The 57671-nt window shown below is 54.3% G+C and carries 44 protein-coding genes (2 of these 44 only partly in view); 25 read left to right on the top strand and 19 right to left on the bottom strand.

The window, feature by feature from the left end; translation table 11 throughout:
• Together ACZ5FM_RS25815 and ACZ5FM_RS25810 are read left to right on the top strand one after the other, a co-directional pair.
• Window positions 1-422, top strand: partial view of a sugar ABC transporter ATP-binding protein gene (locus ACZ5FM_RS25815; RefSeq protein ID WP_312950239.1) — the 3' end only. Its footprint begins 1069 nt before the window's first position; 422 of the gene's 1491 nt are visible here — the last part of the coding sequence; its start codon lies beyond the left edge, outside the window; it ends in the stop codon at window positions 420-422.
• Complete coding sequence (locus ACZ5FM_RS25810) at window positions 415-1419, top strand: ABC transporter permease (RefSeq protein ID WP_312950242.1); 1005 nt, start codon at window positions 415-417, stop codon at window positions 1417-1419. Before ACZ5FM_RS25815 ends, ACZ5FM_RS25810 begins: the two co-directional genes overlap by 8 nt.
• Before the next feature lie 145 nt (window positions 1420-1564).
• Here the strand turns inward: ACZ5FM_RS25810 and ACZ5FM_RS25805 are convergent, their stop codons facing one another.
• Window positions 1565-8044, bottom strand: a complete 6480-nt coding sequence (locus ACZ5FM_RS25805) for an SDR family NAD(P)-dependent oxidoreductase (RefSeq protein WP_464041201.1) — start codon at window positions 8042-8044, stop codon at window positions 1565-1567.
• A 241-nt stretch (window positions 8045-8285) separates the two neighbouring features.
• Here ACZ5FM_RS25805 and ACZ5FM_RS25800 point away from each other — a divergent pair, with 241 nt between their 5' ends.
• A complete protein-coding gene (locus tag ACZ5FM_RS25800) occupies window positions 8286-9488 on the top strand; it encodes a glycosyltransferase family 2 protein (protein WP_312950247.1) in 1203 nt (400 codons plus the stop codon).
• 5 nt (window positions 9489-9493) lie between these two features.
• Here ACZ5FM_RS25800 and ACZ5FM_RS25795 read toward each other — a convergent pair whose 3' ends face one another.
• The 3 genes from ACZ5FM_RS25795 to ACZ5FM_RS25785 are packed head-to-tail and all read right to left on the bottom strand — an operon-like array spanning window position 9494 to window position 13116.
• A complete protein-coding gene (locus ACZ5FM_RS25795) occupies window positions 9494-10492 on the bottom strand; it encodes a glycosyltransferase family 2 protein (RefSeq protein WP_312950250.1) in 999 nt (332 codons plus the stop codon).
• Between the two features lies 1 nt (window position 10493).
• Window positions 10494-11855: an oligosaccharide flippase family protein gene (locus ACZ5FM_RS25790; RefSeq protein ID WP_275642637.1), complete on the bottom strand. Its 1362-nt coding sequence runs from the start codon at window positions 11853-11855 to the stop codon at window positions 10494-10496.
• A gap of 58 nt (window positions 11856-11913) precedes the next feature.
• On the bottom strand, window positions 11914-13116 hold the full coding sequence (locus ACZ5FM_RS25785) for a glycosyltransferase family 4 protein (protein ID WP_312950254.1): 1203 nt from the start codon (window positions 13114-13116) through the stop codon (window positions 11914-11916).
• Between the two features lie 414 nt (window positions 13117-13530).
• Between ACZ5FM_RS25785 and ACZ5FM_RS25780 the strand changes: the two genes are divergently transcribed.
• From ACZ5FM_RS25780 to ACZ5FM_RS25765, 4 genes are read left to right on the top strand one after another with little or no spacing between them, the layout of a single operon-like run.
• Window positions 13531-18081, top strand: a complete 4551-nt coding sequence (locus ACZ5FM_RS25780) for a MupA/Atu3671 family FMN-dependent luciferase-like monooxygenase (RefSeq protein ID WP_312950257.1) — start codon at window positions 13531-13533, stop codon at window positions 18079-18081.
• Entirely contained in the window at window positions 18082-18759 is a 678-nt protein-coding gene (locus ACZ5FM_RS25775; protein ID WP_250984013.1) for a 4'-phosphopantetheinyl transferase family protein, read from the top strand.
• A 4-nt stretch (window positions 18760-18763) separates the two neighbouring features.
• Window positions 18764-20035 carry a glycosyltransferase gene (locus ACZ5FM_RS25770; RefSeq protein ID WP_312950259.1) on the top strand — a complete coding sequence of 424 codons (1272 nt, stop codon included), beginning with the start codon at window positions 18764-18766 and terminating at the stop codon, window positions 20033-20035.
• On the top strand, window positions 20032-21156 hold the full coding sequence (locus ACZ5FM_RS25765) for a hypothetical protein (RefSeq protein WP_312950262.1): 1125 nt from the start codon (window positions 20032-20034) through the stop codon (window positions 21154-21156). Before ACZ5FM_RS25770 ends, ACZ5FM_RS25765 begins: the two co-directional genes overlap by 4 nt.
• Window positions 21157-21215: 59 nt before the next feature.
• Here ACZ5FM_RS25765 and ACZ5FM_RS25760 read toward each other — a convergent pair whose 3' ends face one another.
• The 3 genes from ACZ5FM_RS25760 to ACZ5FM_RS25750 form a co-directional block, all read right to left on the bottom strand.
• Window positions 21216-22793, bottom strand: a complete 1578-nt coding sequence (locus ACZ5FM_RS25760; protein WP_250984016.1) for a nucleotide-binding protein — start codon at window positions 22791-22793, stop codon at window positions 21216-21218.
• Between the two features lie 116 nt (window positions 22794-22909).
• Window positions 22910-24043, bottom strand: a complete 1134-nt coding sequence (locus tag ACZ5FM_RS25755; RefSeq protein WP_250984017.1) for a polysaccharide biosynthesis/export family protein — start codon at window positions 24041-24043, stop codon at window positions 22910-22912.
• A 244-nt stretch (window positions 24044-24287) separates the two neighbouring features.
• Entirely contained in the window at window positions 24288-25439 is a 1152-nt protein-coding gene (locus ACZ5FM_RS25750; protein ID WP_250984018.1) for an O-antigen ligase family protein, read from the bottom strand.
• Window positions 25440-25813: 374 nt separating this feature from the next.
• Here ACZ5FM_RS25750 and ACZ5FM_RS25745 point away from each other — a divergent pair, with 374 nt between their 5' ends.
• The 4 genes from ACZ5FM_RS25745 (at window position 25814) to ACZ5FM_RS25730 (ending at window position 32032) form a co-directional block, all read left to right on the top strand.
• Window positions 25814-28435, top strand: coding sequence for a glycoside hydrolase family 9 protein (locus ACZ5FM_RS25745; protein WP_312950271.1), 2622 nt, complete (start codon window positions 25814-25816; stop codon window positions 28433-28435).
• A gap of 50 nt (window positions 28436-28485) precedes the next feature.
• Window positions 28486-29571: a polysaccharide deacetylase family protein gene (locus ACZ5FM_RS25740; RefSeq protein ID WP_312950274.1), complete on the top strand. Its 1086-nt coding sequence runs from the start codon at window positions 28486-28488 to the stop codon at window positions 29569-29571.
• A gap of 138 nt (window positions 29572-29709) precedes the next feature.
• Window positions 29710-30906, top strand: coding sequence for a glycosyltransferase family 2 protein (locus ACZ5FM_RS25735; protein ID WP_312950277.1), 1197 nt, complete (start codon window positions 29710-29712; stop codon window positions 30904-30906).
• Window positions 30907-31195: 289 nt separating this feature from the next.
• A complete protein-coding gene (locus ACZ5FM_RS25730) occupies window positions 31196-32032 on the top strand; it encodes a WecB/TagA/CpsF family glycosyltransferase (protein WP_275642626.1) in 837 nt (278 codons plus the stop codon).
• Between the two features lie 739 nt (window positions 32033-32771).
• Here ACZ5FM_RS25730 and ACZ5FM_RS25725 read toward each other — a convergent pair.
• Window positions 32772-33128, bottom strand: coding sequence for a hypothetical protein (locus tag ACZ5FM_RS25725; RefSeq protein WP_312950504.1), 357 nt, complete (start codon window positions 33126-33128; stop codon window positions 32772-32774).
• Between the two features lie 546 nt (window positions 33129-33674).
• Window positions 33675-34448, bottom strand: coding sequence for an SDR family oxidoreductase (locus ACZ5FM_RS25720; RefSeq protein ID WP_312950280.1), 774 nt, complete (start codon window positions 34446-34448; stop codon window positions 33675-33677).
• An 86-nt stretch (window positions 34449-34534) separates the two neighbouring features.
• On the opposite strand from ACZ5FM_RS25720, the gene ACZ5FM_RS25715 reads away from it, so the two are divergent.
• Window positions 34535-35146 (top strand): TetR/AcrR family transcriptional regulator, encoded by a 612-nt coding sequence (locus tag ACZ5FM_RS25715; RefSeq protein WP_312950282.1) that lies wholly within the window; start codon window positions 34535-34537, stop codon window positions 35144-35146.
• Window positions 35147-35184: 38 nt separating this feature from the next.
• Here ACZ5FM_RS25715 and ACZ5FM_RS25710 read toward each other — a convergent pair whose 3' ends face one another.
• The 6 genes from ACZ5FM_RS25710 to ACZ5FM_RS25685 form a co-directional block, all read right to left on the bottom strand.
• Window positions 35185-36147 carry a YihY/virulence factor BrkB family protein gene (locus ACZ5FM_RS25710; RefSeq protein ID WP_312950284.1) on the bottom strand — a complete coding sequence of 321 codons (963 nt, stop codon included), beginning with the start codon at window positions 36145-36147 and terminating at the stop codon, window positions 35185-35187.
• Between the two features lie 102 nt (window positions 36148-36249).
• Window positions 36250-36492 (bottom strand): DUF2934 domain-containing protein, encoded by a 243-nt coding sequence (locus tag ACZ5FM_RS25705; protein WP_250984026.1) that lies wholly within the window; start codon window positions 36490-36492, stop codon window positions 36250-36252.
• Window positions 36493-36573: 81 nt separating this feature from the next.
• Window positions 36574-37641, bottom strand: coding sequence for a lipocalin-like domain-containing protein (locus tag ACZ5FM_RS25700; RefSeq protein ID WP_312950288.1), 1068 nt, complete (start codon window positions 37639-37641; stop codon window positions 36574-36576).
• The gene (locus tag ACZ5FM_RS25695) at window positions 37631-40039 is read right to left on the bottom strand and encodes an ABC transporter permease (RefSeq protein ID WP_312950290.1); all 2409 of its coding nucleotides are present in this window, start codon (window positions 40037-40039) and stop codon (window positions 37631-37633) included. The genes ACZ5FM_RS25700 and ACZ5FM_RS25695 overlap by 11 nt, the downstream gene beginning before the upstream one ends.
• Window positions 40036-40695, bottom strand: a complete 660-nt coding sequence (locus ACZ5FM_RS25690; RefSeq protein WP_312950506.1) for an ABC transporter ATP-binding protein — start codon at window positions 40693-40695, stop codon at window positions 40036-40038. Before ACZ5FM_RS25690 ends, ACZ5FM_RS25695 begins: the two co-directional genes overlap by 4 nt.
• A gap of 179 nt (window positions 40696-40874) precedes the next feature.
• The gene (locus ACZ5FM_RS25685; protein ID WP_312950292.1) at window positions 40875-41321 is read right to left on the bottom strand and encodes a response regulator; all 447 of its coding nucleotides are present in this window, start codon (window positions 41319-41321) and stop codon (window positions 40875-40877) included.
• 102 nt (window positions 41322-41423) lie between these two features.
• Between ACZ5FM_RS25685 and ACZ5FM_RS25680 the strand changes: the two genes are divergently transcribed.
• Window positions 41424-42137 carry a Crp/Fnr family transcriptional regulator gene (locus tag ACZ5FM_RS25680; protein WP_464041200.1) on the top strand — a complete coding sequence of 238 codons (714 nt, stop codon included), beginning with the start codon at window positions 41424-41426 and terminating at the stop codon, window positions 42135-42137.
• Between the two features lie 4 nt (window positions 42138-42141).
• Here the strand turns inward: ACZ5FM_RS25680 and ACZ5FM_RS25675 are convergent, their stop codons facing one another.
• Together ACZ5FM_RS25675 and ACZ5FM_RS25670 are read right to left on the bottom strand one after the other, a co-directional pair.
• Window positions 42142-42387, bottom strand: coding sequence for a DUF6894 family protein (locus tag ACZ5FM_RS25675; protein ID WP_250984031.1), 246 nt, complete (start codon window positions 42385-42387; stop codon window positions 42142-42144).
• A 52-nt stretch (window positions 42388-42439) separates the two neighbouring features.
• Complete coding sequence (locus tag ACZ5FM_RS25670; RefSeq protein ID WP_250984032.1) at window positions 42440-43156, bottom strand: Crp/Fnr family transcriptional regulator; 717 nt, start codon at window positions 43154-43156, stop codon at window positions 42440-42442.
• Window positions 43157-43363: 207 nt separating this feature from the next.
• On the opposite strand from ACZ5FM_RS25670, the gene ACZ5FM_RS25665 reads away from it, so the two are divergent.
• From ACZ5FM_RS25665 to ACZ5FM_RS25645, 5 genes are all read left to right on the top strand, one after another.
• Window positions 43364-43813, top strand: a complete 450-nt coding sequence (locus ACZ5FM_RS25665) for a hypothetical protein (protein WP_312950297.1) — start codon at window positions 43364-43366, stop codon at window positions 43811-43813.
• 148 nt (window positions 43814-43961) lie between these two features.
• A complete protein-coding gene (locus tag ACZ5FM_RS25660; RefSeq protein WP_312950300.1) occupies window positions 43962-45188 on the top strand; it encodes a PQQ-dependent sugar dehydrogenase in 1227 nt (408 codons plus the stop codon).
• A 247-nt stretch (window positions 45189-45435) separates the two neighbouring features.
• Window positions 45436-47505, top strand: a complete 2070-nt coding sequence (locus tag ACZ5FM_RS25655; RefSeq protein WP_312950303.1) for an ATP-dependent helicase — start codon at window positions 45436-45438, stop codon at window positions 47503-47505.
• A gap of 12 nt (window positions 47506-47517) precedes the next feature.
• Window positions 47518-48606, top strand: a complete 1089-nt coding sequence (gene dinB, locus ACZ5FM_RS25650) for a DNA polymerase IV (RefSeq protein WP_312950305.1) — start codon at window positions 47518-47520, stop codon at window positions 48604-48606.
• A gap of 41 nt (window positions 48607-48647) precedes the next feature.
• On the top strand, window positions 48648-48866 hold the full coding sequence (locus ACZ5FM_RS25645; protein ID WP_312950308.1) for a DUF6500 family protein: 219 nt from the start codon (window positions 48648-48650) through the stop codon (window positions 48864-48866).
• Window positions 48867-48968: 102 nt separating this feature from the next.
• On the opposite strand, the gene ACZ5FM_RS25640 is transcribed toward ACZ5FM_RS25645, so the two are convergent.
• Both ACZ5FM_RS25640 and ACZ5FM_RS25635 read right to left on the bottom strand, forming a co-directional pair.
• Entirely contained in the window at window positions 48969-49538 is a 570-nt protein-coding gene (locus ACZ5FM_RS25640; RefSeq protein WP_464041199.1) for a hypothetical protein, read from the bottom strand.
• A gap of 136 nt (window positions 49539-49674) precedes the next feature.
• Window positions 49675-50430, bottom strand: a complete 756-nt coding sequence (locus tag ACZ5FM_RS25635; protein WP_312950313.1) for a FadR/GntR family transcriptional regulator — start codon at window positions 50428-50430, stop codon at window positions 49675-49677.
• Window positions 50431-50882: 452 nt separating this feature from the next.
• Here ACZ5FM_RS25635 and ACZ5FM_RS25630 point away from each other — a divergent pair, with 452 nt between their 5' ends.
• The 7 genes from ACZ5FM_RS25630 to ACZ5FM_RS25600 form a co-directional block, all read left to right on the top strand.
• Window positions 50883-52031 (top strand): mandelate racemase family protein, encoded by a 1149-nt coding sequence (locus ACZ5FM_RS25630; RefSeq protein ID WP_312950316.1) that lies wholly within the window; start codon window positions 50883-50885, stop codon window positions 52029-52031.
• A gap of 47 nt (window positions 52032-52078) precedes the next feature.
• The gene (locus ACZ5FM_RS25625; RefSeq protein WP_312950319.1) at window positions 52079-53683 is read left to right on the top strand and encodes an ABC transporter substrate-binding protein; all 1605 of its coding nucleotides are present in this window, start codon (window positions 52079-52081) and stop codon (window positions 53681-53683) included.
• Between the two features lie 84 nt (window positions 53684-53767).
• On the top strand, window positions 53768-54799 hold the full coding sequence (locus tag ACZ5FM_RS25620; RefSeq protein ID WP_250984041.1) for an ABC transporter permease: 1032 nt from the start codon (window positions 53768-53770) through the stop codon (window positions 54797-54799).
• Window positions 54800-54882: 83 nt separating this feature from the next.
• Window positions 54883-55719, top strand: a complete 837-nt coding sequence (locus ACZ5FM_RS25615; protein WP_312950508.1) for an ABC transporter permease — start codon at window positions 54883-54885, stop codon at window positions 55717-55719.
• Window positions 55694-56575: an ABC transporter ATP-binding protein gene (locus ACZ5FM_RS25610; RefSeq protein WP_312950511.1), complete on the top strand. Its 882-nt coding sequence runs from the start codon at window positions 55694-55696 to the stop codon at window positions 56573-56575. The genes ACZ5FM_RS25615 and ACZ5FM_RS25610 overlap by 26 nt, the downstream gene beginning before the upstream one ends.
• Window positions 56572-57366 carry an ABC transporter ATP-binding protein gene (locus tag ACZ5FM_RS25605; RefSeq protein ID WP_409515620.1) on the top strand — a complete coding sequence of 265 codons (795 nt, stop codon included), beginning with the start codon at window positions 56572-56574 and terminating at the stop codon, window positions 57364-57366. The genes ACZ5FM_RS25610 and ACZ5FM_RS25605 overlap by 4 nt, the downstream gene beginning before the upstream one ends.
• Window positions 57363-57671, top strand: partial view of an Ldh family oxidoreductase gene (locus ACZ5FM_RS25600; RefSeq protein ID WP_312950321.1) — the beginning only. Its footprint extends 756 nt past the window's final position; only the first 309 of its 1065 coding nucleotides appear in the window; its start codon is at window positions 57363-57365; its stop codon lies off the right edge, out of view. Before ACZ5FM_RS25605 ends, ACZ5FM_RS25600 begins: the two co-directional genes overlap by 4 nt.

Raw genomic sequence — 57671 nt, 5'->3', positions numbered from 1 at the left:
TGCAAGGTAAATTTCTCGCTCGCCATGGAGAGCTGAAAGCGCAGACCGTTTCCGTTTTAAAACAGCTGACAACCAAATACGGCGCGCCGGAACAGAAGGTTTTGCAATTGTCCGGCGGGAACCAGCAAAAGGTCGTTCTCGCCAAATGGATCATCAAGGGTGCAAAGCTGCTGCTGCTTGACGAGCCTTCGCGCGGCCTCGATATCGGAGCCAAGGCAGATCTATACAAGCTGGTTGATAAGCTTGCCTCCGAGGGCACGGCCGTCATCGTCGCCTCGTCCGAGCTGGATGAGCTTTACGCTGCCTGCGACACAATCTGGGTCTTCCACGAAGGGCGGAACATCGCACGTTTCAACCCGGCCAGCACAGATCACGACACGATCCTGCGTCACCAGATCCTGGGAGAACATCATCATGACTGATACCGTAACGGGAACAACGCCATTGCAACGCTCCTCCTCTCGCCGCCTCGTGGATCTGGCGATCGAATATAACTTCATCGTTATCTTCCTTGTCGTGGTCGCTATCGCGGCAATACTGTCGCCGAACTTCCTCACGCCGACCAATATCTCCAATCTGTTTCAGCAGGCAGCGGTCGTTGGCGTTGTCGCCATTGGCATGACATTTGTCATTCTCACGGGAAATATTGACCTTTCTGTCGGTTCGGTTACCGCGCTTTGCGGCATGCTGGTTGCGGTGCTGTTGGCAGGGGGCATGCCCATCGTCCCTGCCCTGGCGATCACCATCTTCACCGGTGCCGTTGCCGGCGCATCGATCGGGGCGATCACCGCTTTTGCTGCCGTTCCAAGTTTTATCGTCTCGCTGGCAGGTCTCGTATCATTTCGCGGTGTAACCTATCTGCTGACCAACGGCACGCCGGTTGCCGGTCTGCCGCCAGAGTTCGCAGCCATCTCGTTAACGATGGTGCCCCTGCTACCTGGAATCCAGGTCAGCACCATGGGGATAATTTTCGTGGCACTGTGTGTTGCCGCAGGTGCTCTTTTGCGACTGACCGTTTTTGGTGAATCTGTCTATGCAACCGGCGGAAATCCGGAAGCTGCCCGTCTGTCTGGATTGCCAACCACGCGTATTCTTATCCTTGTCTTTACGGCATCAGGTGTCATGAGCGCGCTTGCCGGAATTTTGCTGACATCACGCCTGCGTATTGGTCAACCGACTGCTGCACAGGGCCTTGAGCTCGATGCAATCGCGGCTGTTGTGCTCGGAGGAACCTCACTTTTCGGTGGTCGCGGCGGCGTACTCGGCACCTTTTTTGCCGTGATGTTGCTGCAGGTGCTGCGCAATATCTTCAACCTGCTCGGTCTCGGTTCTTTCTATCAGATGACTGTCACCGGCCTGATTATTGTTGCCGCCATTCTGCTCAACCGCTTCATCGATATCCGCCGCGGTCGTGCCTGAAACTTCTTGCAAAGATACGAAGACGTCACGGTAAATCTTCTCCACCGTGACGTCCAAAGGCATCAACAATACCGGAAAAAATCGTCGCCAAGATGAGAGACCTTCTTGGCGACGACCTCTCACACAGGGGCGTCCAAATCGCAGATCACTCGGCCGCTATCGGTCTGCTTCTCGATACGACACGTTGGTCACATAGCTTGAGATGCTGTCGAATCTTGTCTGAGAGAACGCGGACATTTGGATTGAGAACCATGGAATCGTGGTCGCCCGGCACCTCGATAACGTCAAGATTTGGGGCGAGCGGTGACCATCCGTTGTCGTGACGAACAAAATCGCGATCGGCATTGAGCTGTCTGCCACCCGTGACCAGATAGCGCGGTTCAAGTTTTGGCCTTAACAGCAAAACCTGTCCGTCATAAGGTTTGACCTCATAACGATCCAAAGCACGCAAGAAGGCTGAGTGAACGCGTTCGTTGTGCAACTCGACCGTTTTTGCCGGTGCCTGCAATGCATCTGATCGCGCTCTCTGATAGTTTGCCCAATTACGCTTATGCTCTATCCAGTTGCGGATAAAAGCACCTCTTTCTCGCTTGATGTCCTGCGCCTTGATCAGAACTTTGTCTGCCATCGACAAAACGGGATAGCCGGGAAGCGGCGTATCAAGCATGATGATGATCTCGACGGTTTCTCCGGCAGCTTCCAGTTGCTGTGCCATTTCATAGGCCACAAGCCCACCGCCCGAAAAACCTCCCAAAAGATAAGGGCCAGACGGCTGTACTGTGCGTATCTCGCTTAGGTAGTCGCGCGCCATCTCGGTGAATGTCTCGTGCGGCTCCTGATTTGCATAGAGCCCGCGTGCCTGCAAGCAGTAGACCGGCCGGTCATTGCCGATCTGCAATGCAATATGGCGCAGGTTGAGCACATTGCCGAACATGCCAGCGCAAAGGAACAGCGGCGTAGCCGTAGCTTTGGCAGATGTCGTGGTCATCGACACCAGATGTATGCGCTGCGTATCTGCCTCTTCAGGTGCTTCAGCAGTATCCGCACTTTCGGCGGGCGCTGCATTCTTGCCAATGAGGTCTGCGCATTCGGCAATAGTGGGCGCCTGGAACAAAACCGAAATGGGCAGATCGATCCCATAGGTTTTGTGGATCATCCGGAACAGGCGCACCGCGATGAGCGAATGTCCACCGACGTCGAAGAAGTTGTCGCTGACACCGATCTTCTCAACCCCCAGCAACTCACTCCAATAACCGGCAAGTGTTCGCTCAACATCGTTCCGTGGCGCAATATAGTCGTTCTCAAGGTCTGGCCGCTCGAAAAGCTGGGCAGACGGACTTGCCTGCGTATCGACACGCCGAGCAGCCCTTTCGCGCAACTTGTCGAGTGGTAGACTGGAGACGATTGCCTGAGGTCGGCGTGTTGCCAGCACCCGAGACAGCAGCGTGAATCCCTCAGAAGGCATGATGCCCTGGCGAACCTGCGCAGCAAGTTCAAGTGCTGCGGCCGAAGGCGGTGCTCCGACTTCGCCATGACTTACCGCTCCGGCAGACGTCCCACTCAAACTGAGATCATTAGCCAAGCGTTTGATCGTAAAACGTTCGATCTCCAGAATGACTGAACCGTCCAGCGCCGTAATGGTCACGTCGAAAGCGGAATAATCTGGACCGGAATTCCCGCCCTTTGACAGCCTGACATGGCTCAGAACCTGTTGCGGCAGATTTTCATAGATACGAATAGAGCCGTAAGACATCGGTGCCCACAGCACTCCAGACGACGCATACCCCTCAATAAGCTCCATTGCGTAGCCAGTTGCAATATCGAGAAGCGCCGGGTGAAAACGTAATCCTGTCTCAATGTCGCCAGCATAGTCGTCGGAGAGCGACAGTTGCGCAAGCGCCTCACCTTTTCCGATCGAAAGGGCGCGCAGAACCGACCAGCGTGACCCGAAGCGGATATTATCCTCTTGTGCGGAACGTAATGCCGCGCCGTCTGCGGAGCGACGTCTGGTTGTCCAATGACTGTCGCCCAGCGAAAGCTGCACTGGCGGCAAGACCGACGGAGGGGCAAGTCGCACCGACGCTTCCGCATGGAGGCGAATGGAATTGGAACCGCCATTCTGATCTGCCGCACAAATGAAGGCGCGATAGTCATTGCCATCCTGTTCAAACCGAACCCGGATCGACTTCGTTGCCTCATCCTCAATGCTGAGTGGCGAAACGAAGATCAGATCCTCGATTTCAAAACCTCCGGCGAAGCCATATTCATTGGCGGCCTGCGCCAGCAGTTCGATATAACCGGTTCCCGGCAGAATGGCCTCACCTGAAACAAGCCGATGTTCATTCCACATCCAGTGGGTCGCGGGGCTCGCCGTAAATTCGAGCCACTGGGTTTGATCCGCATCTTCAACCCAACGTTCGAACACGGGACCTTTTGCGGCGAACAGCTCTTTGGATGTCGCCGAGGCTGATCCAGGATTAAGGGACGCACGAGCCGCGATGCCGACCTCGTTCCAGACGCCCCAATGCACGGCGACTGTCTGACGTTTTTGATCGCCGCTACGGCTCTCCGCATAGGCATTGAGATAGGCATTGGCTGCGACGTAGTCCACTTGGCCGACGGGCGCGGTATCGGTACTGGTCGAAGAAAACAGCACCAGGAAATCAATATCTTCCTTTTCCAGCACACGGGCGAGAACGGATGTGCCATAGACTTTCGGCGACAACACATCTTCAATTTCATCAAATGATTTCAGCTGGATAAGATTGTCTCTGACGATACCGGCGGTATGCAACACACCGTTGAGACTACCAAATCGGTTCTTTGCGGCCTCAACCGCTGCGGTCATCTGCTCGACGTTGCGCACATCGGCGACGCGGTAGATGACCTCGGCTCCGAGCACTTCAAGCTCTTCTATTGCTGCAATCGCCCGGCTTACCTTGTCCGTGCCAGAATGCATACGCCGATAAGACGTCCATTGCGACCGCTCAGGCAACTCGGTTCGGCCCAGCAGCACCAGACGCGCGGAAAACTGTGTTGCCAGTTCTCTCGCCACAACAAGCGAAAGATCTCCTAAACCACCTGTCAGCAAATATGTGCCCTCATGGCGGAATTGCTGTGTTGGATCGGACGGTTTGAGCGGCAGGCGTTCATGACTTGCAACCCAGCGGCGCCCTTTGCGATAGGCAACCGTTTCGGAGGCCGGAGAAACGCAGAGGTCCTCCCACAACTGGTCGAGGACATCTGCGGTCTGACTGCTCGGAACATCGCCGACAAGTTTGAGCAGCTTTTGCAGGCCCGGCCTGTCGTTGTGTTTGGGCTTTGCCACAAGCTCGATATCGACCATCCGTACTGTTGTGCGCTCAAGCTCCTTGGGTATCACCAGACCGGGGCCGAGCACGGTCGCCTTGCCGGGATAGGCAAGCGTCTCATCGCCCACGCGCTGCATGCCGTTGGTGAGGACGGTCAGGTGACTGCCCGCCACGCCAGCATCGCCCATGGCCTGTGCCAGATGCAGAAGGCTATAAAAACCCTGTTCCTGTATTCTGTCGAAGAAACTTGATGCGCGTCGGTGATTTTCGTCACCGGTCACCAGCCACATGTGGACGATATCGGCGGGCACCTCACCATCTTCACTGAGGCTGGCGAACAGTGCGTCATAGCCCCCACGACCCTCTTCAGGACACAGACTATAGGACGAAGCATCAATCCGGCTGAAACCATCGCCCGCCGTCACGGTCACAACGTAGTGGCCTGAAGACCGCAAGCGGTCGACCAGTCGCTCTCCAAGCCCGGTGTCATCAATGAAAATCAGCCATGAACGCGGCTCCATGCTCGCATCTATCGCGACATCGCAAGGTACCTGCTTCCAGACCGGTCGATAACCCCAGTCGGACATGTCTTCCTGCCGCAATAAGGGTGCATCATCACTGGCAATCGGGGCCGAGCTGTCCACGACCCGCTCGATGAAGTAGCGCTGATGCTGAAACGCATAGGTTGGCAACTGAACGCGGCGCGGATCACGTCCCTTCCAGGATCGCGAGATTTCAACCTCAATCCCGGTCGCCCAGGCGCGACCGATTGCCGAAAGGAAGTGTAGACGATCGTCCGCATCGTCATCGGCATGCGGCAAAGTGTTGATCACCTGGTTCGCGTCGATATTCGTCTGCATTTTTGCCAGCGATGACAAGGTTCGGCCCGGCCCTATTTCAATGTAGACCTGACCCGGCTGCAACGATAGCCGCGCCATACCATCGTTGAACAGGACGGTGGATCGCAGATGCCTGACCCAGTAGGTCGGGTCGCAGGCATCGGCATTCGTCAGCCAATGTCCGGCAAGGTTGGACATGATCGGGATAGTCGGCGGATTGAGACGGATACTGCGCACAAACGCTTCGAACCTTGGCAATATGCCGTCCAGCATGCGCGAATGTGCCGCGATATCAATCGCAACACGGGACGCATCAATACCTTTTTCCGCCAACTCGGCTTGAAACAGGGCGAGGTCTTCATCCCGTCCGGACACGACGCAAAGTTCCGGGGCGTTGACCGACGCGATATCCAGCGACGCTGGCAGCAGGGACTTTAGTGTTTCAACCGAAACCGGTACGCTCAACATGCCACCGGGCTCGACAATATCGAACAATTCGCCGCGCAAACGCACGAGATTGACCGCGTCACGGTAGCTCATCACGCCCGAAATGCAGGCTGCTGCATATTCGCCCATCGAGTGACCGATCAGCGCCTTGGGGCTGACACCCCAATCCTTCCAAAGCCGTGCAATGGCGACCTCAACGATCAATATGGCAGGCAGTTGCAGAGACGGGCGCAGGAACGTTTTACCTTCAGCCGTTTTGTCACCGCCAGTGGCAAACCATACTGCACGGATTTCATCGGCGATCGCCGGCTCAAGATAGGAAAAACCTTCTTCTACAAAACTGCGGAAGCGCGCATCTTCCTCGAAGAGACGACGTGCCATGCCAACATGCTGGGCACCTCCGCCGGGAAGCAGAAAAACAGCTCCCACGGCGTTTTCAATCGCCGAATGTGTGAACATCCGTTTCGGGTTGTCGCCAGACAGCACGGCGATAGCATCCGCGCGGTCACGAACCACCGCGACGCGCCGATGCTCGAACTGTGCCCGTCCCTGATGCAAGGTGAACGCTGCGTCTACAGTCCTCAACCCCGAATTTGTCGCAAACGCTGTACCGAGACGTTTGGTCGCCCCGTCGAGAGCCTTGCGGTGTTTTGCGCTGAAAAGCAGGATGGCCGGTTCATCATCGCTGATGCCATCAACAGGTGTCACATCGGGAGCCTGCTCCAAAACGATATGGGCGTTTGTGCCGCCAACTCCAAGCGAATTGACTGCGGCGCGACGCGGTCCGTCTGTGTCAGGCCAGTTGGTAAGCTGGCTTGCGACAACAAACGGACTACTGGCGAAATCGATTGACGGATTTGGTTTCTCGAAGCCGAGAGTGGGCGGTATTTCAGCGTTCTTGAGCGCAAGGGTCGTCTTGATCAGGCTGACAACACCAGCGGCAGTGTCGAGGTGACCAATATTGGATTTCACCGACCCGACGTGACAAAAACCTTTCTGGTTTGTTGTCTGACGGAACGCTTGGGTCAGAGCCTCGATCTCGATCGGATCTCCCAGTGCCGTGCCAGTGCCGTGGCATTCGACGTATTGGATCGTCTCGGCACTGATGCCCGCAAGCCCTTGCGCCTCAATGATCGCCTCTGCCTGACCCGTAACGCTTGGCGCGAGATAACCAGCTTTGCTGGCACCATCATTATTGATTGCCGAGGCTTTTATGACTGCATGAATGATGTCGCCATCAGCCAAGGCATCGGACAGCCGTCGAAGTACAACCACCCCTGCCCCGCTGCCAAACACAGTGCCAGCGGCGCGGTGGTCGAACGGTCTGCAACGGCCATCGGGAGAGAGGATTTCACCGTCATGATAAATATAGCCGCGCCGATGCGGCAACTCAATCGTGACGCCGCCCGCAAGAGCCATGTCGCACTCGCCGCTCAAAAGGCTCTGGCAGGCATAGTGGACAGCGACAAGCGAGGTGGAACAGGCCGTCTGCACATTCACACTCGGCCCGCGCAGATCAAAGGAGAACGACGCCCGCGTAGACAGAAAGTCCTTGTCATTGCCGGTATGGCGAAGCAGGAACATGCCCGTTTGCTCTAGCAACTGCCTGTTGCTGCAGACGTTGAAATAGAAATAGCTGCCCATACCGCAGCCGGCAAATACACCGACTGGCCCAGGCATTGTGTTTGGAGTACGCCCCGCGTCCTCCATTGCTTCCCAGGTGCATTCCAGAAACTGCCTGTGCTGCGGATCCATGATCGCAGCCTCTTTCGGGCTCAGCCCGAAAAAATCAGCATCGAACATCTCCATGTCGGGCATATCAGATGTCCGCGCAACATATTTGGGATCGAGCATTCGAGCCCGGCTCTCGCCAGCGGCAATCAACTCGTCTTCCGAAAGGTTGCGAATGGATTCAGTGCCTGATCGAAGGTTTTGCCAGAACTCATCTGGTGTTCTGGCGCCCGGCACTCTTAAAGCCATGCCGATGATTGCGATGTCGTTTGGTGAGGCGGTATCCTGATCTTGCATGCGACGCTCTTTACTCTCTCACACGCGGCCCCGATCGAAATTGCTGACAGCAAAATAGAAAACGTGCCTATATTTATTTCATAGCTGCTCTTGGTAAGTAACCGTATGAATTCTATTGAGTTTGTCTTATAAGCAATTTCTATAATTTATGAATATAAATAATATTTAACTGTTTGCAAGCACCTGAAGCCAGTGTATTCAATTTCGAGTAGCCAAACAAATTGGGCACAGAGTATTGCTTATGACTCAGTCTCTTTTCTTCTGGTGTTTATCGCTTCTCAATATTGCACTATTTTCTTTGGCAATCATCTATTCAGCGCAGTTGTTGGCAGCACTGCCATCGCTACGGGCGAAGATACAGCCATCGACTGCACCAAGACCAAAAATCGCCATTCTTGTTCCAGCGCATAATGAAGAAGCAGGACTGAGCGCCTCCCTGACCGCCATTCGCGCAGCGATGGCAGTGGACGATCGCTTGCTTGTCGTCGCCGACAATTGCTCGGACAGGACGGCAATCATTGCACAAACGGCTGGTGCGGAGGTGCTGGAGCGAAACGATACTACCCGAAGGGGCAAAGGATATGCGCTGGATGCGGGCGTAAAATATCTGTCCTCTTGCCCGCCGGATATCGTCGTGCTGATAGATGCGGACTGCTTTCCCTCCCCTGACGCAATCGGCTTCCTCGCCGAAGCGACCGTACAGACAGAAAGACCCGTTCAGGCACTTTATCTGATGACAAACAAGGCAGGCGCCGGGCTCAGCCTGAAGATTGCCGAACTCGCATTCATGCTGAAAAACCGTCTTCGGCAGAGAGGGCTCAATCGCCTTGGCATTCCCTGTCATCTGACGGGAAGCGGAATGGCTTTCCGCTGGGAGGTTATAAGCGACCTTGATCTCGCCCACGGACACCTCGTCGAAGACATGAAGATGGGCCTGGATCTTGCCATTGCCGGATCAGGACCGGTGTTCTGCGAAGACGCCGTGGTGCTGAGCCCGTTTCCGGACACCGTGCAAGGATTAAGCACACAGCGGCAAAGATGGATCGGCGGTCACTTCGAATTGATAAGCACGGCGCTTGCCGGTGTTGCAAGGGCATTGCGCAGAGGCAGGATCGCTGCCGCATTGAGTGCATTGTCGACGGCCATACCGCCGCTTACGTTTCTTCTGCCGCTGCTTGCCATAGTCTTGCTGATGACTGCAGGTTTTACCTGGGCGTTAAAACTTGGCCCTCTCCCGCTCTTTATTGCAGCAGCCAATCTGGCCTTGGTCTGCGGCACGACGTTAATCGCGTGGGTTAAATATGGACGCTCGATTTTGACGCCGTCGGACGCCCTTCGTGCCGTGTCGATCATTGGTCTGCAAATGATACGATCCCCGCAGATGTTGCTCAGCGCACATCGCAATGGATGGGTGCGGACTGATCGCGGACAACCAGGCGAATAAGTCGCTTATTTGTATTCGATCAGCCTGTGGCGACGACTGGTCAAAACGTTGCTGTAGTAAGTCGCCACGCCTCTCATTTCCGCGAACTTCCCGACCACCGACAATGCTGCCTCCGCCCATCTGTTCCGATCTTTGGAGGAGGTTTTCCCTGCCAGTCGCAATACCTGAAGTGGATAAAGCGCCAGAAGCGCAAGAAACGCGGGATGGACGACAGCGCCACCGATCAAGGACGCAGCAGGCAGCACACCACCCCAAAAGAGGCTGCGCCTGACATTGCGAACCCAGATGCGTTTATCGGACATTCTGTGACGGGCCGCGACCTGCGCATAGGCATGGCCGGCGCGAACCGAACGTCGCCACCACTGTGAGAAATATCTGATATTGGCATCATGAAGCGTCATGTCCGCGTCGATACGCCAGATTGTCCAACCGATCTCACGCATCCGCAGGCACATTTCAGGCTCCTCGCCGGCAATCAGATCAGCGGAGTAACCATTGACATCCCTAAACGCCTTAACGCGGATAAGGCAGTCTCCGCCGCAGGCTTCTGTCTCGCCAACCGGTGTATTCCACTCATCGTCACAAATGCGGTTATAGATCGAGACGTCAGGAAAGATTTCCCTCCGACGCCCGCATACGATCGCCAGCCGGTCCTTGTCGCGGAAAAAGTCGCGCGCCTTCCTTATCCACCCATCAACGATCCGGCAGTCACCGTCCACGAACTGGACAAATTCGATATCGGAAGCAATACGCAGCAACGCGGCAAAACCTTCGTTGCGTGCCCGTGCAGCGGTAAACGGAACGTCTGGCGCCAACTCCACGACAGTAAGCCCCATGCTGCGCGCCGCCTCGATACTGCCGTCGGTTGAACCGGAATCGACATAGACCGATCGGACAGCAAGGTCGCCGAGCGAAGCCATGCAATCGATGAGCCTCTGACCTTCATTACGACCGATAAGGACGACACCAACATCATGTGGCGAGGGTTGCGTGAGTGTTTCCATCTCACGAATGTCCAATTGCCATCGATACGGTGGCAAATGGAGTTCCGTAGCCGAGCTCTATGCGAATGAACAACAAAAGCGCGATCAATGCCAGGAAGATGGCGTTGATCAGCAGGTCCTGGTTCAGAAACGAAATTCTCTCGCGTCGCTGACCAAAAGCGATTGGGAAATAGCGGAGCAATTCACTTGCAATGACCGCAAGGATAACGCCGGCCAGACCTAGCCATGCCTGCCCGGCATAGGACAACACCACAAGGGACAGGAGTTTCAGCAGATTGCCCGCCACCCCGTAGGCGGGCTTGCCAACTCCCAGCATGGTATATTCGTTTACAGTGCTCAGTATGCCAAACCACGCGCCGACAAGCAGCATGGACAGCATCCATCCGGCATCATGGTAGCGTGCATCATAGACAATTGAGATCGCAAAATCCGCAGTCGCAATGCCGATCGCAATCGAGGTTGCGGCAAGCAGCAACAGCTTGAAGCGAAGCGGGCTGACCTGCTGAATAAGTGCTGGCCGTGCTTCACTGGCACTGGCAGAAATCAGCGGAAAAACAAGCTGGAAGCTGATGCGACCGATCAGGGTCCCCGGCAGATCGGCAATGATGCGCGCAATCGAATAGACGCCGACCAAAGCCAGCGGAACGGCCTGCGCCAGAAACAGCTTGTCGAAATTTCCGCACAGGAATGCCAGCAGTGACGACAGGAAAATCCATTTACCGAAGGACAGGACCTCACGAACATAGGCCGTGTTCCACTCGAACCAGTTGACGGCGTGAGGCAGCATGTAGCTGGCAGTCGCACGGATGATTGCAGAGATCAGGTTTGCCACCATGATCGCCCACACGCTTGGGTGAATTAGCGCGAGCGTGACAGTGACGATGATGGTCGTGACGTCGAGAACAACCTCAAAAAGGTTGGCCTGCTTCAGCATCATATGCCGCTGCATGTAATAGAACGAGGTGGACGCCGCGCCCAGGATCAGGATGTTCAATGCTGTCACTTGCAGCAGGCTTGGAGAAATGTCGTACAGTGCGCTGAGCGGATATGCAGCAATGGAAAATATGCAGCAGAGAATGAAACTGCGAACAAATTGCAGCGTCCAGACCGTATTTTTGAACGATCGGTTTTCAGCATTCGGATTGCGGACTACCGACTGGCCGATGCCGACATCCGTAACAAGTTCCATGCCGTTTTTCAGCGTAAAAACGATCATCAATACGCCGAACACTTCTGGCGCCACGATACGTGACAGAATGACATTCGACACAAACCGCAAGCACACCGACAGGCCATAGGCACCGACAGTCCACATCGCTCCGGTGACAACACGCTTTTGGGAGAAATTCACAGTTTCGCTCATTTCTCAGCCTTTTGAGGGACGACGAACCCGTTTGCATGTCTCTGTTTTCGAGCGGTCGTCATGATTTACGTCCGAAAAGCCGGGAAAGATCTGATGCAAGCGACTTGATATCGTGCATGCGTTCAACGCGCATTCGGCCCTCTTGCCCCATTTCCGCCAGTCGTTCCGGCGAAGCGGATAAAGCGTCACGCAAGGCGGAGACGAGCGCGACATGGTCGCCCGGTGGAACAAGCCAACCACATTTGTCATCCACCAATTCGGGAATGGCCGCGATGGTGGTCGTGATCACGGGCCGTTGAAGCGCCATGCCTTCCATCAACACGATCGGCAGGCCTTCATGGTAGCTTGGCAACAACAATGCGCGACTGGTCGCAATGAAGGTCCTCACTTCTTCGTTGGAGGCCCAACCGTTAAGGATCACCTGCTCGCCAACGCCGTGACGGGCGATTTCCGCTTCGATCTCCGCCCGGCTCTCGCCATCGCCGATCAAGGTTATGCGAAGCGAAGGAAATTCATCGCGCAAGACGGCGGCAGCGGCAGGAATGTGGACCTGCCCCTTCTGGGGACACAGGCGGCCGACGCAGACAATGTTGAAATTGTCGGCGGTGATTGGCGCAGTCGGCTTGAAATCCTCGAGATTCAGGCCGCAACGCGCAATCTCTATCTTTTTTCGGTCCTCATCGGTCTGGCTAAGGTCACGCAGGACGGATCGGCAGTAATTGGAAATGGCGACGACGAAAGATGCATGCCTGATCTTGAGCGCATAGCTGTTTGCAGACGTGTCAATGAACTCATCGGGACCATGGGCTGTGAAACTGTATTGAGGGCCGCCCATGAGCCGGGCGAGCATGACTACGGCTGCGGCGTTGGTACCATAATGGGCATGGGCGTGGTCGATGCCTGCACGAGAGGCTTTTTGGCGAAAACTTGCGGCCTGCATCAGATAGGCAGCATGGCGCGCAAACCCTCCTCCGGAGTTCGTGACCAATTTCCGCCAGGTCGGCAGCGCCTTTATAATTCCAACGGGATTGAGAAGTAGTTCTCGTATCGTCGCTATCGTCAGGTCTGACAGCTTGCCTTCAAGTATATAGACCGTCTTTTCGGCTTCAGCGATGTCCTTTTGATCGACAAGTTTGTCTGAAAATCGTCGTGCCGCGAAGCGCAATACCGTTTGCCCTTGAACTTCAAGGGCTTCGATCTCGCGACGAATGAAAGTGGCGCTCGGCACCGGGTAAGTATTCAGGAAATAACCTACTTTCATTACGCCACTCCAAACACACACAAAACTCAAGTTACAAATCGCGCTGCTCAAGCACTGTAAAAGCGGGAGAGATGATTTTTTGAAAATGCACAATAAATGGATACGTAGCGCCCAAACAACGCTCACGACAACAAATATATTTCACAAAATACTGAATATCTCTATTGAATTATCAGGGAAAATAATTCAACCTGATACAAATTATGCGGGCAACAAGCTTATTTTGCAACACGATTTCGTTTTGCGAAATCTATTTTTTATAATCTGCCCAGCGAAATATTACCTATATTCAGTGGCGTTTGTTGTTTCGGAGTATACGTCTAGATGTTCAGCTGTATTTTGATTGGCAATGAAGCTTTACTTGTGCAGTGCGGCATTTTGCTCCGAGATAAAGGCTTTGCGATAACTGCAGTTGTGTCAAGCAACGATGCGGCAAAAGACTGGGCAACACAACAGTCTATTCCAGTGATCGAATGGGGTGACGACCTCGAGAAAGCCGTTGGGCACCTCGATTACGACTGGCTGTTCAGCATCGCCAATCTGCGAATGATACCGCAGACGGTCTGGCAGAAAGCGCGACGGGGCGCCATCAATTTCCATGATGGCCCACTTCCAAGACTGGCAGGTCTAAACGCACCGACATGGGCTATTCTAGAAGGGGAGACAACATTCGGCGTTACATGGCACGAAATCACTGAAGGCGCAGATGAAGGTAAAATCTACCGCCAGACACATTTCGACATCAACCCTGACGAAATCAGTCTCACGCTGAACACCAAATGTCTGGCGGCTGGCGTTGAGACTTTTGCCAAGCTTGTCGACGACATCAACAACAACGCACTGACCGGGGTAGCACAAGACTTCTCCCAGCGTAGCTATTTTGCAAAGTCCAAAAGACCTGATGCCGCTGGCACCCTACCGTTTGAAAAATCAGCTGAGGATCTATCTCGCCTCCATCGCGCGCTGAATTTCGGCGCAGGTTACACCAACAGGATGGTGCATCCAAAAATCCGTCATGCTGAAGGCATATTCCTGCTGACAACATTCACAGTGTTGGGACTACCTGATGACCCCAAGCCTGCGGGCTTCATTCGCTCTGTCGGCCCGGACGGCGTGGTTGTCGCGACAGCGACCGACGATGTCCTGATCAATGGTACGATGCAGAGGAATGGTCATGAGGTCCTGCTTTCCGACCACGTAAGGAAGGGCGACAGTCTTCCGCAATTTGCAACTGGCGATCTCGAGGAACTGAATACCGCAGTTGCCGATGTCGTTCGTTACGAAGATCGGGCGAAGGCCAGATTGCTGGCCGCCGAGGACGTCAAACTTTTTGACGTGTCGGAAAGTCCGTCTCACGCGGCTGGTGTTGCCAGCATTTCCATTAACCTGGCAGACACGTTGACGACGAATTTACGGATTGCAGTGATTGCAGCCTTCCTGGCACGGTTTTCAGGTCAGGACAGGCTCGATATTGCCTATTCCTCGCCTAAGGCAGCAGATTATAACAGTCGGTTCCCGGGTTATTTCGCCCCCGATGTCCCTCTGCACGTTGAACTGCCATCGGATTTTCTGGTGTCCGAGTTTGCTGAAGGCCTGGCATCACAGCTGACTGTTTTGCGGCGGGAAGCCACCTATCTCAGCGATCTGCACTTCCGTGAACCGGGTCTGTCCAACAATCGTTTGACAACCTGCATCGTCGAGACCGACAACGGCTCGCCATGGTCCGGCAGCATTGACCATCCGCTGACATTTGTCCTCGACACAGCAACGTCAAGCGCACGATTGGCGTATGACCAATCAAGGGTTCCGGATGCAATCGCGGCGCAATATTGTCGCCACATCGAACTGCTTGCGTCTGCTTTCCTGCAGGATGGCCGCGTCGTTGATCTGCCTTTGATGTCCACCGACGAAATCAAGAACGTTGTCTACGGCTGGAACGATACGGCCCGGGATTACGACAGGAATGCGTGCGTTCACACACTCATCGAACAGCAGGTGAAAGCGACCCCCAACGCCATTGCAGTCGCCTGGCGCAATGAGGAACTGACATATAAGGAGCTAAATGATCGGGCGAACCTGATTGCGAATGTTCTTGTCGACCTCGGCGTTAGACCTGATTTCATGGTTGGTCTCAACCTTCCCCGCTGCAGCAATCTTGTGGTTGGTGCCTTGGCGATCCAGAAGGCTGGCGGAGCATATGTTCCGCTTGATCCTCATTTCCCGGCCGATCGGCTTGCCTATATGGTAGAAGACAGCGGCGCGGCCGTCATCTTGACAAGCCGCATGACCGAAACACCGCTCTTCGCGACCGGCGTCAAAACCGTCTTCATCGAAGATATACTCGAGCGATCCGTCACGACAGACAGACCGGTTACAGAGGTATCGCCCGCCAATCTCGCCTACGTCATCTATACGTCAGGCTCGACCGGTCGCCCAAAGGGCGTGATGGTTGAACATCGCAATGTGGTCAACTTCTTTGCCGGGATGGATGAACGCATTCAGTACGACAAGTCGAGCCAGTCAGTCTGGCTTGCGGTTACCAGCCTATCCTTCGACATTTCGGTCCTGGAGCTTTTCTGGACCCTGGCGAGAGGTTTCAAGGTCGTACTCCATTCTGCCCAGACTCAAAGCCACAAAGGCGGTGATGGTGCCGTCAAATCCGCCCGCGCTGGCAAAGCGCCGATAGATTTCGGTCTATTCTATTGGGGCAATGATGATGGCGCGGGACCGGCAAAATACCAGTTGTTGCTCGAAGGCGCGAAATTTGCAGATGCGAATGGCTTCCAAGCTATCTGGACGCCCGAACGGCATTTTCACGCATTCGGCGGCCCCTACCCAAACCCTGCCGTAACAGGTGCAGCTATCGCTGCCGTCACAAAAAACCTGGCAATTCGTGCCGGCAGCTGCGTCCTTCCGCTCCATCATCCTATTCGCGTCGTGGAAGAATGGGCGGTTCTCGACAATCTCAGTAATGGGCGGGTGGGCCTTGCCTTTGCCTCCGGCTGGATGCCGGAAGATTTTGTTCTCAGACCCGAAAACGCACCGCCGCACAACAAGACCGCGTTGCTGCGCGATATCGAAACCGTGCGAAAGCTGTGGCGCGGCGAACGCATGGAATTCGATTATGGCGGCGGCAAAGCCAGTGTCGTCACACAGCCGCGACCAGTTCAGCCGGAAGTGCCAGTCTGGCTGACGACTGCAGGCAATCCCGAAACATACAGAGAAGCCGCGAGAAACGGCGCACATGTGCTGACTCATCTGCTCGGCCAGTCCGTTGATGAGCTTGCTGAAAAGATCAGCATTTACCGGCAAACACTGGTCGAATGCGGTCGCGATCCCGATGCCTACAAGGTGACGCTGATGCTGCACACGTTGCTCGGTGAGGACCGGGAAGAGGTGCGTGATGCCGCCCGTGGCCCAATGAAGGCCTATCTGCAAAGTGCCACGGCGCTTATCAAACAATATGCCTGGGCATTTCCCGCTTTCAAGAAACCACAAGGCCTGTCCAACGCTCTCGACATTGATCTGCAGTCTCTTGCGGCAGACGAGCTGGATGCCATCCTTGAATTTGCATTCCTGCGTTACTTCGAAGACAGCGGTCTGTTTGGCACCGTCGACGACGCCATGAAGCGTATTGATCAGGTCGCCGGGATCGGCGTGGACGAGATTGCCTGCCTGATCGACTTTGGCGTGCCATCTGAGCTTGTGCTGGAGAGACTGGAGCCGCTGGCCCGGGTGGTAGCACAGGCGCGTGCTGAAACTTCTGTTACGGTTGAGGATGTTGCAAACGACAATAGCTTTGATCAGGACGTGCACCGGCACGGTGTAACACATCTTCAGTGCACCCCTTCAATGGCACGTATGTTCCTGATCAACGAAACAGATCGCGCTGCTTTCGCGCAAATCCGTCACCTGTTTATCGGTGGCGAGGCACTTCAGAACTCTCTGCTTGGCGACATCCGAAAACTGACCAATGCCAGTGTCGAGAACATGTACGGCCCGACCGAAACAACAATATGGTCATCCACAATGACCGCCGACATGTCGGAGATTGTTGTGCCGCTTGGGCAACCGATTGCCAATACACAGCTCTACGTGCTGGACGCATCTGGTGGAGTGGCAGCGCCAGGACAGCCCGGTGAACTTTATATTGGTGGCGACGGGGTAACGCGCGGTTATCTGAACCGCGAGGAATTGACGCGGGAACGTTTCGTTCCAAATCCCTTTGCGCCAGGTCGTATATACCGAACCGGAGATCTGGTTTGCCGCAAGACGGACGGCACCTTGAGATTTCTCGGGCGCACGGATTATCAGGTCAAGGTCCGCGGCTATCGTATCGAACTGGGTGAGATCGAGGCACGGATCGGGTCGTTCCCGGGCGTGGCCGAAGCTGTGGTTGTTGCAAGAGAAGACAGGGCTTCCGACGTTCGTATCGTCGCTTATCTGAGACTGACCGGTCAGCCAATCAACGAAGAGGCACTCAGGCAACATCTCGGTGAAGCCCTGCCTGACTATATGATACCGGCGCACTTCGTGACGCTCAAAGCGTTTCCGCTGACGCCGAATGCGAAAGTCGACCGAAAAGCTCTGCCAAAACCGGATACGGGACCGATTATTGTCTCCGCTCAGGTTTTCGTCGCGCCGGAAAACAAACTGCAATCGGATCTGGCTGAAGCCTACAGCCGAACCCTTGGCATTGAACGCGTCGGTTTAAACGACAACTTCTTTGCTCTTGGCGGACATTCACTTCTCGCCGTGCAATTGCACCGCGACCTGAAAGTCGTCATCGCCCCTGACCTGACAATAACCGATGTTTTCCGTTTCCCGACTGTGCGAGCGCTTGCCGAGCATCTTGCCGACCGCGGAAAGGCAGAAGAACGTCTGAGCCAGGTGGCGGACAGAGCAGCCAATCGACGGGCCGCTCTTGGAGATCGGCGTGCGGCGCTGACACGTTCGCGACTCTGAATGGTGGTGGATGCGCTAAAGTCCCTGTTTCCAGATGACGTGGCCATCGCGCACGACGATCCACGCGCAGCTCGCAGTGGTTTTCTGGACGAAGAAGAGCGGTATGTCGCGCATGCCATTCCGCGCCGCAAACGGGAATTCCATGCTGGCCGCGCCTGCGCGGGAAACGCCATGAATGCCTTGGGCCTGAAACGCGTGCCCATACCCGCTGCAAACGATCGCTCTCCCGTTTGGCCAGATGGTGTTGTTGGAAGCATCAGCCACTGCGATACGCTGTGTGTCGCGGCCGTCGGCCTCAAGGCAGATGGGTACCTGTCAATGGGTCTCGACGTCGAGCCTGCTGAAGCGCTACCTGCTGACTTGTTCGATGCAATATGTACACGTCAAGAGCAGGACTGGCTCGAGGATCGCCCATCAAGCGAGCGTGCTCTTCTGGTGCGGACGATCTTCAGCGCAAAGGAAGCAACCTACAAGTGCCAGTACCCTTTAACTGGCATGATGATGGATTTTCAGGATCTGGAAATCTCGCTTGGCACCGATTCATTTGATGCCACCTTCCGCAAGGACATCAAAGGCTTCACCAAGGGAACTGTTCTTCCGGGCAGCCTTGCAGTTCAAGACGACTACATTTTCGCCGCCATGGTGATGACCACGCAAAGCAGATGGAACTCAAGGTGACACAATGCTCCAGAAAGCAACGCTGAAAGTCCACGAGCCAATCTCTGACCAGGCCAAAGGAAGTGTGCTGTTTGTCACTGCGGTCCGTCTGCGGCGCGGGCCTCGCGGTCTGCAGCTTGATGACCAGACCAGTGCCGGGCTGGTCCGCCACGCCGAAAACTTCCGGCAGGTAAAATTCGCGGGTATTGTTCTGGAAGGCGACCGAGAAGAGAACACGTCGACGACATGGATCGATGTCGTGGACCTCCCTTGTTATGGTCAGCTCAAGTTCATCGAACTGCCCTTTGCCTACAAGGCAAAGGATTTTGCGCGGACCTATCGCAAGACACGAGCGTTGCTGAAAGAAGAGATCCGTAGCGCCGATCATCTCTGCTTTACCGTCGGTTACCTCATCGGCGATTGGGGCGCCATTGCTGCATTGGAATCTAATGCGCAGGGGCGCAAATTCGCCATCTGGTTTGACCGCGTCGAGCATGATGTCATCCTGCGCACATTATCAGCACATCGGTTACGCAGACGCATCAAAGAGCGCGCAACCCTGCCATTGATGAAATGGTACCATCGTTATCTAATCGGGCGCAGCACACTTGGGCTTTTCCAGGGACGTGATACCTACGACACTTATTCTGGGGCGTCTTCCAATCCCCATTGCATGTACGACGTTCATACCCAGGAAGCGGACCAGATCGACGAGCACACGCTGGACCAAAAAATCGAAAGAATTTTATCCCTTGCACCGATACGTGTTTCCTATGTCGGTCGCGCGGCTCCGATGAAAGGTCCGGAAGACTGGGTATCGGCACTGGCAATTGCCGCTCAGGGCAACCCGTCGATCGAAGCCTGCTGGACAGGCGACGGACCATTGCTCGATGTGATGGAAGAGATGATCCAGAAAAATCATTTGCAAGACAAGGTGAAGCTTGCCGGTTACGTCGGCGACCGGGAGGCTTTATTGCAGGCTCTGCGCGACAGCGATATATTTGTGTTCTGCCACAAGACCGCCGAGTCACCGCGCTGCCTTATCGAAGCACTGGTTTGCGGTAGCGCCCTCGTCGGATATCACTCACCCTATGCCGAAGATCTGGTCTCTGAACATGGCGGCGGCGCCCTTGTCTCCCGTGATGACATCGAGGCTCTGGGCCGTCAAATAACCGAGTTGAACAATGATCGCGCCAAACTCGCGCAACTCGTGAGCGCGGCTGCCATTTCCGGAAAACGCTTCGATGAGAAGTCAATCTATCAGCGTCGGGCAACCCTGCTGAAGAGCTATGCATGAGGCGGTTTGCGCTCTTGTCGACTGCCGCCGTTGTGGTGTGCGTCACAGGTCTGATGATCATGACATCGGCAATTTCGACACCATCCAGCAGCGAGGAGCCGACGGTGTATCCATTACTGCCAGCGCCCGGCGAAATGGACGCAAAACGTCATATCTTCGTTTCCGGGCATAGTTTGACCCCTCGCCCGATGCTGGAATTCATGAGCCAGATCTCTGCGGCAGTGGAAATGCCAATCGTCTGGAACGGTCAGAATCTCAACGGATCCTCCATCAAGGACAGGTCTTTCGGAGGTGCCGAAAGTGGTGCCTGGACTGGATTTGATACAGGGACAGATGCAAATGGCGAAACGACAGACGCCCTTGCAGAAATGCAATCTCCGTCAAAGGCAGATGCAGGCAAGTACGATATTCTGCTGATCACCGAGCAACATCGACTGCTGGATTCACTTCTGTGGCAACAGACCGGGACCTATCTGCGCGCCTATCAGGAACGGTTCATACAATCCAACCCCGAGGGAGAAGTCTTCTTCTTTACGCCCTGGATCAGCCTATCCGACAAGAACAATGCACGCGATTGGATTGAATACGAACGCGCAGCCATGCCGGTGTGGCAGTGTGTGGTTGCTAAGGTCAACGACCAGCCATTAAATCAAGGCCCCGCCCATCCTATTCGCATTGTGCCAGCGTCGCTAGCTCTGGCAGATCTTGTCGATCATCTCATTGCAAATCCATCGACATCAGGCTTTGCACATGAGAGCCCCCGCAAGATTGTCGACACCTTTTTCGAAGACGATGTGCACCTCACTGCAGCAGGCAACTATTTCATCGCCGCACTGACCTTTCAGGCAATCTACGGCGAATTGAAAGCTGACGACATCCCGTCTAGCCTTTCAGACGAAAAGGCACGCACTCTCCGTAAACTTGCAGCAGATTTTCTGGCGCGATACCGCACGGACAACCCGACTTTCGACCGCGAGGCCTGTGGTGAAAGACCCAGCCTGTCGTTTATCTTCAAATACACAGGTTACATCGAACGGACCTATGTGCGGCCCGAAAAGGGATATGTCGCGGCGAACGTGCAGAGATTTCGCGACATGTTGCGCTTCATGCGTCAACTCTAAACCAGAACGCGCTTGATAACATGTGAGCCTGCACCCGGCAGGCTCACATCAAAGCTGTTCTAGCGCCTCTTGGCACCAACCAGCAGAGACTGCTTGCCAAGCAAAGCTGCGAAGGGTGAAAAGACCTTCTTCATCCGCGAACGGTCGGCTCTGTTCAAGACAACGCCTGCGATCTTCTCATGAACCGTCGGGTTCATAACCATTGCCGTCTGAAGCATCACACCTGTCAGTTTGCCCCAATCGACGATGAGGATAAATTTATCGACGACCTGCGCGGCATTTTGAAGATCGCCAAGTGCCACAAGTGGCGGCAGATCGAAGATCACCAGATCGTAGTCTTTGAAAACTGCCGAGAGTTTCGGCATTGTCTCAGACCAGAAAAGCTGTGTCGTCACATCCATATCACTCTGATCGCCAAGACGCAGAAATGCGAAGCCCGCCGTCTGATCTTTCTCAATGAGAGACGCAATGTCAGCGTCTGCACCGTTGGCCAGCTCCGGTTTTTCCGTTTCGTCTACAGCAGAAACGAGAAGATGGGAGAGCGACTTGCGGTAGGGATCGGCATCGATGAGCAGAACTTTTTTCCCGGCTCTTGCTTTCATGACCGCAAAATTACCGGCGATGGTCGTCTTGCCTTCTTCGGAAATGGTCGAGGTAAAACCGACAATGTTCGGGCCCTTTGCCTCCGCACTCGTAACAACAGTGTCGAGGTGCCGTAAAGTATGCCAAAGCCCACTCGAAGGCTGGTTGGCAACCGAGTACAACAGATCAACCTTGTTCTTGCGACGTTTTCTCGGCAGCGTTGGCACAAGACCCATGCAGGGTTTGCCCACGATTTCCATAATCTGTTCAGGGCTACGGATCCGCTTGTCAAAAAACGCCAGCAGAAGCGAGATGACCGCTCCGAGCGAAACCCCGATAATGGCAGCCAGGACGATGATGAAGATGCCACGAATGTCGCTTTTGTGGACTGGCGGCAATGCCTCGGAAACGACCTGTGCCTTCGGACCGACTTCCTGCAAACGCTCACGCAGCCAGCTACTTGCCGTTTCTGCGGCCTCAAGCCGGTCCTGCTCCAGCTTTGCCAAATAGGTTTCCGTAACGGTGTTTGCGACTGTCGCGGCACGCTCTGCTGTTTCGGCCGTATATCTGATGCTGACCAGGTTGCTCATGCCCAGCCGTTGAACGTCCAAGGCCCTTCTGAAATCGTCGAGGGCCTCCGCCTCCTGGACAAGCTTGGCAGTCCGCTCTGCCGATGGCGGATTTTCTGCAGTAGCAGGTGAGCTGTCGATGATCTGCAATTTTGAGAGAACGTTCATCAGCACAGAGTCCGACGAGATTATCCGAATCTGCGTTTCGAGGAATGTCGGATCAAACTGCAACTCGGCAAAAAACGCGTCATCGCGGCTCATCGTCAATCGCAGATTGGTAATGTTCAGCGTCGATGATGCCGTGTAAGCCGCGGGTCGATATTGGACGAATGCGACAGCGGCTGCAGACAATAATGCGGCAATCAAGATGATCAAAAAGATACGATTGCGTATCGCTTTCACCATCCAGCGCCAGTCATATGTATTGTCCGTCGATATCGGAAGTGACGGGATAGAATGGGTCTGCATGTTACGCGATAACATCATGTTTGCACCTGTCTGAAGACATCAAGACTGCAGCTGCCATCCCCGCCACATCGCCTAAACACGCACGAATTGATCGTATTATGTCAGGTCTTGTCGGCGAAACCGGCGCGCTTCCCCTACATCGATTTATTACCTGAAAGCTCCACCTTGATTATGTCTCCAGGCAGGATTGGAGTAACCTCGGTCGCCGAGATTTGTTGCATCTGCGCATCCCGGCCCCTTATGATTGTAAACTGCAAGCGCGGCAGCTCTTCCCGCTGTCTTGCTGTCTTGAATTGCTCCGTCTGCAGCGCCGCACCGGTTACCAATTGGCTCAATGAAGTGAGCTGTTCATCAATCTCACGCATCATCGATCTTGCCCGCTGAAGACCTTCCTGAGCCGCCGTTTTACGGGTGCTGCCCAGCGTCTCAATGCGCAGCAATGCTTCCTGCACAGCGCGCTCGGCTCTGACTTTTTCGAACTCTAATAGGCGCTGTTCTCGCTGAATATCGAACAGATCCCGCTGCAACGGCAAGCGACGGTTCGTAGCCAGGCCGGAATTCTCTAGTCTGGTCGCTTTTTCGACTTCGACCTGATACTCGGCAAGCTTGCTCGAGACAGTTTCAAGCTGCATCGCAATCGATGCTATTTCCGTTTTATGCAACTCGACCATCGCGCCCAGGGTTTTGGCCTGGTTTTCGTAGCTGTTGTTATTGGCTGTGAATAACTCTCGTTGTTCATCCAAGGCGCGCGCATAGGATGGCGCTGCATCAGGGGGCGTTGGAGGAAAACCACGTTCGCCGACTTCAGCTTCGTATCGAACCTGTTCGGCCAGCAGCGTAGCTTTTCTCAATTCAGCAACATTCAGCTCTCCAACCCCGTTGATCGAGGTGCGTGCAAGATCCCACTCTGAATAGCCAACAGCGCGATAAGCTCCACCTGCGATGCTCATGGCATTCAACACCAGCATTTCGGGCCTGAATGCATATTCGCCGGGGGATGTGACCGATCCCAGAATATAAAATGGTCTGTAACCAACCACATCAATGGAAACGTCTGGAAGTTGGCGCTGATTTGCTTTCAGCTTCAGTTTTTCCGCAACTGCAGCTGCCAGCTGTGCTGGCTCTAGGCCACGCGCCTGGACTTCACCGATCAGTGGCAGCGCTACACTGCCGTTTGCGCCAACCGACAGTTCAACATTGAGTATAGGCCATTCCGCTACGTAAACACGCAACTTGTCCTGAACATCGAGCTTGTATTCCGCTGCCATGGACGGCGCTAACGACAGAAAATATACCACCAGCCAAGATAATATAAATTTTAATGTATTCGCGGGTGTTCGAAAAAATAAGATTGCATGTTCGAATTTTACACAATTACACATTCGAACTCCTGTTAGCACATATTTTTATGTAATCTCGTACGCGGAATTTCGGTAGAATCTTCAGACCATGAGAATTAATACATAATGTATTACGCATGTTTGTTGAGTAAATACAAAACGAATCAGAAAATCAACGAAAGTATTGATAATTCGACGTGTCAATATTGAAATATTCGCTTTGGCGCGCGCGTTGACGTGTTGCCACACCAATCACCAAGCCAAATGTCATTGCCAGCAAATACTGGATTTCCTTGGTGAATATGATCCATTCGAATCCAGAGTGGACGTAGGCGACGAACATCGCGATCGCGCACCCCAGCAGAATCTGGCCTTCTGTTTTGTCGTGATTTCGAAAGCCGGCTACAAATGCAAGTAGCATCGGCGTGAACACCATCAGACAAAAAGCAACCATACCAAGGTAGCCGGTCTCGGCACCGGCCAACATGTAGGCGTTGTGCACGATGGCGCGCCGGTTTCCTTCAGATGGGTCCACGCCAGCACGGTCGGAGTAGCCCATGGATTGGGCTGCATAGACGTAATGGTTTGCGCCAACCCCCATCGGGAAATCGTGAAGCATGAAAAGAGCCGCCTGATTAAAGGCCGCACGCTCGTCATAGGCGTCTTCATGGAGCGGACTTGCTTCAAAGCGTTTTTCGAATGTCGACACAGCGACCGGCAGCAGCATGACTGCCACCAGAACCGCACCACCGACGACGGCGATCTTGCGTCTGGTCAGTCCGATAAGCGCCATTAGCGCGAACGTCAGGGCAATTCCAAAACCGGCCATTCCCAACGAGGCGCGCGACGCGGTGAAGATCAATATCGTCAACATGACGAGCACCGACCCAACCAGATAGAGCAGGTTCTTGCGGCCCGACAACAGCATGACAAGGTGCGGGAAAAGCACGAAGTGCACCGACATGCCCAAAGTGTTCTGATGCACAAAAAGCCCGGTATTCTGTGGAAGGCCCAACCCGAAACGCTGCCAGACAACTGCGATGAACTGGCCGACAATCCCGATCATCATACCTTTGTAAATCAGCGACGGAACTTCCTCGTAGGCGCTGGCCCTGGCAACAACAACGACGATCAGGAACATCCTGAGATATTGCCAGACGCCGAAAAATGCAGCCATTGGCTCAGGCGCCTGCGTGACCGAAAGCATCAGAACAAATATATAGATAAGCATCGGCACATAATAAGCTTTGGGCGAATGCTGCGTTGGCAAGATCAGCAAAGCTATGAGGGCCATGAAATCGAGAATGGAAACTTCCATTCCCATGACAAAACCGCTCCACTCCTCCCAGGATACTATGCCAATATCCAGAAGAGGTACCGCAGTCAGGTAAAATGGAAAACTTCCGAATGATATCCAGAATATTCTTGACACAAAAGCGTATCGTCGCACCAATAAACTTATTGGAAAAATGCTGAGTAACAGAAGAGCGGCAAATGCAAACTTCAAAACTGTATCTCTGACGATTAACAATGTTGCTATCGGTCAATACAATTAACACATAGCTTGCGACATGAAAGGTCTTTGGTGCCGTGAGATTATTTTATTTGATAATTTTCTTAACGTGCATTGTAACAGCACCTTTTTCTGCTTCATCTAAAGCATTGGCGAGCAGCGGAATTCGTATTCACGAAATTACCATGGCTGCTCCGGATATCATTGCAGTCGAAATTCGAGACATGGATTTTCGTGTTGGCCGTATCATTGAACTTGATGCGCCTGCATCTGCATCCGTCGGCTCCTGGATTTCTTACAAAGACGAATGGGGCATGGTTATCGGGCCAGATCGTCGACATCTGCGCATCTCCGACACCCCACCCGACCAATTTCTTGATCGCGCGAAGTTTCTGAAGCAAAGCAATTATCAGCTGGACGGCGCAGCACGCGTTGTGGCGGTCTACCGCAAATCCGTGCCCTACAGTTCTGGTTTTTATCGCGGCGACAGCGGCGCAACCGAAACAGGCGCCTCGTTCAAACACACATTTTATCTCAAACTGGATCAGCCACTCAGCGAAGGAAAACATACGATAACGTGGCCCGAGGGTGTATTTCCACCAACGGATTTTGTCTTCGACACGCTCCAGACACGCGCAATTGCTTTGCGTTCCACCTTTGTAGGACACAGGCCGGAAGACCCTTCCAAAATTGCCTATCTGGCATTGTGGCTGCCGGAAGGACCAAAGCACGGCGCAGTGGACTTCCGCAAATACGGCATCGATACTTTCTCGCTCATTGATGAGACCGGCCTAGAGGTTTTCACGGCTCCGGTCAGTCTTCGCAGCCAGCCCGACGATCCCGAGCCGTCAAACGGGCTTCCTCAGCCACTCATCGATTACGCAGAAGGCGTACCCTTTCCGGTTACGGCCATTCGTCCGGGAGCAGAACCCTACATTATGGCGCCGGGCCACGAACTGCAGACCGGGCAACGCGTCGCGCTTCAGCGACTGCGTGGCGAACAGGATGCAAAAGCCGTGTTTGCAACAATTGCAAGCACTGACGCCGACGGCTTCACTTTAAGCGATGTCAGCGAACCGCTGCCTGATGTGATCGAACCCGGAGCAAATGTCTCACTGACCTATAAATCGAACCGCGCCGGAACGTACGTGTTTGAGCTGGATTATTCCGCATGGCACAATCCGGGCAAATACCGCCTGCGACTGCCTGGCATTGGTGTGAGTGACACATTCGAGATTGCTGACGACCGCTGGATGGCGTTGGCCCGCAATGGCATGGCTGGGCTTTACAATCATCGCAGCGGCATCCCGCTCGATAACCGTTTTGGGTTTGAACGTCCGGAGGCTTTCCGCCCCGGCCCAAAACTGCAGATACTCGAAAGTAACCTGCCACTTGTCTGGACGCCGAACTGGTACAACGGTTTTGTGCCGTTTGAGGAGGGTTCAAATGCCTCCTGGGTTACGACCAATGTTGCGCCCGATGACTATTGGGGCGGTTACATGGATGCAGGAGACTGGGACAGGCGCATTCAGCATCTTTCGGTTTCAGAGGCATTCCTTGAACTTGACGAGTTTCTTCCCGCGAACAAACGCGCAGAACTGCTCGGGATTCCAAAATCCAGTGAACTTTTGCCGGGTTACGAGAGCCTCGACGGCGCACCAGACCTTCTACACGAAGCGGTCTGGAACATTGATTTTTACCGACGCCTTCAACTGCCGGACGGAAGTGTACGCGGCGGCATTGAAAGTACCGGGCATCCATTATCCGGTTCGACGAGCTTTCTGGAGCATCTGAAGATATTCACCTATGCGCCGGACCATATCTCTACTTACAGATATGCGGCATCTGCTGCGCGACTTGCCCGCTTGCTGCGAGAAGCCGGTCAGCAAGACCTGTCGGAAACCTATCGCCAGAGCGCGCTGAAAGCCTGGGATGCCGCAGAACGAGGCTTCGAGAACCCGGACGAATTCTACGCCAGATCGATCGAGGCAGGAACGAAGGCCGGCACGTTTTCTGCCATATCGTGGGAAGACCGCAAGGCCGCGTTGCAGAAAGATGCAGAAGGACCGCGCATTGCGGCAGCGGCTTCGCTGTTCAGGCTCGACAACAATCCATCCTTCGCCACCTTGGTCGAAACCGCGTGGAAAAAAGAGGGAGACGTTTATTTCCAGAAAGGCGATGGCGCCTGGGACTATCACCAAAGCGGTCATGCCGACCCAACATTGCGTGACCAGATTGAAAAAGCCTTTGTCCGCGAGGCCGGCACGCTTCTTTCTGTGCAATCGTCACTGGCCTATCCAAGCATGAAACATCCTTATGCGCCAGCAGGCTGGGGACAAGGCGGCCCGCCCGATTTCGGTCAAACCCTGCTCCTGTTCCGCGCCTATCAGATCAGCGGTGATGTCCAGATCATTCGCCTGTTGCAGCAAACCATGCATGGCCTGCACGGCGCAAACCAGCTTGGTATCAGCTTTACGACCGGGATCGGCCCTAGACAGATCGAGCATCCTTTGCACGAAGATCATCGCGCCATGGGCGTGGCGCCGCCACCTGGGATAACCATCTATGGCTGGGCGCCACAAAACGCCTCTGCATATGGCTGGGTTTTTGGGCCCTCATGGTCGCCTCTGGCAGAAGTGGGACGCCCCGACGCGGTTGCGCAGCGCAAGGTCGAGCCAGATCGCTTTGCCCTGCCCTTCTTCGAATACCTGATCGAACATCCAGCCATCGTTATTCAGCAGGAATACACTGTCGATCAAACCATCGGTCCGGTGACATTCATAGCGCTGTTTCTGGATGCAATTTAGGACGGTCACCCACTGGAATTCAACATAGCTTGGGATTGTAGAATAAACGGATGACACACTTCGTAAAAACCAAGCTTCAAGATTCTGCCGCCTCCATCAAGCTAAAGGCGCTAATAAAGACAGCGATCCTTGAAGCCTCCTCTTTATGGACAGCCAGTGGCCTATACAAAAAATCAACAACGCACGGAGTCATTTTTACGCTGCACCATGTCCGACCAAGCCAGCCCGGCAGCAATCCATCGCAGAAAAACCTGGAAATCACGCCTGATTTTCTTGATCTGGTGATCAGCACACTCCGCGATTTGGGATACCGATTTATACGGCTTGAGGAGCTTGAAACGGCAGCGAAAGATCCCTCAGCCCAACCATTCGCGGTGTTCACATTGGACGATGGATATCGCGACAACGTGACATACGCGCTTCCAGTGTTTGCCCGACATCAGGTTCCCTTTACAATATTTGCATGCTCAGGCTTCATTCAACGGACCCACAGCATGTGGTGGGAAACGGCCTTTGAACTCACGCAACAAGGGCATTCTTTGCAGTTCGATTTCGGTGACGGCCGCGAGCAGGTAAGTTTGGCATCGCCAGACGCCAGAGAAGCCGCATATCAACGCCTGTCTCGTTTCATTATGAACTCTGATGAAGCAAAAGCCATCGACCGGCTCAATCAGGCTGCATCAGATTGCGGTATTGATCCTATGAAGCCCGTTGACGAGACGATCCTCGATGAGGCCGAACTCGTAGCACTTTCTCGCCACCCACTGGCTACGATCGGCGCGCACTCCGTCAGTCATCGGGCAATGGCCAGGTTGAACCACGATGAACTGACAGAAGAACTAACATCATCGCGCCATTACCTGGAAACTTTATTGTCTCAGGAAATCTGTACTTTCGCATTTCCCTACGGTCATCGTGCTGAGGCAGGACCAAGAGAGTTTACGGCCGCAGGTACGTCAGGTTTTAAATTGGCGGTTACCACAGTGCAGGCGCCAGTTTGCAATGAGGACGTAATGTCGGCATTGCAACTTCCGAGAGTCAACATCGATGGTCGCTGGCAACGCCGCAGATATGTGGCCGCACTCGCATCGGGATTGCCGTTCCGGGTATTGGGAACCTTCGCCAACAGTCGATGACTGGATCTTGTTGGCAACAGTAGGTGTAATTATGAACACCTTAAATATTTCAGAGAGATAATACTGCTTGCGGCTCGGAATTATTTTACATACTGAATAACATATCACCATTAGGCGCTTGGGTTGAGGCCGAAGTTTATGAGCATGATTTCACCGGTGCTTTGGCTTTTCTCTATATGTACTGCGATCCCCACGGCTCTATATGGAATAGAAGTTTCCATGTCTTTCCTGAGACGGCAAGTTGCACCAACTCCTGCCGAACGCCTCCCAGCCGTCATCATTATTCCAGCCCATGATGAAGAAGAGGGAATTGCAAGAACGGTGGTCAGCGTAACTTCGCAAATGCGCCCATTCGACCGGCTTTTGGTTGTCGCCGACAATTGCACTGATGCCACGGCTGAAATAGCAAGAGCCGCTGGCGCCGAGGTGCTGGAGCGAACTGATCTTAAGCTTCGTGGCAAGGGTTATGCACTGGATGCGGGATTGCAGGCCATTGCGCAAAATCCACTACCCTTCGTGGTTTTTATTGATGCGGACTGCATAATCGAGGCGGGTGGGCTCGACGCGCTCGTCAGGGCATCAAATGCCCAGAGTGGAGCAGTTCAGGCCGTCAATCTGATGCTTGCGCCGACCGGTGCGAGCATCGGGACCAAAGTTGCCGAGTTTGCTTTTCTGATCAAAAACAAAGTACGGCCAAAGGGGCTGGCGCGCATGGGCGTCGGATGCCAGCTCACCGGGACCGCCATGGCGTTCCCATGGGCCCTTATTCGCGGTGTGAACGTCGCGAGCGGAAACCTCGTTGAAGATATGAAGCTGGGACTTGATCTCACGCTGGTCGGAAAGCCACCGACACTCTGCGAGACATCATATATCTATAGCTTTTTTCCGCAATCCAAGACTGGAGCGGCAACCCAACGGCAACGTTGGGAAAGTGGGCATATTGCGACCATCTCAGAAGCGTTTCGCGCTTTGCCCAAGGCTCAAATCCTCAAAGAGCCGAAACTGGCGCTTTGGATGCTGGATCTACTTATCCCACCTTTGAGCCTGCTTCTTTTGAGCTTGGTCATTGTCGGCATGACTGAAATCGGCCTGATCATTTCATTCGATATGCCCGCTGGCCCATTCACAGTGACAATGCTTGCACTTATGTGGCTGCTCGGAACAACAAGTTTGGCGTGGCTAAAGTACGGAATGACAGCTTTACCGCCTAAAGACCTTATCCAGGTCCTGCCCTACGTCTTCAGTAAAATACCTCTCTATCTTACCATAATTGGTGGTCGGCAGAACAAAAGCTGGATCAGAACAGACCGTTCCAACGGCAGCGAACCTTTTTAATATAGTCATGCTTACTAACTACACGCGCGGTTCGACGACAAACGTAATTATCATTAGTAATACTAAGTACATCAAAAGACGTCGATAAATTTATTATTTAGCAGCCTCCCCTCTCTCCGAGTAGCGATGAGATAGCATCATGCATCTCAAATAAGAAATTCCAGACGACAAACAATTTCTTTCACAAGGAAATTGTATTGACTCGCTTCACAACAATACTGCATTATTAATAATTGCTTAACTAAATATAAAATTACAAAACGCATAATTTTTTTCGGGGGGAACGACGATGGAAAATGTGTCGATCAATGCCGACGCGTGGGAAGTCAAACAACGGTTTCTGGATGTTCCGTACAACACTTTACGGTTTCATGAGGTTATTGCCGCAATTGAGGGCGTCAAACACACCGACGGTTTTTTTTACATCGTTACTCCGAACGTCGATCATGCCGTTAGATTACGCGGCGATAACATCCTGCAGAACATTTACGAACAGTCCTGGCTTTCTCTATGCGATAGCAAGCCTATTTCCTGGATGGCGAAATCCCTGTCTTTTCCGTTGCCGCTCGTTACCGGCTCAGATCTGACGGCATGTCTTTTTCATGAGGTAATTCAGCCAGGGGACCGCGTTACTTTGATCGCTCCTTACGAGGAGGTCGCACAGCGCATGATTGAACGGTTCCCGGACGTCCACATTACCTACCACGTGCCGCCACGTAATGTGATCACCAATGAAGAGGCGATGCGCGCCTGTGCAGAATTTGCCGCCCGGGACAAGCCAAACTTCATATTCATTGCTGTTGGCTCACCACAGTCTGAGCTGATCGCTTACGAAATATCACACACAGCAGGCTCAACCGGCGTTTGCATCTGTTGTGGAGCATCTTTGGAATTCATCACAAACCTTCAGACAAGGGCGCCATTCGTCATGCAGAAATTCGGGTTTGAATGGCTCTATCGGCTGATGTCCGATCCCCGCAGGCTCTGGCGCCGCTATGTCTATGCGGTCCCGCCGCTTGTTCGGATGTTTGCCGCGGAAGCCATGATGCGCTCAAAATCCCGGCAGCGGGCAAGATCGGAAAAGAATATCGTCGAAAAACAGCTTGAAAAGCACAAGACCGCTTGAAAGCGATCATTTCCTGAACGCGAAGGCCGAGACGCCTCAGCGCCGCTATTATGGCTGCCGTTTTATCATCGAGAAAAGCCGTTGGTCCTCGAAGCGTCGCACGCTCGCGCGATGGATCAACTGAGCGGCGACAACAACAAACGGAACTGGCCAAACCAGGCACAGAAGCAGCCCCACAACATACCTGCCCCAGGGCAGTTTTCGCCGTGCAGATTCAACTGAGTTTGCGATGGCAAAAATAGATGCGATCATCAAATACAGGATCCCAGCTATCGTCATACCAATACCTTCCCGTCACAGCCAGAATGACAACGCCCCCGCGTCAAGTACTCACCTAGCCAAAGTAGCTAAAGCACGATTCGGCATCTGTTAGAAATACCAGCCGTGCCTTTCGCGAAGCTTGGTAATTACGCACTGTGGCTTTTTCATTGCGAAATTTTTGCTTTTTCAGTGGAGAGCCTCCCCTTTTTTAGGGGGGCTGGAGATAGGCAAGAGGCTTCGCCAGAGATCGCCGGCAAGCATCCAGATGCCACCAACGCCTGATGATCGCAGGTGGATTGGATGAAGCGGCGCGCGCGGATCTAACTGGCGTTGCTCGATCTGGTTAAGGGCATTGTGTGCTCGACGCACACAGTAAAACCCCGATCTGACCAGTTGATAGCAGTTAAACAATCAGATCGGGATGAGTGGTAAACGGCACCGCCTGTTAGACGACGCTGCTGGAAATCAAATCCGCTTATCAGGCGGCAACGCTCACGTCATCAAGCAGAAAATGCACGATGACGTATTTGGACTGGCGCACATTTCCACTTTCTGATTTTTCTTCAACGGTGCCGCCATCGGCTGGATGCCAACGCTGATAATGCGGGTTGTTCGCGATGAGCGTAATTGCCTTTCCTGCCGACTTGCCGTCGAGACGATAACGCGCCTCTGCAAGAGGCCAGATGCGCTCATAATCCTGTTGCAGCATTCGAACTTTTAAAGCCTTACGAAGAGCTTCCGGGTGAGAGGTCAGGTCATCTGAGGCATCTCCTGTGACATCAAGCGTCACCTCCTCAGCACCCTGTAACAAGGAATTGTATTCTTCCGGCCACATTCGTTTCATGAAACTGCTCCTCCAAGCTTACTCCACACCATGAATGTAGCGCGTTTGAAACGGTAAGCAACGGCGATTTATCGTTGTTTTGCGGACAAAAAGTCGCGATCTGTTTCCGCTGGAAATAACCGTTCTGGACGACGGTCACATGTATTACGCGGCGACTTCTCAGGCGGTTCGACCAACGCATGCCACGTGAAAGTGCCGTTAATCCCCAGTTACTGCGGCGGCGATGGTGTCACGCAACCAGCGGTGTGCGGGTTGCGAGTCCAGTCTTTTATGCCAGCGCAGGCAGGTGGCGATGCGAAGGGCAGTTCGCGGATAACAAGACGGCCATCCGTGCTTATTGCCTTGGCAATAGGCCGACGCATGACCACAAGCATTTTTTGTTGTTGCAAAGCGGTCGTGCAACCAAGCAATGCAATGCGGTGCCGAACGTCACGGCTAACCAAATGTTCTGCCAACCACGTGAGGCTCGATCATCGTTCGACGTTATGCAGACTTGGGCGTATGCGTGGGCAAAGTTTGCCCACGCCGCGACGAGGATCACAATCGTGCGCCACCTGTTGCGTCAATCATCTGTCCTGTCGTCCAGCGGGCCTCTTCCGACGCAAGAAACGTGATGACATCCGCAATGTCATCGGCACGTCCCAGACGGTTGAAGACCGACATCGCCTCGGCGCCTGCACGTGCCTCCGGCATTGCCAGCCATTCGGCATTCATGTCTGTCTCAGTCACGCCGGGTCTGACCACATTGACGGTAATTCCGCGCTTGCCGAATTCCGGCGCAAGAGCAAGAGTAAGCGTTTCGAGAGCACCTTTTGATGCCGCATAGGCAGGGTGGGTTGGTGCTGCAACACGCGCAAAACCGGTCGAAACATTGATGATACGCCCATTGTCGCTGATATCATCAGCCGCAGCCTGTATCAGGAAGAAGGGCGCTTTGAAGTTGATGGTCATCAACTCATCGAATGCAGCTTCGGTCGTGTCACCTATCGATGTTGCCGTTGCAATCCCGGCATTATTGACGAGAATATCAAGCGCCGGTTTACCAGAAAACGCGATCGCAGCCTCCTTGAACTGCTGCCACAGGCTGTCTGTCGCTTGTTTGCCCTTGCGCAGATCGGCGCCGATGGCCACCGCTTTTGCGCCCAGCGATTCAATTTCGCGGACAGTTGCCCGTGCGGCATCTGCATTGGCAGCATAGTGGACAGCGATAAGACCCGCACCTTGCCTGGTAAATGCCAGAGCGGCAGCCCGGCCGATGCCACGGGAACTTCCTGTAATCAGGGCGGTCTTATTGGATAGTTTCTTGAACATAAATCACTCCGTTGCGATTTAACTAGCGAACGATATAATAAAACTGCTGAATGCATGTCAATATTTTTATAGGGATCGATATAATAATGTCTGAAACGGTGCGGAAACGCGGCAGACCGCGCGTGCTCAATCGGGAAACTGGACTTGAGGTTGCAGCCAATCTGTTCTGGGAGCGTGGCTACGAGGGCACATCGATTGCCGATCTCACCGCCGCCATGGGCATCACACCGCCATCGCTCTATGCAACCTTCGGCTCCAAAGAAGAACTATTCCGCATGGCGCTCAACCACAGCATCAGCCAGCAAAACAGCCAACGCCTACAACTGCTTGACGCAAAAAGTCCCGTTTATGAAACGCTCAAATTATTCCTTTATGACATCGCCGAAGGAGACACCCAGCCAGACAAGCCGCGGGGCTGTATCGTCTCAACGGCCGTTTTGCAGCACTCGGAAGAAAACGCCTCAGTGGCCCGGACAACGGCAGCACTGCGCGAAGCCTCGATACAGGTTCTGAAGAGCAGATTTGACCGCGCAGTTAGCGAAGGTGAACTACCTGAGGGAACGGATACAGACACACTGGCCCGTTTCTACGGTGCTGTCATGCAGGGCATGTCCGCTCAAGCCTGCGACGGCGCATGTACGATAAGATTGAAGGCACTGGTCGATATCGCCCTGAATGCATGGCCCGGCAAGCGCTGACATTCGCCAAAGCCACCCTTTGCGCGAAGAGCGCGTTGTCATTCGAGTGTTTCGCCCAGCGTATCGGCAACAAAGGCACCGCGCTGGCCCATGGGTTTGGGCGAGCCGGTCGTCGTGTCGCGCGCCGTCTGGTGTTCCAGCTCTGCGTTTATCTGGGCACCGACGATCAGGATGATGACGGAAATCCACACCCACACCATCAGACCTATCAGGGCGCCCAGTGTTCCATATGTCGCATTATAATTCGCAAAATTTTCAAGGTAATAGGAGAAAAGCAGCGATGCGACGAACCATAGAGATGTACTAAACAAGACCCCCCAGTTGATCCACCTTAGCTTGGCTTGCTCACGGCTGGGGCCGAACCGGTAAACTACGGTAATTCCGAAGCCGACGAACAGGATAAGGAACGGCCAGCGCACGAACCGGGCAAGCATTTCCTGCCACCGGTCAAGCCACAGATAGGTAAGAGCCGCCGGCAGAACGCCAATCGCCGCAATGATCACGATAACGACGATTAGGGCACCAAAAGTAAATGTCAGGGATAGCAGGTTGAGGCGAAAAAAATTACGCTTCTCGCTTTCCTGATAGGCGACATTCATCGCTTCGAACAGCGCTTTCATGCCACTATTGGCACTCCACAGTGCAATGATGAGACCGCTGACGAAAGCGATGCTCAGCGTTGAACTCTTTTGCTGGGCAAGCGCATGCAACTGGCCAAGCACGATGTCAAAGGACCCAGGCGGCAGGATCCGCGCCAGAAAGCTGATATGATCGACGATCGTCACCGGATCAGCGATAAAGCCGTAAAGGGCCACCAGTGCACCGAGGGCAGGAAACAGCGATAGAAGCAGGAAATAGGTAACGCCAGCTGCGATCAACGTGACCCGATCAACCATAAGCGCTTTGACGATACGCCAGAACACATCGCGCATACCCTTTGCAGGGATTTCGTTGGGCGCATCTGCATCCCGTCCTATCGCCTTGTCGAGATCACGTTCCAAATATCTGCCTATCCATCATTCACATGTTTCTCATCCACACCAACGCCTCGGATGCGCTCCACATCAGCGCCACCGCCCCCATTGATGGCGCACGTCCCTGCATTAATCCGGGCTGGAAATCGACGGTGGGCGAATGTCCACCGCAGATTTTTTGCCGCTGTTGTCCTTGGCAAATTCCTCATCGGCGTGTTGATTGGCTTTGGTCGCCTGTTCGGCCTGCTGGTCGGTCATTTGATGCTCTTTTTCAGCACGCAGCCAATGATCGTTGTGAAAACCGCTTTTGCGGCCCTCTTCCTCCCAGATTTTATAGGCCAGTTGGCGGATTTTTTCTTCCCTGTCGGTCATGACACTTCCTCCCTTATTGTTACGTCCAACCCCGTCGAAACCGAGTTGTTCCGTATTCCAGAAGAGAAAAATGCAAGACGCTTAATATCCTGTCATTTCAAGATATCCGCGACCCGACACACTGCCTTCAAACGTGATCGGACCTTCCCAATAAGGCGTGGATGTCGCCATCCATGCCTGATCGTTGAGTGCCTTCGTTGTGATGTCTAGACCGCGACTTGGAATTCGTACCCGCCACTCCACGGGGATCGACTTGCCGTTGACATCCGCAGATCTAAGCGGTTCAAAAGACACATCGCCGGAAGCGAGCGGCGACGGCGTGCCATCAGCGCTGATCCAGTTTGCGGATGTGTAACCTTCACCGCTGTCACGCAGCCTGAAAGCCATGACTTTTTCCCCGCTATCCAGATGCAGTGAAAACCAGTCCCATCCGGTCTGGTCGGCAGCAAGCGGCTGCGATGACCATTCACGGTCAAGCCAGGCCTTTCCCTTCACTTCGACAGATTGCCCGTCAAGCTCCACCCGACCGGTGACGGCGTAGAACGGCTGCGAATAATAATAGCTTGCCTGCCCAGCCAGTGATTTTACCGAATACCCGTGGTCGCCCTGCAGTGTCAGCGGCCCCTGTGCTTTCAGGGTCAGATCATAGGAAAAATCCTTGCCACTGGCCTTGAGTGATACGCCATCTAGACCGTCCTGCTCGGCCGTAACGACACTCTTCATCTGCCAATCATCAATCCACGCAGCAAATGGCTCAGCTGCTACTCCCGCCTGCCCCACACCACCTCGGCCAAATTTTTCGGCGACATGATGGCTGGTTGCGGTCGTAAGGGCCGCGTGACCAATCCATATTTGCGGGTCGGACCAGCCTGCCCGTTCTTGCGGGGCAAGTGCCGAACGGAATAATGTCCATTGAGCACCCAGCGGACGACCATCAACCGTCTCCAGATTGGCCGTGACATACCACCATTCGATCCTGAAATCGGGATGCGCAGCGTGATCACGTGGAAACTGCAACGCCACGCCTTTTTGCGGCACGGTAAACCCCTCGGCATTTGAACCGAGCCCAGCGAAACCCTGCGCAACAGCGGCAGCCGGTGCAGCCGTGATCAAGGCGAAGACGATAAAAAACGCCGCTCTAACGTTCATTGGCAAACACCCTCAGCAGATCGGCAGGATCAGTTGTGGCCAGTCGTCGCACCGGGATCAGAACCGAAATCAAAGCCGCCAGCAGCGCAACAACGCCAAGCTTCAGCCAGTCGAATGGAAACAGGATCAGGGGCAACCGCCAGCCAAAAGCTTCGACATTGACGATTGCAAGCAAAACCCATGCAAGCGCCAGTCCGACGGGAACCGCTGCGACAAAGGTAGCCAGCCACAAGGCGATCGTTCGGACGATTTCGAGCAGCGCGAGATCACGGCGGCGAAGCCCCATCGCCCATACGGGAGCAAGCTGCGGCAGTCGAAGTGCTGACAATGTCAGCAGACTGGAAAACATTGCAAATCCGGCGACCGCAAGCGTGAGAATGTTAAGCGCGCCGGTTACCGCAAATGTCTGCTCAAAGATCGCCGTCGACTGCCGTTTCAGGGCGGCCTGATCGATGACGTTGCTCTCTGGCAGGCCAAACTCTTCTGACAGCTTTTTTCTGAATTCCGGCACCTGTTGCGGTTTCATACGCAAACCATACCGAAGTTTCGCCACATCGGGATAATGCCGGACAAGTGCATCGAGCCCGATCATGACCTGGCCACTTGGATTGCCGTAGTCAGAGAACACGCCAACAATCTCTGCCGACCAACCACCGGGCAGGTTAATCCGTTCACCAAGGTTTGCCTTGCCGGTTCGCCAAAGCTGCTCATTGACAAGCGCGCCTTGTCCTTTGGCAATCTCGTCCCAGGTCGAGGTGGAGCGAGCAATCAAGGGCCAGTGGTCGCGGTAGGTGGCATCATCTGCAACACCTGAAATCTGTATGTGTCTGCCAAGCACCTCACCTTCCGTGCTCCAGATCGGCAGAATCGCCGTGACATGTCCGGGCAGCCAGCCACGCAGCCTCTCGGCTTCCGCCTCATTGCGCGCCGTAACATACACCTCCGCGGCAAGACGCTGATCCAGCCAGCCCAAGAAGGTCTGCCGAAAACTGGACACCATTGTTCCGACACCAACATTGGCAGAAAGCGCCAGAAGCAGCGCCATCAGTGCCAGGGAAAGGCCGGGCAATTGCTGGCGCGTGTCAGCCCAGAACCACTGCATGAGAACCTGTCGGGACATGTATTGTCCAGCAGCCATCACCAGTGCCAACAGGGCTGGCAAAATAAGCGCTGCACCAAGCAGCAGCGCCCCAAGCACGGCAAAACCGGAGTAAAGTCCCTCGCCGGCGACTGCGATAATCGCAGAGACAAACAGCAAGGCAACGCCAATGCCTGACTGAACCATCAGCCTTTTGGTCGACACGCGCGCCCAGGCTCTTTGTTGGGCAGCCGCTAGTATCGGCATTTTCCAGACATGCAGCAGATGTTGCACCGACGACAAGGCTGTGCCAGCCAACGCCATGGCCAGCCCTGCCAGCCACCATTGCGGTCTGATCGAAAGTCCACCTGCGACACTTGCCCCGTAGAGACCGCTCAATGTCGCCGCGACACCAGGCAGGAGAGCAGATGCTACGAGGTAACCCAGCACGACGCCCAGCACACCTGCGAGAATGGCAAAGGCAATGGTTTCGATGGCAAGCATTGTCGTGAGCGAGCGCAGCGATACTCCAAGCGACCGCAATGTTCTAAAGGTCGCGCGGCGTTGCTCAAAAGACAGGCCTGTCGCCGAATAGACGATGAAAAGGCCGACTACGAATGCCAGAAAACCGAAGGCTGTCAGATTAAGATGAAAACTGTCGGTCAGCTGGGCAACATCAGGTCGCCCGCCGGCATCGCGCACCATCAGCTCCGGCGCTATGGTTGTGATGGCTTCAAGCCCTGCTTTCTGGTCAGGCGAGATCACGATCCTGCTCAGTTCGCCATTGCGGTTCAGCAGCCGGTCGGCAACACTAATGTCAACAAAAGCTGCGCCATCAGGAAGATCCGCCTCTATTTTTACCGATAGACCGGCGGTATCGGTCAGGCGTGCGGCAGTCGCAGCCGACACGATCAACTGACCAGGCGAACGGACAAATTCGGTGAGACCCGCTGCACTAGACACTGGGGTAATCTGTGCTTGCGAGGGCATGCTCAGTGGATCGATGCCAATCAGCCGGATGCGCGTCTGACCAAACCTGTAGTCACCCTCGATAACCGGTGAAACGGACCAGCCCGAGCGGCGTAATTTTGCATATGTCTCGGTGGCGATAGTGCTTCCGTTTCGCGGTACCAATTGATCGAGAGCATTCTGGTCGAAGACGGCAGCAGCACGTCCGTAGCTTGCCCTCGCCTCCGCATTGATTGCCTGGACGCCAGACCACAGCGCCGTCGCAAGCGCCACACCCAGAATGAGTGTGGTCAACTGCAGTGGTCTGTAACGCCAGTGGGACAGCAGCGCCCAGAAGGCAATCATCCTCATATGACAACCCTTCCGCCACTCAGAGTGATCCGGCGGTCCAGCTTGTCGGCCAGTCTGTTGGAATGCGTGACCAGAAGAAGGGCAATATCCGCCGATTTGGTCAGTCGCAGCATGATATTAAGCACGATGTCGGCTGTGGCTTCGTCCAGATTGCCGGTGGGTTCATCCGCAAGAATGAGCGACGGTCTGGCCGCCAGTGTCCGCCCGATCGCCACCCTTTGCTGTTGACCGCCGGAAAGCTGTTCGGGGTAGCGTTGAGCAAGCTGACCAATGCCAAGTTCTTCAACGAGTTGCGTTTCCCACGCCTGATCGAAACGATCCGCGAGCTTGGCGTGAAACGAGATATTGGCTTTCACATCCAGACTTGGAATGAGATTGAACTGCTGGAAGATGACCCCGACATCGCGCCTGCGAAAGCCTGCACGACCCGCATCATCGAGATTGGTGATGTCGCGCCCGTTGACAGTGATAGTGCCACTATCTGGCTTGTCCAACCCGCCTGCCAGGTGCAGAAGGGTGCTTTTGCCACTACCGGATTCACCCGTCAGCGCAAGGCTCTCGCCTTTTGCCAGATCAAGCGTCACACCTTTCAGGACCGGGATTTGCCCTTCGGCTGACGGGTATGATTTGGTGATATCAGAAAGCGAAAGGATCATGGCAGTCTCACTAAGGAATATCAGGTGGAGCCACCCGCGCGTCGTTGCCGACGTCGCCAGTTTGCGACGCGGCATGCGTCATCTTTAATTCCACAGGCCAAACGATACCACCCATTGATCACCACATGGGAGGGAAATGGCGTTGATTTGACGGGGAATGACGAATACAGGACCGTCTGCTAGGCGACGCGACAATCCTGAACGGCCTTCAAAAAGGCATCCGGCAAGCATGGTTTGTTGATCCAGAAACGGCTCGCCCAAGTAATTTCCGCAGCGGTATCAACCTGCGCATCATCAGCAGAATGCACAATGATGGGGACATTGCGGGATGAGAGGATTCCAGCGACCTCGTCCGATGCACCGTCACGCAGACGTGTCTCTATAACCGCCAGCTGTGGTGTGTTGGTGTTAAGCCAATTTTGCGCTTCGGCACAGGAGGTAAAGGTGACAATGTTTGAAAAACCGGCGCTCGTGAGCAAATCCTCGACCTCAAGGGCGATGAGCGGCTGGTCGTCCAGCACCAGAACGGTGTCATATGTACGCGTTACCAGTGTAACTTCTCCTTGCAAGAAACCGCAGCTTAGCAGTTTCTGACGCGCATAGGTGGAAGGTATGCCAGCGTACATAAAATCCGTCGAATTTCCGGAATGCTATAGAATCACCAACCGTTTGAAATAGCTCAGGGCTTAACGGCTGTGGGTTCGGACTCACGCCCGTCAACGAGTGCCATGAACGTTTCGGACCACCCCGCCTCTCGCAGTCGACTCCTAGCTCTTTTGCCTCCCCATGAATTCGCAAGTGTGACCGATGCGTTGACGCCGGTTGACCTCCCGAAAGGCGAAGTCATCGCGAGTGCCAACGGCAGCATCGAGTATGTCTATTTTCTTTGCAGTGGCATCGGGTCGGTGGTCACCGCATCAAAGGATGGTCAACGCTCCGAAGCTGGCATGGTCGGGCGTGAGGGGTTTTGCCCGACTTCGGCAGGCGTGGGCGGAACCATCAGTATTCACGAGGTGCTAATGCAGGTGTCGGGCGAAGCCTACCGCATGCCGATCGACGCGGTGAATGACAAGCTGTCGGCCAATCCGATCTTTGCAAACCTGCTAGCAAGATTCATCCAGACATTTGCCGCACAAATATCATACACGGCCCTCTGCAACGCCAATTATCAGGTCGACCAACGCCTGGCCCGATGGTTACTGATGTGTCACGATCGGCTGGACGACGATGAAATAAGCCTCACCCATGACTTCGTTTCCCTGATGCTCGCGGTTCGACGACCCAGTATCACCAACGCGTTCCATGTTCTGGAAGGCATGAAGCTTGTTGTGGCAGAGCGCGGCAGGGTGACGATCCGTGACCGCAAGGGACTTGAGGAATTTGCCGGGGGCGCCTACGGCGAACCAGAAGCGGAGTATCGTCGACTGATCGGTCCGTTTTGATCAGTTATTTTTTTAAATGATTTTGCACGACGTCGTGAAAGGATACGCTGAACAGAAGCTTGCCAGCGTCATCCGATACATCCACATATTCATCAGCCACGACGCGCCCGCTCTTGATAAGAGCAGCAACCATTTCTCGGACCGCACCAATGGCACTCACTCGAGCAGCATCATCATTCAAAAAGTCATCGCCCTCGACATCGGAAACAATTTCTCCGTCACGGCGTAGATGAAAGAAATATCGGCTCATATCGACAACATCAGTCTGAGGGCGTTGTCATGTTTGGCTTCGTTTGCAACGTTCATGGGAAAAGGTCCTTCATAAGACGCCGGTACTCTGCCTCCGGCTTTCCGTAAGCGTCATGTGCAAACTCTTCAAGCGCAGCCCTGTTCCTTATTGTAATCATGCCACGTTGTGATTTGAGGAAACCGTTACCTTCCAGCACGTGAAGTGAGGTGGTGACGCTTGGTCTACGTACTGCCAGCATTCGCGCAATAAACTCATGGGTCAGTGCGATCTCGTTTCCCGTCACACGGTCGTGGCACATCAAAAGCCAGCGTGCGAGCCGCTCATTGACATCGTGGACAGCGTTGGAAACTGCTGTCTGAGCAAGTTGGACTGAAAAAGCCTCGATTGACCGAATAACAATCTTTGAAAAGCTACTGTTTTCCATAGCAGCGCGGAAGTTTTTGTAGTCAACGCGATATGCATCGCCGGAAAGCTGCATCGTTACATCGTGCGAACTGGTTTCCACTTCGGCAATGGCAGTTGTTGGCACATAACCTTCAAATCCGAAAATTCCCGCCTCTGCACTGTTTCCATCAGGCGTCGTAGTCACCAGCGAGCCTATGCCCGACGCCAGAAAGTATACATGATCGATCGGTTCACCCACCCGGGCCAGAACTGTGCCACGAGGCAAGTCGACATATTCCAGGTGCTTTGCAATCAACGAAAAATCGTCGGGCGGAAGAATGGATAGTAGTTTGTTCCGAATGGAATCCTGATTGGCTGAAACCATGACGTTCGCTTCCGTCTTGAGGCAAGAGTTGGCACCCCTCATCGTCTGCGCCTTCGAACACCCTGCAAACGACTACGGAAAGCTTATACGCAGGTAATCTGTTCAGCAACCCGACTTGCCGTCTTGCTTACCACCCAAATTTATTGGCTCGCACGGAACATCTGAGCCCTCTTGATGATTTAAAAGGACTAGCTCAGGAGAAAAATCATGAAAAATCCAGTATCGCCCGCCGTCCAGTCGCTCCGCAAGGAGCAGGCTGCCGTCAAAGACAAGAGCGCAAATGACGACCTGCAGAACGCGATTGAAGATACGTTTCCCGCATCCGATCCTTTGTCGATTACGCAAACCTCCGTGCCTTCGGGACGGACCGATGTTGACGCCGCAGAGCAGATTGAAAACAGCGCTGACCTCATAACACCCAAAACTGCCGTCCGTGACGACGACGCTACACGTCAGGAACTGCGAGATCTCAGCAGCGAGATTACAAAACTTTCCGACGCCATTCGTTCCGTCGGCACATCATCTGCCAGATTGGCGAAAGCGGAAGTTCGCGACCAGGTGGAAACGATTGAGGAGAAGGTGCGCGCCCAACCTTTATTGTGGGTATCAATGGCAGCAGCGGCGGGGTTTCTATGGGGATCTGTCAGAGGCCGGTAACGCCCTACCTGAAATGCCTGGCAGTCACCTCTCGAGGCGATAAATTTTTGTTGAACTGGTGTGTTGCAACAAATTTAGCCCGCATGTGTTCCTGAAACGAAGCGTGGCATCAATCTGCCCCGCCAGCACTCAAGGGAGCCAACTGTCGATGTTCAGGAAAAACTACATTCTCGCCACCACGATGCTTGCATGCAGCCTTATTGCGGTTCCCGTTTCGGCCCAAGACAGCAACACCGCAGAAACAGGAAAAGCAAATGCGCCGCAGCAGGCACCGGCGTTTGAAAACCAGACGCGGGCACCGTTGCCTGAAAACCAGCCACGTGTCGAAATGAAGGTGATTGCTAAGGACTTGCCACACCTGTGGGCAATGGAGTTCCTGCCGGATGGCCGCATGCTGGTCACGGCAAAGGAAGGTGCTATGCACATTGTTTCGCAAGATGGCAGTGCAGTCAGCGAGCCTATTGAAGGCGTTCCGGAAGTAGCCTCTGCTGGTCAGGGCGGTCTGCTGGACGTTGCGCTCGCACCGGACTTTGAAACATCCGGCATGATCTATTTCTCGTTTTCAGAACCCCGCCAAGATGGCAACGGCACTTCCGTGGCCGCAGCAAAATTGGTCGAGGTCGACGGTGGTGCAAAACTCGAAGGTGTAACGACCATATTCCAGCAGACACCGAGTTACGACGGTGACAAACATTTCGGTTCACGCCTGGTATTTGGACCGCAGGGTGATTTGTATGTGACGGTCGGCGAGCGTTCAGACGCGGAAGTGCGCACTGGCGCGCAGGACCTGGCAAGCGGTTTTGGCAAGGTTTTCCGCATCGACACATCAGGCAAGGCAATTGAAGGCAATCCATTCGTCGCCACGGACGGCGCGCTCGACGAGATCTGGAGCTTGGGACACCGCAATGTTCAAGCAGCAGCCCTCGATGGACAGGGACGCCTGTGGCTGGTCGAACACGGTCCAAAGGGCGGCGACGAGCTCAATCGACCGGAAGCCGGGAAAAATTACGGTTGGCCAGAGGTAACCTACGGCATTGAATACAGCGGCCGCGCAGTGGGAGATGGCATTACCTCACAGCAAGGTACCGAGCAGCCGGTCTACTACTGGGATCCCGTTATCGCGCCTTCCGGCATGGCTTATTATGATCATGACCTGATCCCGGAATGGAAAGGCGCTTTCCTGATCGGCGGGCTTGTCAGCCAAGGCATCGTTGCAGTCCATATGGATGGTGATCGCGTCTCGCATGAGGGACGGCTCGATCTCGAAGCACGTATCCGCGATGTGAAAGTTGCGCCTGACGGTTCTGTCTTTGCAGTGACCGAACAACGCGGTGGTGGAAACTCGACAATCATCAAAATTACCAATGCAACCTGACTGACACTGCGGGCTGTCTAACCGCCGCCCGCCATGTCAAAGCACTGCGCGCAACGGCCAAGCGGCGCGCGCGGTGCGAAACACATACACCGGCATTTTACGCCAGCATGTTCCTTTTTTGTTCCTTTCATGTTATGCAGACGCCAATATTTACGGGCTTTCGGAATCGTCCGGGCCTGCACGCCATCACAGCAATGGCGTGACGGACTATGTAGCAGCGCGAAATGAGAGCATTTACAGGCATCAAATGACGGCGACCTATCTGGAAAAACTGAATGACCAGCAACGAAGTGCTGTCGTGCATGGCATCGGTGCAGTGGATGGGCAGATCGGCGGACCACTGCTAATTATTGCCGGTGCTGGTTCTGGCAAGACCAATACGCTTGCGCATCGCGTCACACATCTCATCGTCAATGGCGCCGATCCCCGCCGAATTTTGCTGATGACCTTCTCCAGACGGGCAGCTTCAGAAATGACCAGGCGCGTTCAGCGCATTTGCCGGCAGGTTCTGGGCGAAAACTCCGCCGTCATGACGGATGCGCTTGCATGGGCGGGCACATTTCACGGCATCGGCGCACGGCTTTTGCGGATCTATGCCGAACAGATCGGACTGAACATCGATTTCACAATCCATGATCGCGAAGATAGCGCCGATCTTATGAATATCGTCCGGCATGATCTCGGTTTTTCCAAAACCCGGGACCGGTTTCCGACCAAGGGCACGTGCCTTGCCATCTATTCCCGCGTGGTGAATTCGGAATGTTCGATTGCCGAAGCGCTTAAAACCTCCTGGCCTTGGGTCACGGAATGGGAAAATGAGTTGAAGGAGTTGTTTGGCGCCTATGTCGAGGCCAAGCAGGCACAAAACGTACTCGACTACGACGACCTTCTTCTCTACTGGGCTCAAATGGTGTCAGATCCGGAACTTGCGGGAGATATCGGCAATCGTTTTGACCATATTCTCGTTGATGAATATCAGGACACCAACCGCCTGCAGGCGTCCATTCTCAGATCGCTCAAGCCAAATGGTCAGGGCCTGACGGTGGTTGGCGATGACGCACAGTCGATCTATTCCTTTCGCGCCGCTACCATTCGCAACATTCTCGATTTTCCGAAGGAATTTTCGCCGCAATCGGCTGATGTCATTACCCTTGACCGGAACTATCGATCCACACAGCCGATCCTTGCCGCCGCAAATGGTGTGATCGATCTTGCCCGGGAGCGCTTTACCAAGAATCTGTGGACCGACCGTGTGTCCGAACAGCGGCCAATGCTGGTCACCGTAAAGGACGAGACCGATCAGGCCGCCTATATTGTCGAACAGGTACTGGCCAATCGCGAGATCGGAATATCGCTCAAACAGCAGGCGGTGCTCTTCCGCTCATCCAACCACAGCGGTGCGTTGGAAGTTGAGCTGACCAGGCGCAATATTCCATTCGTGAAGTTCGGCGGTTTGAAGTTTCTCGACAGCGCTCATGTCAAGGACCTGCTGGCCGTACTGCGGTTTGCCCAGAACCCGCGTGACCGCGTGGCGGGTTTCAGGCTGCTTCAGATGTTACCGGGTATTGGCCCACAAACGGCAGGTAAAATCCTCGACACGATAACGGCAGAACCGGAGCCGCTGATCTCGCTCGCAGAGATTCCGCCTCCACCCAAGAGTGGTGAAGACTGGACAAAGTTTATCACTCTCATGGTAGGCCTGAGGAAGATGGGGGCGAGCTGGCCTGCCGAGATTGGCCTGGCTCGCCTGTGGTATGAGCCCTATCTTGATCGCATTCATGAGGATGCTGACACGCGCAAGGCCGATCTCATCCAGCTTGAGCAGATCGCAGCAGGTTATGCCAACCGGGAAAGATTTCTGACTGAGCTGACCCTTGATCCGCCCGACGCGACCAGTGATCAGGCCGGGGTCCCGTTGCTTGATGAGGATTACCTGATCCTGTCAACCATCCATTCTTCCAAAGGTCAGGAATGGCGCTCCGTTTTTATGCTCAATGTGGTTGATGGCTGCATTCCTTCTGACCTCGGGGTTGGTACGACGGCCGAGATCGAAGAAGAGCGACGTTTGCTTTACGTTGGAATGACGCGGGCGCGTGACAGCCTTTCGCTCATTACCCCGCAACGCTTTTTTACCCACGGACAAAACACGCAAGGTGACCGTCATGTCTACGCCTCGCGCACCCGCTTCATTCCCGCGACATTGCTGCAATTCTTCGAGTCAACAAGCTGGCCGAAGATAAGCCCTAACGCCAGCGAGCGCAGTGCCACCCAGATACGCATGGATGTCGGTGCGCGGATGCGCTCCATGTGGAAGTGACGGTGACCAGCCATGCCTGACGAGAGCCCCCGTCCGATCCGCAAGATCATTCACGTGGACATGGATGCTTTCTACGCTTCAGTGGAACAGCGCGACAATCCCGAGCTAAGGGGCAAACCCGTTGCCGTTGGTGGAGCCGCAGCACGTGGGGTCGTGGCTGCGGCAAGTTACGAGGCAAGAGAATTTGGCGTTCGCTCGGCTATGCCTTCAGTCACCGCAGCGCGCAAATGCCCCCAGCTGATTTTTGTGAAACCGCGGTTTGAGATTTACCGCGCGGTATCCCGGCAAATTCGCGAGATTTTTGCGGAATATACACCACTCATCGAGCCTTTGTCGCTGGATGAAGCTTATCTCGACGTGACGGAAAACCTAAGAGATATGCCGGTTGCGACTGAGATTGCCCTGGAAATCAGGGGGAAAATCAAGGCAGTGACCGGGCTTAACGCCTCTGCCGGCATTTCCTACAACAAGTTTCTTGCCAAGATGGCCTCTGATCTCAACAAGCCGAACGGACAAGCAGTCATTACGCCAAAAAATGGTGCGGCTTTTGTCGAGGGATTGGCCGTCAAGAAGTTTCACGGCGTCGGCCCTGCAACCGCAGAAAAGATGCACCGGCTTGGCATTGAAACGGGGGCCGATCTCAAAGCGAAATCGCTGGAGTTTCTGGCCCAGCACTTTGGCAAGTCGGGACCATATTTTTACGGCATTTCGCGTGGCATTGATAACCGTCAGGTACAACCCGATCGTGAGCGCAAATCGGTCGGCGCCGAAGATACATTCATTGAAGATATCGTAGAGCTTGATCTGGCAAAGGCCGAACTGGTGCCGCTTGTCGCGAAAATCTGGCGTCATTGCGAGGCAAACGGATATTCCGGAAAAACGGTGACGGTTAAGGTCAAATATTCTGATTTTCAGCAGATCACACGGAGCCGGACAGTTTCGCATTTTTTCGGTGGTGAAGCCGAGCTGGTCGAAAACGCCGCCCAATTGCTCGCCAGCGCATTTCCATTTCGCAAACCCGTGAGGTTACTTGGTGTCACAATCTCCAATCTGGGAGAAACATCTGCGGCCCACGAGCATCAACTTGATCTGGCGATCTGATTACTTCGACAATAAAATCTCTCAAGCATTCAGGCATACCAATGCGCGCAAGTCTCAGAACAAAAGCCATCGCCATTTGTGACGACAAGATCGCAAAGAAAGGCGATGCCGTCGGCATTTCTTTCTATGCCTTTTTTGCCAACAAAAATGATGACCCGGACATGCTGATGGAAACCGCCGAGTGGTGGATCAAGACCCATAGGCTCAATCATTTTGAAAAGGCGCTGAAGGTTCGCGAGATGATAAAATCTGGCCAGTAAAACCGTATAATTTGCATTCAGCGGCGTTAGAAAAACGAACGACAGATCGCTCCACTGCCTACCGGGTGGTCGTTCGCATCACATCAAAGCAGAAAACACCGATCAGGGACGAATGTTGTCCTTGTTCGCAATGACCGAAGCGGGATCGCACTGCAGCCGTAGCTGTTCGTTGTTTTTTGTATCGTTGCTGAATGCGTCTATCGACTTGTAAACGCGGATTTCGGCATCACGGACAGGCCCGTCATCGTTCTTATCTTCAGTGACAAAAAACGAATAGACGTAGTTCTTGTTGGCGAGACCGACCCCCATGGTCAGGTCGCTGGGATGACCAGCAATCGTATCTTTAGTGGAGAAATAATAACCGTCCGCTTCAAAATAAAGCTCTGCCGGCTTCGTTCCCACAACATAGGTATAGTAGTGGCTTTTGAGGCTCTTGTGGCTTTCCTGATCTGCAATTTCGCAAAACTCTGCCCTGGCCTCTGAACCTTTGATGTTACAGGCAAACAGCGTCTGCCAAGGAGGCATACAGTTGGCGCTGGCGGTCCAGGGAAAGAGGGCAACAAAAATCGTCAGCAAACTGCGTGTCATATGCGGTCCTGTAAACTCGGCCCGGAACGCAGGCCTACGAAAAATACCAGCGCGCCCCGAGATGGAATCGCGATAGCTCACCATAGGGGAACTCTACTCTGAGGAGTATCAAAACTTGAGTTCCACCAGAATACCGGGGGCGACATACAATGCGCGGTGACAATGTCGGTCGGCATGCTCCGCTGTAACAACCACCAAATGCCATGTACACGGCAGGCGTTTATCCCGACTTGGTCGTGATGTCGCTGTTTTGCCGTTGCAACAAACGGTAACGAGCCTGACTTCCATTCAGGTGCGCACGCATTGCTTCACGCGCTGCATGTTCATCGCCCGCCGAAATGGCATCGACAATCCGGCCATGCTCCTCGTGCAATTGCGCTAGATATTCAGTTTCGCCGGCTTCGCTTCGTTTGTTCAGGATAATTCTCGGCACCAAGGCTTCGCCGATCAGTGTCATGAAGGCCACAAATTTTGGAGAATTGGCCGCCTTCGCCACAGCAAGATGCAGCGCATATTCCGCCTCAGCGGTTGGTAGACCGGCCTGTATCTGCCTCATATGGGCGTGGTGACATTCGATAATATGTTCTTCCTGTTGCGGCGAACGTCTCAAGGCAGCAAGGGCAGCCGCTTCCGATTCAACCGCAACACGGATTTCAAGCATCTCCAGTACGGAGGAAATCCGGTTTGGGTCCATGTCCTGAAGGCGTGGCGTTGCCGGATCAATCGGGCTGGAGGTCAGGATAAACACCCCTGCCCCCTGCCTGGCCTCAACAAGCCCGTCAGCACGAAGAGAGGCGATTGCTTCTCGCACGACTGTGCGACTAACCCCATGGGCCTCCGTCAGTTGGGTTTCACTCGGCAACTTGTCCCCGGCGCGAAACATGCCATCCCGAATTTGCTGACGCAGTTCACCGCTTAAGTGGAAGGCAAGTGTCCCACCTTTTTTCCGACCGTGTGTCTGGCGCTCAAGCCCCAAAGAATGTCCTCTCCGTTAGGAACCGTGTTGAACAACCTTTGCCAACATTCACTTGTATGTCAAGTGTTCGAAATTTTTATCCAGGACACAATAACCAATCTCACAAAACGCGAAATTTACACGACCTTCGCGCAACATATTGATAACTTGTATGATGTGTAAGTTCGATATTTCTGAAACTATTTTTAACTTACCTCGCACGAAAACCATCATAAACGTCTGATGTAGATAGATTAAAATCGAACTTCATATCTCGCATCTATAGAAAAGCATATCCAACGTAATACTTGCGATTGAAAAATAGACAAATTTATAAAACACGTACTTTTTTATGACAAGTCATCACACAACTATTGACGCCCATTCTCTTTTGCGAATAAAAACATCCCGTCATCTCACTGACGCGCCCTGGAGGAAGAGGGCGCATGAGGCGATGACTGAGGAGGCATTTCATGAAGATCACCGACGTCATTGTGACGAAGTTTGTGCACAAGACCCGCAAGCATCAGGACAGCCACGGGCACTCCCATCCCGGGCCAGAAAAGGATGCCACGCAGGCAATGCTTACCGTCCGGGCAGACGACGGGTCCGAAGGTTACGCGTTTCAAAGCCCGGACGCCCTGCGTCCAGCTATCGTCGATAAATTTTTCCGCCCCATGCTTATCGGCGAAGATCCGATGGCGCGCGAACGTCTCTGGCAGCGGATCGAACGTCAGCAGCGGGGGTCGGGTGGACATCTGGCCGACCGGTCCATCGGCGCCGTCGATCAGGCTCTGTGGGATCTGGCCGGACGTGCCTTGGGCCTGCCAATGCACCGGTTGATTGGAACCTACCGCAACAAGATCCTGGCCTATGGTTCCATCATGTGTGGAGATGAGTTGGAAGGCGGCCTGTCGACGCCGGAAGACTATGGCCGTTTCGCCAAGACTCTGGTCGCGCGCGGTTACAAAGCCATCAAGCTTCATACCTGGATGCCGCCGGCAAAGGGTGCGCCTAACGTAAAGCTCGATATCGCAGCCTGTGCTGCAGTGCGTGATGCCGTTGGCCCCGATATCGCTTTGATGCTGGATGGATATCACTGGTACAGCCGTAGCAACGCGTTAAAAATTGGCAAGGCGTTGGAAGAATTGGACTTCCTGTGGTTTGAGGAACCCATGGATGAAACCAGCATGTCATCCTATCGCTGGCTGTCACAAAACCTGTCTATACCGGTTATCGGACCGGAATCCGCGCCGGGGAAACATCACACCAGAGCAGAATGGATCCGCAATGATGCAAGCGACATCATGCGGTGTGGCGTGCTGAATGCGGGTGGCATCACCCCAATGATCAAGGTTGCGCACCTTGCGGAATCCCACGGGCTGGATTGCGAGCTTCACGGAAACGGCGCTGCCAATCTGTCGCTCTGCATGACCGTGCCGAACTGCACATATTACGAACGTGGACTGCTGCACCCGTTCCTCGATTATGAGGTTCCTGCCCTTTATCTCAACACCATCTGCGACCCGATGGATGAAGAGGGCTATGTGCATGCCCCTGATATCCCGGGGATCGGTGACGATATCAACTTCGACTACATCCGGGATCATCAGGTCCCCTGAAATACATAATCCATCTGCAACTATGCCTTTGAGGAGGAAGGTATTCGATGCGTATAGGAACATTTCTCAAATCCGCCAGCCTTGTAGCGTTACTCGCATGCGCAGGCATGCCCGCTCTGGCAGAAACGCCACCGGACCAGCTGATCGTTGGCGTTAGTTTGGTCAACATGTTGTCGCTCGACCCCTCTGCAATGAGCGGCCGGGAATCGACAGAGGTCAATAGCAACATCTATGACAGTCTCCTCGAGACAGATCCGGTCGAAAAAGGTGTGTTTCACCCACGCCTTGCGTCCAGCTGGGAGGTAAACGACGCCCGTGACACCATCACTTTCAAATTGCGTGACGACGTTAAATTCCACTCCGGAAATCCTTTGACTGCCAAAGACTTCGTGTGGTCGGTGACCCGTGCATTTGCTCTTGGCATCGGTGGCTCCAACATTCGTGTCTTCGGCTACAACGAGAAGAACATTGCGGAAATGATAACCGCGCCTGACGACCATACGGTCGTTGTCCGATTGCCTAAAGCAAGCGATCCGGACCTGATCCTCGGCGTCATCGCCGGTTCCGGCATAGGCATGGTCATCGACAGCAAGCTTGCCATGGAGCACGAGAAGAATGGTGACTTCGGTCAAGCTTGGCTGACGACCAACAGTGCAGGCTCCGGCCCATTTAAATTAGTGCGCTGGCAGGCCAATGACACCGTCGTGCTGCAACGGGTAGACGACCATTGGTCCGGGCCCGCGAAGATGCGCCGCATCATCTACCGCCATATGCCAGAAAGCCAGTCACAGCGTCTGGCGCTGCAGCGCGATGATATCGACATTGCGATGGGCATGTCTGTCGCCGACGTCAAAGCATTGCAGACCGATGAAAAGCTGGCCACCGCCGAAGTACCAAGTGGTAACGTCTATTATCTCGCCGTCAGCATGAAGGACGAGAAATTTAAGGATCAGCGGGTTCGCCTGGCATTACGCCATCTGATCGATTACGAGGGCATCAACGAAACAATCCTGCCCTTCTACGGCAAATTGCATCAGCGTCCGCTGTCTCCCGGCCTGCCCGGTAGTTTGCCTGATCCGGGCTACAAGCTCGACCCGGCATTCGCCAAGGAGCAGCTTGCCGCCGCAGGTTATCCCAACGGCTTCAAGACAACGATCCGGGTTCTGGCAGACTCGCCTTTTGTAAATGTTGCAACTGCCATTCAGGCGTCACTCGCACAAGGCGGCATCACAGCCGAGATCATCACTGGCAATGGCGACCAGACATATGGGGCCATGCGTGATCGCAAGTTTGAAATGGTTGTTGGCCGCGGCGGTGATCGCAACGGCTCGCATCCATACACCAGCCTGCTGTCGCTTGTTTACAACCCAAACAACACCGACGAAGCCAAGCTCTATACGCTTCAGGCATGGCGAACCTCTTTCCAATCCAAGGAGATCAACGAGTTGCTGGACGCAGCGCTGATCGAACCGGACGCGGAAAAACAGCGCGCGAGCTATGAAAAGATCCAGACGCTCTATGAGGAGCTGGTACCATCTATCCAGGTCATCTCTCAGAGCTACGACACGGTTGTCTATCAGGCAGATCTGAAGAATTACATCGCCCATCCCTACCAGACGACGCGATACCGCACCCTCGAAAAGGACCGCTAGGTATTTCTTTGGGTCATCTGATCGCAATCACCCAGAAGACCGGCGGAACAAGGACGTTCCGCCGGACAAACTCGGGAAATTTCCATGTTTCGTAAATTGCTGCCAAGGCGTGCGGACGGTATCGTCCAGCTGCTTTCCTCGGTCATCGTCACGCTTTTTCTGCTGGTGACACTGACTTTCTTTCTCGGCCAGGTCATGCCGGTCGATATCGTGTCAAGACTGGTTGGTCCGGATGCGGATTCCCAGACCTATGAGGCGATGACCAGACGTCTGGGACTGGACCAACCCATCTGGGAACAGTTCCGCCTTTATATCGGCCGTATTATCACTGGGGACTTTGGTACCGCCCTACTGACCGGGAACCAAGTCCGCGACGATATCCTCAGGGTGTTCCCTGCGACGATTGAACTTGGCAGCCTAGCGCTGCTGATCGGAGCAGGTATCGGCATTCCCCTTGGCGTTCTTGCTGCCGTCAAGCGCAATACACTGGTTGATCACTTCATTCGTGTCATCACGCTCCTTGGCCATTCGGTGCCGATTTTCTGGTTGGGCATGGTCGGGTTGTTGATCTTTTATGCCTGGCTCGGCGTGGTCGGCGGATCGGGTCGTGTCGCCAGCTATTATGATGATCTTGTTCAACCGGTCACCGGCATTATCCTGATTGATTCCGCTGTTGCTGGTGAATGGGACGTGTTCTGGAGCGCAATAAGGCACATCATCCTTCCCGCATCGATCCTTGGGTATGCCTCCATGGCATCTTTATGCCGGCTCACCCGCAGCTTCATGCTCGATCAGTTGGGGCAGGAATACATCATCACCGCGCAGGTAAAAGGCCTTTCGCCTTCCCGGGTTGTCTGGGGCCATGCATTTCGCAACATCCGAGTGCAGCTTCTGACTGTTGTGGCACTGGCCTATGGATCGATGCTCGAAGGTGCATTGCTGATCGAAACGATCTTTGCATGGCCAGGCTTTGGCCAGTACCTGACCAACAACCTGTTACTGGGCGATATGAACGCGATTATGGTCTGTGTTTTGCTGGTCGGTGTGATCTTTATCACTCTGAATATGTTCACCGATTTTCTCTACAAGATATTTGATCCGAGGACGACGCGATGAGCGATATCATCCCTCTCAAAGGCACCACGTCGCCGGAACGGCCGTTTCTTCTGCGTGACGCAAAGTCCCCTCGCGAAGCGCTGATGCAGCGTTTGGCCTTGGGCTGTCTGGAATTGCTTGGAAACCGGCTTGCGCTCATCGGTCTAGTCATCATCGCGCTGCTGATCTTTATGGCAATATTTGCGCCGCTGATTGCCACCCACGATCCAACCATACAAAATCTTCGCACCGCTCTGCAGCCACCATCCCTGGCAAACTGGTTCGGGACGGATGAATACGGTCGCGATATCTGGAGCCGTATCGTCTATGGTTCGCGCGTCACCCTCTACATTGTGGCGCTGGTGACCATCACGGTTGCCCCGATCGGCCTGATCGTTGGCGCTGTCTCCGGTTACTTCGGTGGCATCGTTGATCTGGTTGTGATGCGTATTACGGACCTGTTTCTCGCATTTCCCAGCCTGATCCTGACACTGGCCTTCGTAGCAGTGCTCGGACCTGGTCTGGAACAGGCCGTGCTGGCTATTGCCCTTACAGGCTGGCCCAGCATCGCTCGCCTCGCACGCGCCGAAACCATGACTGTGCGGGATGCCGACTACATAGCGGCCATGAGGCTTCAAGGCGCCAGTGACCTGCGCATCATATTCGGCTCTATTCTGCCGATGTGCCTGCCATCTGTCATCGTGCGCCAGACACTTGCGATGGCGTCTGTGATCCTGACTGCAGCCGGTCTCGGTTTTCTCGGCCTCGGCGCCCAGCCTCCGGCCCCTGAGTGGGGTGCCATGACCTCAACCGGTCGGCAATATATGCTCGACAGCTGGTGGGTCATCACCTTCCCCGGACTTGCGATCATGATCGTCAGTCTCGCTTTCAACCTTTTTGGAGATGGCCTGCGTGATGTCCTCGATCCCAAACGTAAATGATGATGCCGAACCTCTGATCGAAGTTGACGATCTTTGGGTGAAGTTCCGGCTACGGTCTGGTGACATGACCGCCGTGCGCGGCCTGTCCTTCACACTTGGACGCGAAAAACTTGCGATTGTCGGTGAGAGCGGCTCTGGAAAATCAACAGTTGGTCGCGCCCTGCTGGGACTTTTGTCACCAAACGCAGTTGTCGAAGCCAAGGCACTGCGTTTCCGTGGCACAGATATTCTTAGCGCAAGCCCGCGCGAAATGCGCCAAATCCGCGGCGCACGCATCTCGATGATCCTCCAGGATCCGAAATTCTCGCTCAACCCGGTCATCACCGTCGGTGAGCAGATTGCAGAGGCCTATCGTGCGCATCACAAGGTCGGCCGCCATGAGGCCAAAAAAAATGCCCTTGAGATGCTCGAAGCGGTACAAATTCGTTCACCCGAACGGGTCTATGGCCTCTACCCGCATCAGGTGTCCGGGGGCATGGGTCAACGCATCATGATTGCCATGATGTTGATTTCGGATCCTGACGTGATTATCGCCGATGAACCGACGTCGGCGCTCGATGTGACTGTCAGACTACAAATTCTGGCCATTCTTGATGATCTCGTGCGCAAGCGCGGCATGGGCCTGATTTTCATCAGCCATGACCTCAACCTCGTGCGATCGTTCTGCGACCGGGTTGTCATCATGTATGGCGGCCAGGTCATGGAAACCATTGCTGCCAAGGACCTCGACAAAGTCCAACATCCATACAGCCGAGGCCTGCTGGATTCCCTGCCGTCACTGGAAACACGTCGACCGGCTTTACCTGTCTTGCGCCGTGATCCGGCATGGCTTGCACAAAAGGAGCAATATCCATGATCAGGGTTGAAGAACTGAACCTTTCCTTCGGCGCGGGGCATGACGGCCATCAGGTACTGTTCGACGTGAATTTTGACGTGTCGAAGGGTGAGATATTCGGACTGGTGGGCGAAAGCGGTTCGGGAAAATCGACTGTCCTGCGGTGCATTGCAGGTCTTTACACACACTGGACCGGAAAGATCGATGTGAACGGACATCCGATCGGCGGAAAAATCCAAAAGAGCCATTATCGGCAAATTCAGATGGTGTTTCAGGATCCCTATGGCTCCCTGCACCCGCGGCACACGATTGACAGCACTCTTTCTTCCCCACTGAAGATACACGGCATTGGTGATATCAACCGGCGTGTTAACACAATCCTTGAGCAAGTCGGCTTACCGCTTGCGGCGCGGTATCGTTATCCGCATCAGCTATCTGGTGGTCAGAGGCAACGTGTCGCCATTGCCCGCGCGCTGATCCTGGAGCCTTCGGTACTTCTACTTGATGAACCGACATCCGCGCTCGACGTATCAGTGCAGGCAGAAATCCTCAACCTGCTGTCGGATGTCCGCAAGGAACGTGGTCTGACCTACATCATGGTCAGCCATGACCTGTCGGTCATCGCCCATCTCTGCGACCGGCTTGCGGTGATGCAGGGCGGCCGGATCGAGGAAATTTTGCCCGTCAGCCAACTGATGTCAGGTGATGCGCAACAGGACTATACCCGCACCCTTTATGAGGCCAGCCGCAGTTACGACCGCGCCATGGCCGATGATCTGACCCGCGGGCGTGTGAGGACAGAGGCGACATGATGGAAAGAACCAGTCTTCATGACGCCGCAGGTTTGCGCGATTTTGCCACATCCGCATTGTGTGCTGCGGGCCTTGCCTCCAGCATGGCGCCAACGGTTGCGGAAGTGCTTGTTGAGGGTGACTTGATGGGGCACGACACGCACGGCTTGGCCCTGTTGCCTGCCTATCTTTCAGCCTTGGAGAACGGCGGCATGGCCCGGTCGGGACAGCCCGAAGTCCTCAGGGATTGTCCTGCCGCCATGTTGTGGGACGGATGTTTTCTGCCCGGCCCATGGTTACTGACGGAAGGTTTCAGGCAGGGCGTG

Source organism: Agrobacterium sp. 5Ca50 (assembly GCF_055381905.1).
The sequence above is the reverse complement of the archived record's forward strand: the minus strand, read 5'-3'. Positions and strand labels throughout refer to the sequence as shown.

Coding starts and splice junctions, on each gene's coding strand:
- ACZ5FM_RS25810 (WP_312950242.1), top strand. CDS start 415: ATGACTGATACCGTAACGGGAACAACGCCATTGCAACGCTCCTCCTCT.
- ACZ5FM_RS25805 (WP_464041201.1), bottom strand. CDS start 8,044: ATGCAAGATCAGGATACCGCCTCACCAAACGACATCGCAATCATCGGC.
- ACZ5FM_RS25800 (WP_312950247.1), top strand. CDS start 8,286: ATGACTCAGTCTCTTTTCTTCTGGTGTTTATCGCTTCTCAATATTGCA.
- ACZ5FM_RS25795 (WP_312950250.1), bottom strand. CDS start 10,492: ATGGAAACACTCACGCAACCCTCGCCACATGATGTTGGTGTCGTCCTT.
- ACZ5FM_RS25790 (WP_275642637.1), bottom strand. CDS start 11,855: ATGAGCGAAACTGTGAATTTCTCCCAAAAGCGTGTTGTCACCGGAGCG.
- ACZ5FM_RS25785 (WP_312950254.1), bottom strand. CDS start 13,116: ATGAAAGTAGGTTATTTCCTGAATACTTACCCGGTGCCGAGCGCCACT.
- ACZ5FM_RS25775 (WP_250984013.1), top strand. CDS start 18,082: ATGGTGGTGGATGCGCTAAAGTCCCTGTTTCCAGATGACGTGGCCATC.
- ACZ5FM_RS25770 (WP_312950259.1), top strand. CDS start 18,764: ATGCTCCAGAAAGCAACGCTGAAAGTCCACGAGCCAATCTCTGACCAG.
- ACZ5FM_RS25765 (WP_312950262.1), top strand. CDS start 20,032: ATGAGGCGGTTTGCGCTCTTGTCGACTGCCGCCGTTGTGGTGTGCGTC.
- ACZ5FM_RS25760 (WP_250984016.1), bottom strand. CDS start 22,793: ATGATGTTATCGCGTAACATGCAGACCCATTCTATCCCGTCACTTCCG.
- ACZ5FM_RS25755 (WP_250984017.1), bottom strand. CDS start 24,043: ATGGCAGCGGAATACAAGCTCGATGTTCAGGACAAGTTGCGTGTTTAC.
- ACZ5FM_RS25750 (WP_250984018.1), bottom strand. CDS start 25,439: ATGGGAATGGAAGTTTCCATTCTCGATTTCATGGCCCTCATAGCTTTG.
- ACZ5FM_RS25745 (WP_312950271.1), top strand. CDS start 25,814: ATGGCTGCTCCGGATATCATTGCAGTCGAAATTCGAGACATGGATTTT.
- ACZ5FM_RS25740 (WP_312950274.1), top strand. CDS start 28,486: ATGACACACTTCGTAAAAACCAAGCTTCAAGATTCTGCCGCCTCCATC.
- ACZ5FM_RS25735 (WP_312950277.1), top strand. CDS start 29,710: ATGAGCATGATTTCACCGGTGCTTTGGCTTTTCTCTATATGTACTGCG.
- ACZ5FM_RS25730 (WP_275642626.1), top strand. CDS start 31,196: ATGGAAAATGTGTCGATCAATGCCGACGCGTGGGAAGTCAAACAACGG.
- ACZ5FM_RS25725 (WP_312950504.1), bottom strand. CDS start 33,128: ATGTGGCCGGAAGAATACAATTCCTTGTTACAGGGTGCTGAGGAGGTG.
- ACZ5FM_RS25720 (WP_312950280.1), bottom strand. CDS start 34,448: ATGTTCAAGAAACTATCCAATAAGACCGCCCTGATTACAGGAAGTTCC.
- ACZ5FM_RS25715 (WP_312950282.1), top strand. CDS start 34,535: ATGTCTGAAACGGTGCGGAAACGCGGCAGACCGCGCGTGCTCAATCGG.
- ACZ5FM_RS25705 (WP_250984026.1), bottom strand. CDS start 36,492: ATGACCGACAGGGAAGAAAAAATCCGCCAACTGGCCTATAAAATCTGG.
- ACZ5FM_RS25700 (WP_312950288.1), bottom strand. CDS start 37,641: ATGAACGTTAGAGCGGCGTTTTTTATCGTCTTCGCCTTGATCACGGCT.
- ACZ5FM_RS25695 (WP_312950290.1), bottom strand. CDS start 40,039: ATGAGGATGATTGCCTTCTGGGCGCTGCTGTCCCACTGGCGTTACAGA.
- ACZ5FM_RS25690 (WP_312950506.1), bottom strand. CDS start 40,695: ATGATCCTTTCGCTTTCTGATATCACCAAATCATACCCGTCAGCCGAA.
- ACZ5FM_RS25685 (WP_312950292.1), bottom strand. CDS start 41,321: ATGTACGCTGGCATACCTTCCACCTATGCGCGTCAGAAACTGCTAAGC.
- ACZ5FM_RS25680 (WP_464041200.1), top strand. CDS start 41,424: ATGAACGTTTCGGACCACCCCGCCTCTCGCAGTCGACTCCTAGCTCTT.
- ACZ5FM_RS25675 (WP_250984031.1), bottom strand. CDS start 42,387: ATGAGCCGATATTTCTTTCATCTACGCCGTGACGGAGAAATTGTTTCC.
- ACZ5FM_RS25670 (WP_250984032.1), bottom strand. CDS start 43,156: ATGGTTTCAGCCAATCAGGATTCCATTCGGAACAAACTACTATCCATT.
- ACZ5FM_RS25665 (WP_312950297.1), top strand. CDS start 43,364: ATGAAAAATCCAGTATCGCCCGCCGTCCAGTCGCTCCGCAAGGAGCAG.
- ACZ5FM_RS25660 (WP_312950300.1), top strand. CDS start 43,962: ATGTTCAGGAAAAACTACATTCTCGCCACCACGATGCTTGCATGCAGC.
- ACZ5FM_RS25655 (WP_312950303.1), top strand. CDS start 45,436: ATGACGGCGACCTATCTGGAAAAACTGAATGACCAGCAACGAAGTGCT.
- dinB (WP_312950305.1), top strand. CDS start 47,518: ATGCCTGACGAGAGCCCCCGTCCGATCCGCAAGATCATTCACGTGGAC.
- ACZ5FM_RS25645 (WP_312950308.1), top strand. CDS start 48,648: ATGCGCGCAAGTCTCAGAACAAAAGCCATCGCCATTTGTGACGACAAG.
- ACZ5FM_RS25640 (WP_464041199.1), bottom strand. CDS start 49,538: ATGGTGAGCTATCGCGATTCCATCTCGGGGCGCGCTGGTATTTTTCGT.
- ACZ5FM_RS25630 (WP_312950316.1), top strand. CDS start 50,883: ATGAAGATCACCGACGTCATTGTGACGAAGTTTGTGCACAAGACCCGC.
- ACZ5FM_RS25625 (WP_312950319.1), top strand. CDS start 52,079: ATGCGTATAGGAACATTTCTCAAATCCGCCAGCCTTGTAGCGTTACTC.
- ACZ5FM_RS25620 (WP_250984041.1), top strand. CDS start 53,768: ATGTTTCGTAAATTGCTGCCAAGGCGTGCGGACGGTATCGTCCAGCTG.
- ACZ5FM_RS25615 (WP_312950508.1), top strand. CDS start 54,883: ATGCAGCGTTTGGCCTTGGGCTGTCTGGAATTGCTTGGAAACCGGCTT.
- ACZ5FM_RS25610 (WP_312950511.1), top strand. CDS start 55,694: ATGTCCTCGATCCCAAACGTAAATGATGATGCCGAACCTCTGATCGAA.
- ACZ5FM_RS25605 (WP_409515620.1), top strand. CDS start 56,572: ATGATCAGGGTTGAAGAACTGAACCTTTCCTTCGGCGCGGGGCATGAC.